The following is a 55,703-nucleotide window of genomic DNA, read 5'->3' on the forward strand; positions in this document are numbered from 1 at the left end:
CGCTGAGCTATCCGACCTATCCAGCCCAGGTGGGGAACGGGGGGGGGGGGGGGGGGTTCTGGGACCCGGCCTACCCCGGCGGGGTGAGTGGCGCCCCGGGCCCCGGCCCGCCCGGCGCCGGAATCGCCGGGCGTTCCCCACCGGCATAAGATGACATCGGCCGTCGCGCGGTAAACCCGTACCGGCCGCATCCCGTCTCTCCTGGGGAACCTCCCTCCACGAGGAGTGACCACCGTGGGCCTCACGTCCCAGACGTTCCTCACCGTCCTCGCGCTCATCGCCCTCGCGGTGAGCGTGCTCGTGCTCTGGCTGTGGCCGCGCGCGGCGGGGAAGGGGCTCCTGCCCCTGGCCGCCCGGATCGGGCTGCTGGCCGTCACCCAGGCCGGCATCCTGGCGGTGCTCCTCGTCGCCGCGAACAACACCTTCGGCTTCTACTCCACTTGGAACGAGCTCCTCGGCCGCGCCTCCAGCCGCCAGTCCCTCCAGCCGGGCCCGGAGGGCGGGGGGCGGGTGCGCGCCCTCACCGTCAAGGGCCAGGAGTCGGTGGGCCTGAAGGGCACCCGGGAGAAGGCGGGCCAGGTGGACCGCGTCGAGATCCGCGGCCCGGTCAGCGGGCTGAGCATGGACGGCTACGCCTATCTGCCGCCGCAGTATTTCCAGAAGGAGCACGCGAGCGAGAGGTTCCCCGTGGTCGTGGCGATCACGGGCCAGCCGGGGGTCTCCAAGAACCTCATCACCCAGCTCAAGATCCCACAGGTGGCGTCCTCCGCCATCATGGCGAAGGAGATCCGGCCCACCATCTATCTCCTCGTGCGGCCCTCGGTGGTCGCCGACCGCGACACCAACTGCACGGACGTGCCGGGCGGTCCGCAGGCGCTGACGTTCTTCGACCAGGACCTCCCGCTGGCGGTCTCCGAGCAGTACCGCGCCTCGGACGCCGTGGGCTCCTGGGGCGCCGTGGGCAACTCCACCGGCGGCTACTGCGCGCTGAAGCTCGCCATGACCAACCCCGCGCGGTACGGGGCGGCAGCGGGGCTGTCCGCGGACTACTTCGCCCGGCAGGACGGCAGGACCGGCGACCTCTACGCCGGCAGCAAGGCGTACAGGAACGAGAACGACCTGACCTGGCGCCTCGAACACATGCCCCCGCCGCCCGTGTCCCTGCTGGTGTCGACGAGCAAGACCGGCGAGGAGAACTACGAGCCGACCCTGAGGTTCGCGGCCGCCGCCAAGCCCCCGGTCCGCGTCACCAAACTCGTCCGCGACGAGGGCGGACACAACTTCCAGACGTGGCGCGAGGAGTACCCGCTCGTGCTGCGCTGGCTGGACAAAGAGCTCGCCGCCAGGAAGTAGCCCTCCCGCGAGATCCGGAAAAATCACCCGAACGCAGGAATGCGCGCAAAGTAATGGCAATCTTACGCTAAGTCCATGCCTGGTTGGGGACTCGCTCTGCCGCAGTCGGCGCTCCGCGCCGCGGCCGCCGTGCTGATCTCCCTGCTGCTGATCCTCGCGGGCGGCGGCGTCCAGGCCATGGCGTACGGCGACGACCGCGAAGAGGGCACCTCCTCCTCGGAGTTCGCCCCGTCCGACGAGTGCGTCACCTCCGCACTGCTGCTCCCCGGGAGTGCCGTGCGCGAGGGGCGGCGCGTTCCCCTGCCCACCGGCCCGGCCACCCCGGCCGCCCGGCCGCCTCTCCCCCTGCTCGTCTCCCGCGCCGACGCCGCTCCGGCGTGCGCCGCCCGCGCGGGTCACACCGTCCTGCGCTGCTGAGGGCGAGGCGCGCCCCGCCGCCCGGGGCCGCCCACCACGCCCGGCACATCCAGCAGGTACGAGAGCACAGAGACCGGAGAGAGACGTCATGCCCCTCGACCCCGCGCGTGCCATGGGCGCCTATCTGCGCGCCCATGCCTACCGCGACCACGCCTCCGGGCCACCACCCGCCGCCGTCATCGAAGAGGAACCGTCCGGTCTCCCGGAGGGCTCCCCCTCGGCCGCAGAGCCCGGGACTCCGCCCGCCGCGCCGCCGGAACGCGCCCTGCGGGCCACCGCCCGCCCGCCCGGGAGACTGACGCGGTTGCTGCTGTTCCTGCGTCAGGGACCCGCGGCCGCCCCGGACACCCGGCGGCCCTGACCCGGTCGGCGCGCCGCGCCTGATGTTGAATGCCCACATGATCGACATCCAGGTGCTCCACGTCTTCACCGGACCGGACGCCGAGGGCGGCAACGCCCTCGGCGTCGTCCACGACGGCGCGGCCGTGCGCGGTGACACGGCCAGGCAGGAACTCGCCGCCGAACTCGGCTACAGCGAGACCGTGTTCGTCGACGACGCCGGCCGAGGCGTCGTCGACATCTGGACGCCCAGCGTCCGGCTCCCCTTCGCCGGCCACCCATTGGTCGGCGTGGGGTGGCTGCTGGGTACGGAGGTGCTGCGGCCGCCCGCGGGCGAGGTCCGCGTCCACGGGGACGGCGAGTTCACCTGGGTGCGCGGCCGCGCCGCGTGGGCGGCCGGACGGCTCACCGAGCAGTACGCCTCACCGGCCGAGGTCGACGCGCTGCCCACGCCTCCCGAGGGCGAAGGCTGGCTGTACGCCTGGGCCTGGCAGGACGAGCGCGCGGGCCGGGTACGCGCCCGCGGCTTCCCCCGCCGCGGCGACGGCATCGCCGAGGACGAGGCGACGGGCGCGGCCGCGCTGACGCTCACCGACCGGCTGGGCCGTGCCCTCGACATCCGCCAGGGCGCGGCCTCGCAGATCCTCACCCGCCCACGCGCCGACGGCACGATCGACGTCGGCGGCCGGGTGGTACCAGGCGCGGCCGTACGTGCCGGCTGAGACCCCGGGCCGGGGCAGCCGCCGTCGCCCACAGGCCGTTTCCCATGCTGACAGGCCGTTTCCTATGCTGAAGGGGTGAACCCTTACCGGATCCGCCTCACCCTCGCCCCCGAACTGCGGCTCTTCGCGCCCGCCGGCCGCCGCGCGGAGCGCACCCCCGTGGCCACCGACGGCGCCTCCTCGCTCGGCCATGTCGTCGAGTCGTCCGGCGTCCCGCTCACCGAGGTGGGCGCGCTGCTGGTGGACGGGCGTCAGGTGCCGGTGTCGTACGTCCCGGGAGCGGACGAGGACGTCGAGGTGCGCGCCGTCACGCGCCCGCAGGAGGTGCCGGGGGCTCCGCTGCGCTTCCTCCTCGACGTGCACCTGGGGACGCTGGCCCGGCGGTTGCGGCTGCTGGGCGTGGACGCCGCCTACGAGAGCGAGGACATCGGCGACCCCGCCCTCGCGGCCCTCTCGGCGGCCGAGCGCCGGGTGCTGCTCTCCCGCGACCGGGGCCTGCTGCGGCGCCGGGAGATCTGGGCGGGCGCCTACGTCTACAGCGACCGGCCGGACGAGCAACTGCGCGACGTCCTCGGCCGCTTCGCCCCGGCCCTCGCGCCCTGGAGCCGGTGCACGGCGTGCAACGGCCCGCTCCGCGACGCCGACAAGCAGTCGGTGGGCGAGCGCCTGGAAGACGGCACGCGCTCCACGTACGACGTCTTCGCCCAGTGCGTGGACTGCGAGCGCGTCTACTGGCGCGGAGCGCACCACGAGCGCCTGGAGGCCATCGTGAACGAGGCCCTGCGCGACTTCGGCACGCCGGCCACGGCGGTCTGACCGGGGCACGCGGCCCCGGCACCGCGCGTCAGCTGGTGCTCATCGCGTACGTCAGCCGGTGCAGTTGCTCGCGGTGCGCGGTGTCGGGCAGCCGGTTCAGGTGCGTGCGCGCGGTCTCCACGTAGGCGTCGAGCATCCCCACCGCCGCTTCCACTGCCTTCACTTCGTGCACCAGCGCGGTCAGTCTGCCGCGCGCCCGCCGCCCCTCGCCCCGCAGGAACAGTCGCCGCAGGCGCCGGGCCTGCCGCGGGGTGGCCCGCTCCAGGGCGAGGAGCAGCGGCAGCGTGGGGCGGCGGTTGCGCAGGTCGCTGGCCATGGGCTTGCCGGTCCGCGACCGCACCTCCTGGGCGCGGTACGGCAGGAGGTCGTCGCGCATCTGGAAGGCGACGCCCAGGGTCTCGCCGTAGGCGGTGAGCGCCGCGGTCACCTCGGGGCCGGCGCCGGTGACGAGTGCCGCCATGCGGCAGGTGGAGCGCAGCAGGGCGGCGGTCTTGAGGGTGATCATGGCGAGATAGGCGTCGAGGCCGCAGCCCAGGTCGGTGCGCATCCGGTCCTCCAGCAGCTGGCCCCGGCAGATCTCGACGCCGGTGTCGCCCGCCAGGGCGATGACGTCCAGCAGCAGTTCGGGGGCGAGCCCCTGGCCGCGGCAGTGGGCGACGTCGGCGAAGGATCGGCACATCAGGGCGTCGCCCACGAGCAGGGCCCGGTCGGTGCCGAAGCGCGCGTGGACCGAGGGGCGGCCCCGGCGCTCGGCGTCCCCGTCGATGAGGTCGTCGTGCACCAGGCTCGCGGTGTGGTGGCTCTCCAGGGCGGCCGCGAGGGAGGCGGCCTGGGCGAGGTCGCCGCCCAGTGCCGCGACGCACAGCAGGAACAGCCTGGGGCGCAGCAGTTTGCCGTGGGGCAGCAGGGCGTAGCGGGCCAGGGAGTCGAGGGCGTCGTCGGGCCGGGGCCACAGTTCCTCCGTGCGCCGCGTGTAGTAGCGCGAGAAGAAGGCGGCCGGGGACCGCTCGGGGGCGACGGAGTGCAGGGGCGGGTCGAGGGTCACGGGTCCTCGCGGTGTGCGTTCGGGGAACGGAGGCGTCGGCGGGTCCGGGGCCTCGCGGCTCCAGCTTTCCAGGCGGGCGGCGGGTGCCGGGGGCGCGACGCGATGCGGGGCGGTCCTGCGGGGTGACAGTGACGGGTGGGGTGTTGACTTCGGGCGGGATGGTGGACGCGCGGCGGCGGACGGCCGCCGTGACCGGGCGCCGGCCGCCCGCGCTTCCCCGTACGAACGCGCCAGGTCGCCGGGCCCGGCCGGCCCGATCGGGTGCGTCCGGTCGTACGGGGCGCGTCTGTCGCGATTCCGTCGCGCCCCGTCGGCCCGGAACGCGCCCTGCTCAAGTCGCCCGCGGTGGGCGGATAATGGGGACGCCGGCGGTTCGCCCGCCGGTACCGCCTGCGCTGCCAGGGACACCCAGCACACCATGGGGGCATGGATGATCGCTGAGTTGGAAGCTGACGGGCCACCGCGCGAGGGGCGGTCGGCGGACGCCGTGCGGCGCCGGGACCGGCGCACCCGCCGTGCGGCCGTCGTCGCGGCCCTGGCCCTGGCGGCCGCCCTGCTCGTGCCGGCCGCTGCGGCCCAGAGCCCGGCCCGGACGGTGGCGTCCGCCGGCCGGACGGTGGCCGCGACGGGCACCGCCGACGCGGCCCAGGCACCCGCCGCCGTACGTCACGGGGCGCGGCAGACCGCCCGAACCGCTGTGGACCACCAGGTCACGGCCGCGAAGGCGAAGAAGAAAAAGAAGAAGGGCTTCTTCGCGAAGCTGGGCATCTTCCTGCTGGTGGTGCTGATCATCGTCGTGCTCTTCGTGGTGCTGCTGATCGCGCTGGCGATCCGGCTGGCACGGCGGGCCTTCGGGCGCCGCCGTACCTGACCGAGGGGACGGTCAGCCGCTCTTGCGACGGAAGGAGCGCTGGCCGCCCGCCTTGCCGTGGGTGCCGTGGATCTTGGAGCCGTCGCGGCTCTGGCCGTTGGCGCCGCCCTCGGCCGACTGGCCGCGCTTGCGCTCCAGTGCCTCGCGGAACTTCCGCTTCACATCGTCCTCGGCGCCGATTTCGGGCGTGTCCTGGGACGCGTTGCTGTCCGTCATCAAAAACCTCCTGGTCATGGCGTCCGTCGCCCCAGCTTGGCACGGCGGCGCGGTCAGTTGAAGTCCGGTTGACGTTCAGCCAATCCGATTCAAGCAGGTGACGACGGGAAAGCCGGTACCGGCGGGTGGCTCCGGGCTGCCGTTCCGCCCGCCGAGCGGATCAGTTGACGGTCAGATCGCCGTCGGGGAGGTCCTCGACGGTGACCTTCGCGCGCGGCACGCCGAGCCCCGAGGCCACCGCCTTCGCGATGCCTTCCGCGTCGGGCGCCGTGGGGTAGGGAACGGTCTCGCCCTCGCCATAGCTCTCGATGGCCTTGGTGAAGTAGCCGGGGTACCAGGCGCCGACCGCGCCCTTGACCTCGACGCCGCTCACCGGCCGCTTCCCGACCCGGTCCCTGAGCGCGGCGAGGATCCGGTCGGAGCGGTATTCGCCGGGCACCTGGAAGAGGCTGGCGTGCGCGCCCGCCTTGCCGCCGTCCTTCAGATGGACCGTCACCGTCAGGCAGCTCGTCACGCTCGGGTAGAGGATCGGGCGGCCGGGCGCGGCCTCGGCGACCTGGCCCTCGGTGATCCGGACGGCGGTGGTGTCCCTGTCCGCGGCGGCCGCGGCACGCGGCCGGGCCTCCGCTGCGGGCCCGGCCACCAACGGGACGGCGACGGCGGATATGAGGATGGCGGAGAGCAGCAGCGCCCGGCCGCCGGCCGCGGCGCGCGGCATGATCGTGGAAGTCATGCCGCTGATCATCCCGCCGAGGACGCCTCGGGGCCAAAGCGGCTGCGGACCGCCGTCTGGACCTCGGCCTCCTCGGCCGGGTCGGCGGCGAGTCTGCGGAGCTGCTCGACCACGCGCGCGTCCGCCGTGGTGGCGTGGTGGGCGGCCAGCTCGCGGGTGGTCTCCTCGCAGTCCCACAGGCACTCGACGGCGAAGCCGGTGGCGAACGACGGGTCCGTGGCCGCCAGGGCGCGCGCCGTGCGCCCGCGCAGCTGCGAGGAGGAGGTCTCGCGGTAGATGTGGCGCAGGACGGGCGCGGCGCAGCCGATCGAGAGCCGCCCGGCCCCGTGGACGAGGTCGCACAGCACCGCGGCGTCCGGGCCCTCGGCCCGCACCGTCCGGCGCAGGGCACCGAGCACGAGCGCGGAGTCGTACGCCGCGCCCCGGCGGGCCAGCATGCCCGCGGCGGCGGCGCCGAGGGCGTCGGCGCGGTGGATCCACACGCGGGCCCGCTCCAGGGCCGCGGTGTCGCGCATGCGCTCGAAGGCGGTGACGGCCGCCTCCGCGACCAGCTCGTCGGGGTCGGCCGCGGCCGTCTCGATCAGGTCGAGGGCCTGGGGGTCGTGGTGCTCGGCGAGATAGCGCAGGGCGGTGGCGCGCGCGGCCTCGGGGCCGGACGCGGCCGCCTGGATGATCTCCAGCCGGTCCTCGGGGCCGGCGACGGCGGTGAGGCAGCGGGTCGCGGGGACGTGCCGCAGCTGGGTGGGGTGCAGGGCCAGGCCCTCCTGGGCCCAGTCCAGGACCTCGCGCACGCTCCAGCCGGGCCGGGGGCCCGTCGGGCGCAGCTGGCGCTGCCAGCGGTCGAAGGAGCCCTGTTCCTGGGCGGCGCGGACGCGGGCGGCGGTCGTGGGCGACAGCCGGTCGTCGGCCCACAGCCGCCAGGGGCGGGGCTCGAAGGCGTCGCGCACGGCCGCGGCGAGCGCGGTCTCACCCGCGGGGGTGAGGGGGAAGCGGGCCAGAACGCTCTCCCCGAGGCCCAGCAGTCCGGCGTCGTCGTCCCGCAGGGCCAGCTCGTCGAGAGCCCAGGCCCAGTTCCCGCCGGAGATCGCGTAGCGGCGCAGCAGCAGCAGGGCGTCCGTGCGGCCGTACGACGCGAGGTGGCCGAGGACGGCGAGGGCCAGCCCGGTGCGCTCCTCGGCGGTGTCGAGCAGGTCGTCGGGGTGGAAGAGGTGCTGTTCGATCTCGTCGAACCCGCCGTCGAGGTCCATGTGGAGGCGCGCGTAATAGAGCGAGCGGTTCTCGACCTGCCAGTCACGCCGGGGGTCGTGCAGCACGCAGTGGTGCAGCGCCGCGAGCGCCTCCGCCCGGGGCGCCGCGAGGGCATGCAGGGTCCCGTCGCCGCGGCCTCGCTGAAGGAGGCCGAGCAGGGTGCCGCTGGGCGCTATGTCTGGATCGAACATGGGGTCAGCATCCGGTGCGGGGAGTCGGCTGGCAACGGGATTTCCGTCGTCCGGCATTCTTGCCGGTGTCCACCGGTGCCATGCCTGGTGAACAGCGGGAACTCGAGGTCTCCGAGCGCCCGCAGCCTACCCGGAGCCGAGCATTCCGCCGAGTCGCGCCCGAATTGCCCGCCTCCGCCCCTCCCCCGGGCCGCCGGCACCCGAGGCCGGGGGCTCCCCGGCCCGGAGCACCGGGCGGCGGCGCTCCGGGAGCGCCGCGAGGACACAGTGGATCTTTGACCGTATTTGACGGCGTTCGCCCCTCCGCGACCTGCGCGACACCACGTCTCCATGCCCACGACACACCCCTTGCCTACCGCCGAACACCTCCCGCCGCACCCGGAACGCCCCATACCTCATGCCCCTGACAAACCTCCCCGTTGCCTTCGACATATGCCACCGACACCACCGGATCGGGTGTTGCCAAACCACTTACAGGCCCTCGCTCCCTGTGCAACAGTCGTTACCGGCCTTTCCCCCGGACCCAACGCCGGCCGCGCCACGCCCGTATCGGAGTACGTCATGCCGTCCCCCCTCCACACGGATCGTTCCGCCGCTCAGCCGCCCGAGCAGACCGTCGACGCGCTGATCTCGCTCACGCGTCGGCTCCGTGGCGACCTCGACGCCGTGCGTCGCGAGACCGTGGGCGAGGAGCTGCCCGCCGACCCCAGAGCGCGCTGGCAGCGCGCCCTGTGCGAGCTCGCCGCGCATCAGCTCGACGACCTCGGCGAGCACCTGGACCAGCTCCGGGAAGGGCTGCCCGACGAAGGCGCGGCGGCCCGCGCCGGAAGCCCGGAGGCACTGCCGGGGGATCCGGCCGGGGCATACGGCCGGCAGCCCGGCGCGGTCCTCGGCAAGGCCGGCAGCGCCGAGTGGAATCTCCTCACCGACGACGTCACCTGGTCCCCCGAGCTCTTCGAGCTCTTCGGCCGCCGGCCCGAGGACGGCGCGCCCACGCTCGACGAGCTGCCCTCCTGGGTCCTGGAGGAGGACACCCGGCTGCTGACCGCGATGGTCACCGACTGCCTGGTCGACGGCAAGCCGATCGACGGGGAGTTCCGCATCGTGCGCGGTGACGGCTCGCAGCGCACCGTGCACATGATGGGTGAGCCGGTGCTCGACGCGGACGGCGCCGCAGCCTCCATGTGGGCGGTGTTACGGGACGTGAGCGAGCTGCGCCGCAGCCGCCAGGCCGTGCAGGAGACGCGCGACTCGCTGCGCCACCACCGGCACGCCGCGCGCACCGAGCACCGCCTCGCGGTCGAGCTCCAGGAGGCCGTGCTGCCGCCGTGGCGCGGCTCCTTGGTCTTCCCCCCGGGCAGCACGGTGCCGGAGGCCGACGTGACCCCCGGCACCCTCGATCTCGCGGCGCACTATCTTCCCTCCGCACGCAGCGCGCTGGTCGGCGGGGACTGGTTCGACGCCCTCCAACTGCCGGACGGCGGGACCGTGCTGAGCGTGGGCGGCCTCACCGGGCACGGTGTGGCCGCCACTTCCAGCATGGCCATGCTGCTGGGCGCGCTGCGGGGCATGGCGGTCACCGGCGCCGAGCCCGGCCCCCTGATGGGCTGGCTCAATCACCTCCTCGATGCCTCCGCGCAGCCCGCCCTGGGCAGCGCGGTCTGCTGTCGTTACGACCCCACGACCAGGACGCTGAGCTGGTCGCAGGCGGGCCACCCCGCCCCGCTGCTCTTCCGCGGCGGGGTCGGCAGCGCCCTCCGGCCCCCAGAGGGCATGCTGCTCGGAGCGGTGCCCGATGCCGCGTACGCCCAGGCCGAAGAGCTCCTGGAGCCCGGCGATGTGCTGGTCCTGCACACCGACGGTCTGTCACCCCGCAGCACCGAGCCGTCCGCCGCGATCACGGAGCGGCTGCTGGACCTCGCACCGCGGTTCGCCACGGCCAGGAGTGCCCAGGAGTGCGTCAGGGCCGTGCTGGAGGAGTTCGGGGGCAAGGAGCGCGAGGACGACGCCTGCGTGCTGATCGCCCGCATCCGCCGTTGAGACGGTTCGCGGAGGGATCCGTGCGCGGGCCCGGCCGAAGCACTTGAAGATCCACGGAACTTGAGGATCCGCTTCTTTGTGTGATCCCGGTCTTTGTGTGATCCCTGGGTGTGATCCCGGGAGAGGTCCTTCATGTGATCCCGGGAGAGGCCACAGACCGCCCTAGACGGCCGTGCCCTTGTCCGGGTCCTTGCGCATGCCCTTCCCCGGGCTCTTCGGAGCCTTGGGGAGAGCCTGCTTGATCTCCTGACGGAGGTCCTCGATCCGGCCGTAGCCCGCGTACCGGCCGGTGAGCCGGTACATCACGCGCAGCCGGTCCCAGGTGCGGTGCGAGGACGTCTCGCCGATGGACACCAGTGCCAACCGGGCGTAGGTGTCCGCCTGCTCCGGGTCGTTGCCGATGAAGCAGGCCGACGCCATGGAGATGTAGTCGAAGATCATGGACCGCTGGTAGCCGGTGCCGCGCAGCGCCAGGGCCTCCTTGGCGTGCTGCTGGGCGACCGCCGCGGCCGCGGGATCGTGCTCCGCGAGCGTGCGGTAGGCCAGCGCCTCCATGCCGTGGAGGTCCGCCTCGTCGAACGACTGCATCCAGCTGGGCGGTGGCACATCGCCCTTGTCCGAGATGAAGAGCTCCTCGGCCTCGCCCAGGGTGCGCCGCATGGCCTGGCCCCGGCCCATGGACGCCTGAGCCCATGCCTCGATGGTGCAGAGCATGGCGCGGGTGCGGGGCAGGGCCTCCTCGCCGGAGCCGGACTTGGCGAGCTTCATCAGATCCAGCGCGTCGTCCGGGCGACCGAGGTGGACCATCTGGCGCGCGGCGCGGGAGAGCGCCTCGCCCGCCCGCGGTCGGTCGCCGCCCTCGCGTGCCGCGTGGGCGGCGATGACGAAATACTTCTGCGCGGTGGGCTCCAGACCCACGTCGTGGGACATCCAGCCGGCGAGCACCGCGAGATTCGCGGCGACCCCCCACAGCCTCCGCTGGAGGTGTTCGGGGTGGTGGTAGGAGAGCATGCCGCCCACCTCGTTGAGCTGGCCCACGACCGCCTTGCGCTGGAGGCCGCCGCCGCGCTGGGCGTCCCAGGCGCGGAAGACGTTGACCGAGTGCTCCAGGGCGTCGATCTCGGTGGAGCCCACGGGCGCCGCCTCGTAGCGGTCGAGCCCGGCGTGGTCGGCGTGTGTGGAGTTCAGGTGCAGGGGGTCGGTGAAGCGGGGAGCGTCGGAGGCGAGAACCGGATCGGAGTGCAGCCAGTCGTGCATAGCGCTGCTGAGTGCTGAGCCTGCGGCGAGCGCGGCGCCCGCGCCCACCAAGCCGCGTCGGTTGAGCATGAGGTCCATTCCCGTGAATTCGGTGAGGACCGCGGCGGTCCGCTCGGGCGGCCAGGGCAGCCCGTCAGCGGACTTCCCCTTGCCTGCGCGCCCTCGCCGGCCGAACCCGAGGTCCTCGATGGTCACGACACGACCGAGCCGCTCGGTGAAGAGGGCTGCCAGCACACGGGGCACGGGATCGCGGGGGGACTCCCCCATGTCGATCCAACGCCTTACTCGTGAGGTGTCGGTGGCCAGCTGCGGGTGGCCCATGACGGCCGCCTGCCGGTTCACCAGTCTCGCGAGTTCGCCCTTGGACCATCCGGCCAGGCCGAACAAATCCGCTAGGCGGGTGTTGGGTTCCCTCGTCACGTCAAGCCCCCAGGTTCTCGGCTGACTTGAAGGTAGCGGGCCGTCATGGGCCAAGCGAGTATTCGCCAGGGTTCGCCAGGGTGCGCCAGATGGTGTGCCACCCGCGGCTGGGTGTGATGTAGGAACGCGCCACCCCGGCCACCCCACAGCCGGAAGGCATTCCCCAGGGTGCCCCACGGCCCGGGGACCGGGGAGCGCCGTAATTCGCCGGCACACGAAGGGATCTGTTCCGCACATGTATGCAGCCTCGTCCTCCGTGTCCGCGCCGCCCCGGCAGCTCCGTCCGCAGCACGTCGGCGGCGGACCGTACCTCGACCCGTCCCACGCTGCGGGAGCTGCCTTCGGTGCCGGACGGGCCCGGCGGCCCGCGGGGCTCGGCGGCCAACCGCTCAGCGGGAGAATCGACTTGTCCGGCCCCCAGGGCGCGCAGTTGCGCACGGCCATCGCCGCGGTGCACCGCATCTGCCCGGAGTTCAACCCGGTCCAGGTGCTGCGCCGCAGCGGGCGCTCGGTCCTGCTGGTCGGATCCACCGGCCGCAGCACAGCAGTGGCCAAGTGTTTACTGGACCACTCTCCGGCGTGGGCCGAGCGGTTCCGCCACGAAATAGCTACGTACCGGGCGTTCGTCCGTCACCGCCCGCCGGTGCGGGTGCCGCGGCTGATCGCCGCGGACCCCGACAACTGCACACTGGTGATCGAGCGGATGCCCGGCCGGCCGGCCGCCGCCCAGCGGCATCCGACCGACCCGCCGCCCCGCGCGGATGTCCGCGCGGCGCTGGGGGCGATCTGCCGGGTCAACCTCTGGCGGCCCCCGGCGGGCATGTTCGACATGCCGCTCGACTACGGCAAGCGCATCACCCGCTATCACGAGCTGGGCCTGCTCACCGACCGCGATCTGGGCGACCTCCAGAAGCTGCTGCACGGGCTGGCCCACGTCCAGGGGCAGTTCTGCCACGGCGACGCCCTGCTCTCCAACATCCTGCTCTCCCCCGCGGGCCCGGTGCTCGTCGACTGGGACCAGGCCGGCTGGTATCTCCCGGGATACGACCTGGCCACCCTCTGGACCGTCCTCGGGGACGCCCCGGGGGCCCGGCGTCAGATCAGCCAGTACGCACAGCAGGCCGGCACGGTCTCGCGTGACGCCTTTCTGGTGAATCTGATGCTCGTGCTGACGCGGGAGATCCGTACGTACGAAACGGCTGTCCAGCGCGCATTGCAGGAGCCGGCCCCGACCGCACCCGGTGCCACGCCGACCGCACCCGGTGCCGCCGAGTCCGGTGAGGAGCAGCGGCTGCTGCTGCGTCGTCTGCACGACGACTGCGCGCTCGCCAGGCGTGCCGTAAGGGCGGCGGTCGGCACCCGCTGACCGCTCCCACCCGGCTCGCCCCCCCGACACGCCGCGCGTCCTCCCCGCGCGGCGTGTCGTCGTTCACCGGCAAGGATGGCCACCGTTTTTCGCGCTGAAGCGTCACCCGCACAGGCGTATCAGCATGATTGACGGATCGTCATCCAGCGGCTACCTCTGGTACGTCCGGTCCGGCACGCCCGATCGCGCACCTACCATCCAGCTCGGTGGCACCGCCGTCCCGAGGAGGCCGCATTGCGAGGAACCGCCCCCGCCCCCCGGACCACCCTGCCGAGAGCCCTGCGGGGAAACCGCCGCAGACTCCGGGCGGTCGGCGTCCTGACGTCGGCCGCCCTCTTGACGCCCGCCCTCTCGGGCGGTCCCCTGGCCAGGGCCGGAGAGCAGCCGGGCTCGGGCGCGTTGCAGCGGGCTTTCATCGCGGCGTCCGCGAAGTATCACGTGCCCCCGAGCGTGCTGCTGGGCGTCTCGTATCTCCAGTCCCGCTGGAACGCCCATGCCGGTGCGCCCAGTGTCACCGGTGGCTACGGCCCCATGCACCTCACCGACGCCACCACCGCGCTCGCGGCGGGCACCCGCCGCGGTGACGAGCTCCAGGACCCCCGCGGCGACGGCGCCCGGCCGCTGGCCGGAGCGCGTTCCGTCCGCCCGGAGCTGCCCGTGCCCGTCGAGGTTCCCGCGCGGCTGCGCACGCTGGACCGGGCCGCCGAGCTGTCCGGCCTGTCCACCGAGGCGCTCCGCCTGGACCCGGCGGCCAACGTCCAGGGCGGTGCGGCTCTGCTGGCCGCCGCGCAGCACCGGCTGGGGCTGCCGCCGAGCCCCGACCCCGCGGACTGGTACGGCGCGGTGGCGAGCTATCCGGGCGCCGCGGACGCGGTGTCGGCCGGCACCTTCGCGCACGACGTCTTCGAGGTGATCCGCGCGGGTGTGCGGCGCACGACGGACGCCGGTCAGCTGGTCGATCTGGAGGCGGTCCCCCGTGCGGCCGACCGCACGGACCTGGTGCGGCGGCTGGGGCTGCCGGCGCCTTCGGCGAAGGGCGTGGAGTGCCCGTCCTCGGTGGCGTGCGAGTCGGTCCCGGCGCCGTATCAGAAGCTGGAGGGGATGGACTACGGCAACCACGACGTCGCGGACCGCCCCAAGGCGCCTTCGCAGAAGGTGGACTTCATCGTCATCCACGACACCGAGGGGTCGTGGGAGACGACGGTCAAGCTGATCAAGGATCCCGCGTACGTCTCCTGGAACTACACCGTGCGCTCCTCGGACGGGCACATCGCCCAGCACGTGCCGACGAAGGACGTGGCCTGGCACGCGGGCAACTGGTATGTGAACTCCACCTCCGTCGGCATCGAGCACGAGGGCTTCCTCGCCCAGCCCGACGCCTGGTACACGGAGGAGATGTACCGCACGTCGGCCCGGCTGGTGCGCTATCTGGCCGACAAGCTGCACGTCCCGCTGGACCGGCAGCACATCCTGGGTCACGACAACGTCCCGGGGACGACCCCGGCGACCATCAAGGGCATGCACACCGACCCGGGTCCCTTCTGGGACTGGGAGCACTACTTCGAGCTGCTGGGCAAGCCCTTCTACCCCACGGGCGGCACGTACGGCGGGATGGTCACCATCCGGCCCGACTACGACTCCAACACCCCGCGGTACACGGGCTGCGAGGGAGCGGGCAAGCCCTGCGCGCGGCACGGTTCGGGCGCGGTCCGGCTGTACACGGCGCCGAAGAAGGACGCTCCCCTCGTGAAGGACATCGGGCTGCGACCGGACGGCGGCGCCTCGACGACCGACGTCAACGACACGGGGGCCCGCGCCTCCACCGGCCAGCAGTTCGCGGTCGCCGACCGCCAGGGCGACTGGACGGCGATCTGGTATCTCGGTCAGAAGGCGTGGTTCGTCAACCCGTGGTGGGACCCCACCGTGGTCAACGCGCGGGGCAAGGTGGTCACCTCCAAGGCGGGGTCGGCCGGGGTCCCGGTCTACGGACGGGCCTATCCGGAGAAGGAGGCGTATCCCGCCGGTGTGCCGGTGCAGGAGGTGACACCGCTGCCGTACAAACTGCTCGCGGGGCAGGCGTATGTGCTGGGCGGTCAGGTGCCGAGCGAGTATCTGTGGTCGAAGTCCTTCGATCCGGCGGGTCATCAGGTGATCCGCGGCAAGGACGTCTACTACGAGATCCAGTTCGGTCACCGGGTGGCCTTCGTCAGGGCCGCCGATGTGAGCGTGCGCCAGTCCGGGGGCTGAGGGGGCGGACAGCGAGGGAGCCCGGTACGGCAGGCGTACCGGGCTCCGGTGTCGGTGGGGCGTTCCGCGGGCTCAGACCTGCTGGAACATCTCCGCGGGCAGCGGCTTGAGCAGCTGGTAGAGCTCGTCGGTGATGGGGCGGTCCCAGCTGGCGATGGTGACGAGGACGCCGTCGCTGCGGTCGAACTGGGTGCAGGAGATGCGGCCTTCGGAGCACTTCAGGCGGCGCACGATCAGCAGGTTGTCCTCGTGCATGACCGGGATGTCCTCGGTCTCCAGCACCTGCACGGGCTCGTCGTTGCCGAGGGCCACCAGCAGCTGCGCCACCTCGAAGGGGACCTGGCCCTCGCCCAGCTCGCGGGCCGGGGAGCCCTCGGGCAGATTGCCGATGATCATCGCGGGGCCGCGCCCGCCGAAGAGGTCGTAGCGGAGGAAGACGCCCTGGCAGCTGCCGTCGGGCGCGGGCAGCAGCCCGGCACCGAGGTCGCCGGGCCAGTCCCCCGGGTCCATGGCGAGGACGTCGAAGTCCGGCCCGGTGGGCGTGGCGGCGCTGCGGCGGCGGAGGAACGACATGCTCACATCGTACGTGCACCACGGCGCGCCGTGACGCCGGGGAGACCCTCGGTGCGGCCCGGCGCGCGGGGCCCCGGCGGCGTACGGGGCGGGTGGCGCGCGCGGGCCGCCGTGGGGCCGAACGGGTGCGGTCAGCGGTGCTGCCCGAGGGTGTCCAGGTGGTGGCTCAGCACCCGGCGCAGGAGCTCGGGGGGCAGCCGGTCCGGTTCGAGCACGGCCTGGAGGGTGAGGCCGTCGACCAGCGCGGCGAGCCGGAGGCTCTCCAGTTCGACGTCGAGGCCGTCGGGCAGGCCGCCGCTCTCCCGGCCGCCCTGGAGGACGCGGGCCAGCAGGGTGACGGTGCCCCGCTGCAACTCGACGGCGCGGGGCCGCAGTCCGGGCCGGGTGCGGGCCGCCGTGGTGAAGGCGATCCAGAGTTCGGCCTCCTCGCGGCGCTCGTCGTCGAGCGGCAGGAGCTCGGTGAGCAGTTCCTCGGCGCGCGTGCGGAGGTCGCCGCCGGGTGCGGTGGCGAGGACGAGGCCGGCGCGGGCGCGGAGGCGGCGTTCGATGCGGTCGATCAGCTCCCCCATCGCGAAGATCACCAGCTCGTCGTGATCGCTGAAGTAGTGGCGGACGGACCCGATGGCGAGCCCCGCCTCGTCGGCGACGTTGCGCAGCGAGGCGGCTTCCAGGCCGTCGCGGCCCACGACGCGGAGGAAGGCCGCGGCCACGGCGCGGCGGCGGGACCCGGGATCGACGATCTTCGGCATGTTGGCTTTATAGCACGGCCGAGCTAATATCTTTTTTGGCACAGTCGAGCTAAAAAGGAGGCCACGTGCACAGCTGGCTGCTCGGGGGGATCATCGCCGTGGCGGTGGTCGTCGTAGTGATCAAGCGACTGGCGGGAGAGCCACTCAACGCCCGCGATCTGCTGGCGGCCCCGGTGATCCTGACCGGCCTCGGCGTCGCATCCCTGGCCAAGGCCGAGGGGCTGACCGCGATGGACGGCGCCTGGTCGGCGACGGGCGCCGTGCTGGGCATGGCGGCCGGCGCGTGGCGCGGGTCGACCGTCGCGGTCTTCGAGAAGAACGGGGTGCTGTGGCAGCGCTACACCGGACGGTCCTTCCTCGTCCTGGTGATCACCTTCGCCGCCATGGCGGGCTTCGGGCTGCTCGCCACGCGCGCGGGCATGCACGAGAACGCGCGGCCCACACAGCTGAACATCGGCGTCAGCTTCCTCGGTGAGGCGCTGGTGGTGGGGCTGCGCGGCCTCCGGTCCGGGGTGCCGTTCGCGCCGGAGCGCGGCCGGCCCTGAGGGCCGCCCGCCACGCGCGGCGACCGGCCCGCGGGAGCGCGGAAGCCCGCCCGGACGCAGCTTGTGGGGGCGCTGTCCGGGCGGACTGACGGCCGAAGATCCGCCGCGCGCAGCACGCTACCAGCGATATCGGGTACGCCCCCGCCGCGATCACCCCCATGCGCCGCACCGGCGGGGGACATAACCCGAGGCAGTAGCGACACTTCCGGCCTTTCCGTACGGATCGCCCGATGGCGCAAATGAGTGAATGCCCGAAACCTCGGCAAATGGGGCCTAGTTACTCAGGACACTTCCCCCGAGAAGGCGCTAATCGATCGAAAGGCACAGACGTGCTCAAGAAGGTACTCGCCACGGCCGCACTGACGGCCTCGGCGGTCGGCACCATCGCCGGTCCCGCGATGGCGATCGGCAACGACCAGGACGTCGCGAACGGAAACGCTTCCCGCACCGGTTACGGCAACACCAAGACCGGCGGCGAGCAGAGCCCGCAGATGAGCCTGATCCAGGGCACGCTCAACAAGCCGTGCCTCGGCATCGGCAAGATCGGCGTCCAGTCCCTGATCGCCCTGCTCAACATCGGCATCCAGGACGTACCGATCCTCACCTCCCAGCAGCAGCAGCAGTGCACCGACAACTCGACGATCTCCGACGGCGACGACCCGCTGTCGCACATCCTCAGCGAGATCCCGCTCGTCTCGGGCAACGGCTCGGGCAACGGTCGCTGACCACGGCGGACGCCGCTGCGCGAATCCCCCCTTCCGCGGGTGCACGAGCACCGCGGGAGGGGGGATTCCCTTGTGCCCGGATCCGGAAGATCCATTGCTGCCAGGCCGTCCGACCAGGGCGGATCCATTTGTTTCGGCGTCGTATACGATGGGGCACGTGACCATGCTCGTGAAACGCCGCCACGTGGACCTCCTCCGCGTCACGAGCATGTCCTGTCGCCACTACGGCTGACCTTCACCCCGCCCAGCCCGCTTTCCCGGGCCGTGGCCTCTTTTCTCTTTCTCTCTTTCCTGCCGCTTTCCCGGTCCCGCCTGCCCTGTCCGCGCACCCCGCGACGGCAGCGCGGCCGTCCGGCATACCGCCGTACGGAAACCGGGCCTTCACGCTGTGGACACCCTCATGAGCAACAAGCTTCCTGTCCTCGACCTCTCGGCCGCGTCGGGTGACGCCGCCGGCCGCGCCGCCTTCCACGAGGCGCTGCACGCCGCCGCCCGCGACGTGGGCTTCTTCCATCTGACCGGGCACGGGATCACCGAGTCCGAGACCGCCGGACTGATGCGTACCCTCCGCGCGTTCTTCGCCCTCCCCGAGGCGGAGCGGCTGTCCATCAGCAACCTCAACTCGCCCCACTTCCGCGGCTACACCCGCATCGGTGACGAGCGGACCGGCGGCAGCCGCGACTGGCGGGACCAGATCGACATAGGCGCCGAGCGCGCGGCCCGCATACCCACCGGCGACGAGCCCGGCTACTGGTGGCTGGAGGGCCCGAACCAGTGGCCCGCCGCCCTTCCCGAGCTGAGGACCACCGCGCTGCGCTGGATCGACAGGCTGAGCGAGATCGCCGGGCGGCTGCTGCACGAGCTGCTGGCCTCGATCGGCGCTCCGCCCACCTTCTACGACGACGCCTTCGCCGACCGCCCCCACCTGCACCTCAAGCTGGTCCGCTACCCCGGCAGCGCCCCCGACGGCGCGGGGCAGGGCGTGGGCGCGCACAAGGACTACGGCTTCCTGACGCTGCTGCTCCAGGACGAGGTCGGCGGCCTCCAGGTGGAGGGCGCGGACGGGGTGTTCCGCGATGTTCCGCCGCTGCCCGGGGCGTTCGTGATCAACCTCGGCGAGCTGCTGGAGGTGGCGACCAACGGCTATCTCAAGGCCACCAACCACCGCGTGGTCAGCCCGCCCGGCACCCGGGAGCGCTACTCCGTGCCGTTCTTCTACAACCCCCGGCTGGACGCGCGCATCGAGCCCGTGCCCTTCCCGCACGCGCACCGGGCGCCCGGGGTCACCCAGGACTCCGCCAACCCGCTGTTCGCGGAGTACGGCCGCAATGAGGTCAAGGGCTGGCTGCGCGCCCACCCGGAGGTCGCCCGCCGCTACCACGCCGATCTGCTGACGGAGGGCTCCCGGGTCGGCTGACGCCGTGTGGTCCCGGGGTGCGCACGGCGGGCGGCCCCGGGGCGTCAGATCACATCGAATTCGCCGCCCCGCGCGCCGACGACGAACGCCCGCCACTCCGCCGGCGTGAACACCAAGGCGGGCGCGTCCGGCCTGCGTTCGTGACGCATGGCGATGAATCCCTCGACGAAGGCGATCTGGACGTCACCGACGCCCTGACTGCCCGGCTGCCATGCGGCGTTCGCGAGGTCGAGCTCCGGCCTTGTGCCACCCGCCAGTTGGTGCGTCGTGCTCTTCGCCACGTCCGTTGCTCCTCCCGGTCGTCCCTCCCGGCCACCCTAGCGAGCGCGCGATGCGCCGGACAGGCCGCGCGCCTCAGCTGCCGGGCGGCTCGGCGCCCACCAGCCACATCGAGAAGAACTGCGCTCCCCCGCCGTAGGCGTGACCGAGCGCCTTGCGGGCGCCGTCGACCTGGTGTGCGCCGGCCCGGCCGCACACCTGGAGCGCGGCCTCGGCGAAGCGCAGCATGCCCGAGGCGCCGATGGGGTTGGTGGACAGCACCCCGCCCGAGGGATTCACGGGCAGGTCGCCGTCCTGCTCGGTGGCGCCGGAGACGGTGAGTTTCCAGCCCTCGCCCTCGGCCGCGAAGCCGAGGTTCTCCAGCCACATCGGCTCGTACCAGCTGAAGGGGACGTAGAGTTCGGCCACGTCGATCTCGCGGCGCGGGTCGGTGATCCCCGCCTGGCGGTAGACCTCGGCGGCGCAGTCGCGGCCCGCCCGGGGCGAGACGAAGTCCTTGCCCGCGAAGAGGGTCGGCTCGCTGCGCATGGCGCCGCCGTGCAGCCAGGCCGGCGGGCGCGGTGCGCGCGCGGCGCCCGCACGGCCGGTGAGGACCATCGCGCAGGCCCCGTCGGAGGAGGGGCAGGTCTCGGAGTAGCGGATCGGGTCCCACAGCATGGGCGACGACCGCACCTTCTCCAGCGTGATGTCGTGTTCGTGGAGGTGGGCGCTGGGATTCCGCAGGGCGTTGCGGCGGTCCTTGTAGGCGACGAGGGTGCCGACGTGATCGGGCGCTCCGGTGCGGCGCATGTACGCGCGTACGTGCGGGGCGAAGAAGCCGCCGGCGCCGGCCAGCAGGGGCTGCTGGAAGGGAACGGGCAGGGACAGCCCCCACATGGCGTTCGACTCGGACTGCTTCTCGAAGGCGACGGCCAGGACGGTGCCGCGCACCCGGGAGGCCACGAGGTTCGCGGCGACGAGGGCCGTGGAGCCGCCGACGGAACCCGCGGTGTGCACGCGCATCAGGGGTTTGCCGACGGCTCCGAGCGCGTCGGCGAGGTAGAGCTCGGGCATCATGACGCCCTCGAAGAAGTCGGGCGCCTTGCCGATGACGACGGCGTCGACGCCGGCCCAGGTCAGCTCCGCGTCGGCGAGGGCGCGCAGGGCGGCCTCGCGGACGAGCCCAGCGATCGAGACGTCCCGGCGGGCGGCGGCGTGCCGGGTCTGGCCGATGCCGACGACGGCCACGGGTTCGTTGTCCGCGCGCTTCACCGGCTCTCCCCTTCCAGGACGCCGACGAGGTTCTGCTGGAGGCACGGTCCGGAGGTGGCGTGGGCCAGCGCCCGGTCCGACGCGCCGCGGTGGATGCGGGCGGCCGCCTCGCCGAAGCGGATCAGCCCGGTCGCCATGACCGGGTCGGCGGCGAGGGCGCCGCCGGAGGGGTTGACCGTGACGTCGTCCCCGAGCCGGAGGGCCTTGCGCAGGATCACCTCCTGCGCGGTGAAGGGCGCGTGGATCTCCGCGGTGTCGACGGGGGCGTCGAACGCCCCGGCGTGTTCGGCGGCGAGCCGGGCGGATGGCGCGTCGGTGAGGTCGCGCAGTCCGAGGCCCTGCGGGTCGACGCGGTGGTCCAGGCCGCGGATCCAGGCGGGCCGTTCGCACATGCGGCGGGCGGTGTCCCCGGCGGCGAGGACGACCGCGGCGGCACCGTCGCAGACGGGCGGGCAGTCGCCTGTGCGCAGCGGTGCCACGAGATGGTCGCCCATCGGCACCCGGCCGCGCAGCCGCGCGTGGGGGTTGGTGCGGGCGGCGGCGCGGCTGCGGTCCGCAATGGCGGCGAGGGCCTCCTCGTCGGTCTCGCCCGCGTCGATGAGCGCCCGCGCCTGGAGCGCGGCGAGGTCGACGGGGCCGGGCCACAGCGGGGCGGTGCAGTAGGGGTCGAGCTGGCGGGTGAGGACGGCGCCGAGGTCACCGGCGGAGGACTTGCCGTAGGCGTAGACGAGGGCGGTGTCGGCGGCGCCGGTGAGGAGTTCGACCCAGGCTTCGTAGAGCGCCCAGGCGCCGTCCGTCTCCACGTGGGACTCCGCGACGGGTGGCCAGGCGCCGACGCAGTCGAGGGCCATGGTGAAGGAGAAGGGGCGCCCGGCGAGGTAGTCGCTCGACCCCGAACAGGTGAAGCCGGCCTCGCCGGGTGCCAGTTGTGCCCGCTCCAGCACCTCGCGCAGGACGGGCAGCAGCATCTCGGTCTCGGACACGTCCTCCGACGAGCGCCGGTGGGCGGTCTGCGCGAAGGCGACGATCGCCACGTCGCGGGCGTACCGCGTCACAGCAGCTCCTTGTACGTGTCGTAGTCGGCGTCGGGTTCACCCGTGGGGCGGTAGTGGTCGGGGTGGCGGGCGCCCTCGGTCCAGACCGGCTCGACGCGCAGGCCCATGCGCACCTGGTCGCAGGGGATGCCCGCGATGCGCCCGTGCAGGGCGAGGTCGGCGCCGTCGAGGGCGATGTGGGCGTAGACGTACGGGACGTCGATCGCGGCGTTCCTGGCCTTGATGTTGACGACGCAGTAGGTGGTGACGGTGCCGCGCGGGCCCACCTCGACCTGTTCGCCGGTGGCGACGCCGCAGGTCGGGCAGGCGCCGCGGGGCGGTACGTACACGCGGCGGCAGGCGGGGCAGCGTTCGCCGGTGAGGGTGTGCCGGGCGAGGGCGGTGAGGTGCCGGCTCTGGGCGCGGCCGGGGGCGTAGGTGTAGTCGAGGCGGGCGGGGGTGGTGATGCCGGTGACCGGGTCGGCGAAGGCGCCGGTGTGCGGGGTCGCGGGGCCCGCCGTGCCGCTCTCGTGCGGTTCGAAGCACGCGATGTCGGTGATCGCGCCGGTGCGCTCGGCGGCCCAGCGGACGCGTACGCGCATGCCGGTGCGTATGGCGTCGGGGCCGGGGGCGTCGAGGGCGTGCAGGAGGGCGGTGTCGGCCCCGTCGAGGCGTACGAGGGCCCACGCGAAGGGAGTCGGCAGGGGCTGCCGCGGGCGGGGGGCCGCGTTCCAGGCCCAGGTGGTGACGGTGCCGGTGGGGGCCACCTCGACGAGCTCGCGGATCTCCTCGGCGGTGAAGGGGTCGTACTCGACGGGCGGCACGAGGACGCGGCCGTCGGTGGCGCGCACGCCGAGGACGACGCGTTCGCGCAGGCCGGTGAGGAAGGCGCTCTGGACGGGGCCCAGGGAGCGGGTGAAGGGGAATTCGACGACCAGGGGCGCGGTGAGGATCTCGGACACGGCCGCGGCTCTCCTTCTGTCGGACGGTCTCGGGCGTCTCCGGTGGTCTCAGGCGCGCCGGAAGACGGGCGGGCGCTTCTCGGCGAAGGCGCGGGCGCCTTCCTTGGCGTCGGCGGTGTCGAAGATCCGCATGCCGCGTTCGAGCTCGACGGCGAGGGCGTCGGGCTCGTCGAGGCCGGCGGTCTCGTAGGCGCACGCCTTGACCGCCTCCACGGCCAGCGGGCCGTTGGCGTTGACGAGTTCGGCGGTGGCGAGGGCCGACTCCAGGGCGGTGCCGTCGGGCACGACCCGGCCGATCAGCCCGATGCGCTCGGCCTCGCGGGCGGTGTAGGGGCGGCCGGTGAGCAGCATTTCGAGGGCGTGGGTGCGCGGGATCTGGCGGGCGAGGCGGACGGTGGAGCCGCCGACGGGGAAGAGGCCGCGCCGGACCTCGAAGAGGCCGAAGGTGGCGCTCTCGCCCGCGACGCGGATGTCGGTGCCCTGGAGGATCTCGGTGCCGCCCGCGACGCAGGGGCCCTCGACGGCGGCGATGACGGGCTTGCGGGGGCGGTGGTGGCGGAGCATGGCCTTCCAGTGGAGGTCGGGGTCCGCCTTCAGCCGCTCCCGGCAGGTGTCGTCGGCCGCCGCCCTCTGCCCGGCGAGCGCCTTGAGATCCATGCCGGAGCAGAAGGCTCCGCCCGCGCCGGTGAGGACGACGGAGCGGATGGTGTCGTCCTCGTCCGCCTCGGCCCAGCCGTCGTGGAGCCCGACCAGCATCGGCAGGGAGAGGGCGTTCCTGGCCTCCGGCCGGTTGAGGGTGAGCAGCAGGGTGGCGCCGACGCGTTCGACCACGAGGTGTGCGGTCCCGCTCATGGGTGTCCTCCTGTCCGGCGACGGAGAACAGGGTGGCGGAGGCGGGTCCGCACTTCAAGAGTTTTCTGACAACCTGTCAGATTTCTTGGGCGGTGCCCCTTCCCACCCACCGCGCCCGGCGCTCTAATGACCGCCTGGCCGCCCGGCCGCCGCACCACCGCCGTTCCCGTCCGCGACCGCGCGACCGGGCCCCACCGCGCCACCGCCGCTGTTCCCCGCCGTACCGCCCGGCAGGAGGAGACAGGAGGAGACATGGACGTGAACCTCGCCGACCTCTTCGAGTCAATCGTCGACACGGTGCCCGGCCGGGAGGCCCTGGTGCACATCGAGCACCCGGGCAGCGGCGCCGAGCGGCGGCTGACGTACGCGCAGCTCGACGCGGCGGCCGACCGGCTGGCCCACCATCTGCGCGACAGCGGCATCCGGCCGGGCGAGCACGTGGGCCTGCACCTCTACAACGGCGTCGAGTACCTCCAGAGCCTCTGGGCGTGCCTGAAGCTCCGGGCCGTGCCGGTCAATGTCAACTACCGCTATGTGGAGGAGGAGCTGGCCTATCTCTACCGGGACGCCGACCTGGCGGGGCTGGTCTTCGACGCCGAGTTCACCGGGCGGGTGGCGGCGGCGCTGCCCGGGGCGGAGCGGATCCGCCACCTCGTCCGCGTCGGCCCGCCGCCCGAGGACGCCCCCAGGCCCCGGATCGAGCCCGTGCCCTTCACTGAGGCCGAGGCATCGGGCGCCTTGGGGCGCGACTTCGGGCCGCGCTCCGGCGACGACCAGATCATCATCTACACCGGCGGCACCACCGGCATGCCCAAGGGCGTCATGTGGCGGCAGGAGGACCTCTTCTTCTCGGGGCTCGGCGGCGGCGCGCCGACCGGCGACCCGGTGCGGCGGCCCGAGGAGCTCGCCGAGCGGGTCGCGGCGGGCGGCGAGGGTCTCGTCTTCTTCCCCGCCGCGCCCCTGATGCACGGCACGTCCACGCTGACGGCCTTCATCGCCTTCGACTTCGGCCAGAAGGTGGTCCTGCACCGCAAGTACGTGCCGGAGCAGGTGCTGCGGACCGTCGCGAAGGAGCGCGTCACCTGCGTCTCGCTGGTGGGTGACGCGATGCTGCGGCCTCTGGTGGAGGCGCTGGCGGGGCCGCTGCGGGGCACGGACTGCTCGTCGCTGTTCAGCGTCAGCAGCTCGGGGGCCGTCCTGTCGGACACCGTACGGGAGGAGTTCGCGGCGCTCCTGCCGCACGTGGCCCTGGTGAACAACTTCGGCTCCTCGGAGTCCGGCTTCAACGGCACCGCGACCGACGACGGCGGCCGGGGCCTGCGGGTACGCGTCAACGACCGTACGGCGGTGGTCGATCCGGTGACGTACGAACCGGTGGGCCCCGGCGAGGTCGGGCGGGTCGCGCAGCGCGGCCATGTGCCGCTCGGCTACTACAACGACCCGGCGAAGACGGCGGAGACGTTCTTCCACGCGCGGGGCGAGCGGTGGGTCCTGCTCGGGGACATGGCCACGGTCGGCCCGGACGGCGTGGTCACCGTCCTGGGGCGCGGCTCGCAGTGCATCAACACCGGTGGCGAGAAGGTCTATCCGGAAGAGGTCGAGGAGGCGCTCAAGGCCCATCCGGATGTGTACGACGCGCTGGTCACCGGCGTGCCCGACGCCCGGTGGGGACACCGCGTCGCGGCCGTCGTCCAGCCCCGGGCCGGTGCGCGCCCGCCGACGCTCGGCGCGCTCCAGGAGCACTGCCGCGCCCGGCTGGCGGGGTACAAGGTGCCGCGCAGCCTCGTCCTCACCGACCGCGTCGAGCGCTCGCCCAGCGGCAAGGCGGACTACCGGTGGGCGCGGGCCGTGGCCTGCGGGGAGCGCGCCCCGTAGCGCTTTTGCCAGGTCTTGACACGCGGGACACCTCCTGTGCGCGCGGTGGACACGGCGCACTCCGCGGGCGTTGGGGCGGCGGTGGCCACGCGGGCCTTCAATCGGCGCGTCACCTTCCACCCGCTGCCTCCAGGAGTCACCGTGACCCCCTTGTCCCGCCGTGGTTTCCTCGGCGCGGCCGCCGGCGCCGCCGCGCTCGGCGCCCTGCCGTCCTCACTCCAGCAGGCCATGGCCGCGAGCTCGCCGTCCGGCAGGCTGGACGATGTCGAGCACGTGGTGATCTTCATGCAGGAGAACCGCTCCTTCGACCACTACTTCGGCACGCTGAAGGGCGTACGGGGCTTCGGGGACCGTTCCCTGCTGCGCTTCCCCGGCGGCTCCGACGTCCTGCGCCAGACGACGCTCGGGCCCCTCGGCGGCAGTGTGCTGACGCCCTGGCACCTGGACACGGCCACCACCGACGCCCAGCGCGTCCGCGACCTCGACCACGGCTGGGCGGGCACCCACAGCGCCTGGAACGGCGGCAGATACAACAACTGGATCCCCGCCAAGAGCGCCTGGACCATGGGGTATTACCAGCGAGCGGACATCCCCTTCCAGTTCGCGCTGGCCGAGGCGTTCACCATCTGCGACCAGTACTTCTGCTCCGTGCAGGGGCCGACCAACCCCAACCGGCTCTACCAGTGGACGGGCATGATCGACCCGGGCGGCCACAACGGCGGCCCGGTCACCGACAACTCCGAGAAGGGCTACACCTGGACCACCTACCCCGAGCGGCTCGACGCCGCCGGGATCTCCTGGCGCGTCTACCAGCAGCAGGACAACTACGACGACAACCCGCTGGCCTGGTTCAGCCGCTTCAAGAGCGCCGGGAGCGACTCCTCGCTGTACGTCAACGGCATGCGGCGCCGTACAGCCGACGCCTTCAACCAGGACGTCGCCGACGGCAAGCTGCCGGCCGTCAGCTGGGTCGTCGCCCCCGAGCGGCAGTCCGAGCACCCCGCCTACCCGCCCGCGTACGGCGCCGACTACACCGCGAAGTACGTCCTGGAGGCGCTGGCCGCGCACCCCGAGGTCTGGGCGAAGACGGTGGTCTTCCTCAACTTCGACGAGAACGACGGCTTCTTCGACCACGTCGCCCCGCCCGTGCCGCCGTCCGGCACCCCGGACGAGTTCATCGGCGGCGCGCCCATCGGGCTCGGGCCGCGGGTCCCGATGACCGTGATCTCACCGTGGAGCCGGGGCGGTTACGTCCACTCCGAGGTGCTCGACCACACCTCGCCGCTGCGCTTCCTGGAGAACTGGACCGGCGTCAAGGAGCCCAACATCTCCGCCTGGCGGCGCACGGTGTGCGGCGACCTGATGAGCGCCTTCGACTTCACCTCGAAGAACGCCTCCTTCCCCGCGCTGCCGGACACGACGGCCCTCGTCGCCGCCTGCGACAGACAGGATTCCCTGCCCGACGCCAAGCCCCCGGCCGGCGCCGCCCGCCCCGCCCAGGAGGAGGGCACCCGCCCGGCCCGGCCGACCGGCTACGGCTTCGACACCACCTCCTGGACCGACACCTCCACCAACCGCCTGTGGTTCAAGGTGGTCAACACCGGCCGGCTGGGCGCGGGCTTCACGGCCTACACGGTGAACCACCGGGCGTACGAGGCATGGCACTACACCGTCCCGGTGGGCGGCAGCGCGAGCGACTACTTCAGCGCGCTCACCTACGGCGGCGGCAAATACGACATCGACCTGCACGGCCCCGACGGCTATCTGCGCGGCTTCAAGGGAGACGTCCGCACGTGGACGAACGCGGCGAAGGGCCATCCGGAGGCCGCGGTCACGGCCTCGCCCGACGGACTGCGGCTGGCCCTGACGAACGGCGGAAACGCTCCCGTGCTCTTCACCGTCTCGGACGGCACGACCGCCACGGTCACGGCCGGCGGCCACACGGAGCTGACGGTGGCGGTGGCTTCGGACGGGGCGTACGACGTGACGGTGACGGCGGACGTGGGCGACGGCTTCGAGCGGCGGTTCGCGGGGCGGGTCCTCGGGTAGCCGGTGGCGTCGGGGGCACTCCCCCGGTTTCGGCCACCGCCGCACCCGGGGAAACTCCCCGGCATGGTCGACGCAGCCGAGCAGATGTCCCGTGAGCAGCTCACCGAGCTGCAGCTCGTACGGCTGCGCCGCACCCTGCGGCGCGTCTACGAGCGCGTGCCCTTCTACCGGCACGCGTTCGACGCCGCCGGCGTGCGGCCCGAGGAGTGCCGGGGGCTCGGGGATCTCGCGCGGTTCCCGTTCACCACCAAGGGGGATCTGCGCGAGCACTACCCGTTCGGGATGTTCGCCGTGCCGGAGGGCGAGGTGCGCCGGATCCATGCCTCCAGTGGTACGACGGGCACCCCGACCGTCGTCGGCTACACGCAAGGGGATCTCGACACGTGGGCCGAGGTCGTCGCGCGCTCGCTGCGGGCGGCCGGTGTCCGGCCGGGCGACAAGGTGCATGTGGCCTACGGCTACGGCCTGTTCACCGGCGGGCTGGGCGCGCACTACGGCGCGGAGCGGCTCGGCTGCACGGTGGTCCCCGCGTCCGGCGGGATGACCGAACGCCAGGTCAGGCTGCTCACGGACCTCCGGCCGGAGGTCATCATGGTGACGCCGTCCTACATGCTCACCCTGCTCGACGAGTTCGAGCGCCAAGGGCTCGACCCCCGGGCGTCCTCGCTGCGGATCGGCGTCTTCGGGGCCGAGCCCTGGACGGAGGGGATGCGGCGGGAGATCGAGGAGAGGTTCGCCCTCGACGCGGTGGACATCTACGGCCTGTCCGAGGTCATGGGTCCGGGCGTCGCGCAGGAGTGCGTGGAGACCAAGGACGGGCCGCACATCTGGGAGGACCACTTCTTTCCCGAGATCGTGGACCCGGTCACGGGCGAGGTGCTGCCCGAGGGCGAGCACGGCGAGCTGGTCCTCACCTCGCTCACCAAGGAGGCGATGCCCGTCGTCCGCTACCGCACCCGCGACCTCACACGGCTGCTGCCCGGCACCGCCCGCGTCTTCCGGCGCATGGAGCGGATCACCGGGCGCAGCGACGATCTGGTCATCGTGCGCGGGGTCAACCTCTTTCCCGGGCAGGTCGAGGAGATCGTGCTGCGCACGCCGGGCGTCGCCCCGCACTTCCAGCTGCGGCTGACGCGCGAGGGCCGGATGGACCACCTCACCGTGCGCGCGGAGGCCCGGCCCGGGGCCACGCCGGGGCGACGCGCGGAGGCGGCCGGGGAGATCGCCCGCCGGGTGAAGGAGGGTATCGGGGTGTCGGCCGCCGTGGAGATCGTGGACCCCGGCACGCTGAGGCGCTCGACGGGCAAGCTGAGGCGCGTCGTGGACGCGCGTGAGCCGAGGCCGTGAGCGGGGTCGAAGGGCACGGCCCCGGGACCGCCGGTGCGGGCCGGCCGGCGTCTGCGGCGGGCTTCTTCCCCTGCCCCGCCCCTTCCCGGCCGCGTCTCCGCCGCGTGGGGGCAAGCCCCCAGACCCCCCGGCAACACGGCTTCGCCGCGTGGTCCTCACACTCCCCCGGCTACTTCCCCCAGACTCCGTCCGGGCACCCCCGGACGGAATCCCGGGGAGTTAGGGGACGCGGCCGCGGGCACGGGCCGGCCCGCGGGCTAAGCCGGGCGCCGCCAGTGCGGGTCGCGCAGCCGGCGTTTGTAGAGCTTGCCGTTGGGGTCGCGGGGCATGTCGGCGATGAAGTCGACGGCCCGGGGCCGCTTGTAGCCCGCCAGGTGGCGCGCGCAGTGGGCGAGGAGCTCGGCGGCCAGCGGGGCGCCGGGCGCGTGGCCGTCGGCCGGCTCCACCACGGCTCTCACCTCCTCGCCCCAGTCGTCGTGCGGAACGCCGAAGACGGCGGCGTCGGCCACGGCGGGATGGGTGAGGAGCACGGATTCGACCTCGGCGGGGTAGATGTTGACCCCGCCGGAGATGATCAGGTCGATCTTGCGGTCGCGGAGGAAGAGATAGCCGTCCTCGTCCAGGAAGCCGAGGTCGCCGACGGTGAAGAAGTCGCCGAGGCGGTTCTCGCGGGTCTTGCTCTCGTCCTTGTGATAGGCGAAGCCGCCGGTGGTCATCTTCATGTAGACGGTGCCGAGTTCACCGGCGGGCAGCCGCCGGCCGGTGTCGTCGAAGACGGCGAGTTCGCTGATGGGCCAGGCCCTGCCGACGGTGCCGGGTTTCTTCAGCCACTCCTCGGCGGTGGCGAAGGCCCCGCCGCCCTCGCTGGCCGCGTAGTACTCCTCGACGCAGTTGCCCCACCAGCGGATCATCGCGCGCTTGACGTGGTCGGGGCAGGGGGCGGCGCCGTGAATGGCGTGCCGCATGGAGGAGACGTCGTACGCGTCCCGTACGTGCGCGGGCAGTGCCAGCAGCCGCTGGAACTGGGTGGGGACCATGTGGGTGTGGGTGCAGCGGTGGGTGTCGATGAGGCGCAGCATCTCCTCGGGGGACCATTTGTCCATGACCACCAGCCGGTGGCCGAGGTGCAGGGAAGCGGCCGCGAACTGGAGGACCGCCGTGTGATAGAGCGGTGAGCAGACGAGGTGGGTGTTGTCGTCGAACGGCTTGATGCCGAAGATGCCGAGGAAGCCGCCGAGATGGCTCTCCTCGGGCGGCTTCCCGGGCAGCGGGCGGCGGATGCCCCGTGGCCTGCCGGTGGTGCCGGAGGTGTAGTTCATGACCCAGCCGAGCGTGCGGTCCGCCGGCGGGGTGCCGGGGCGGCCGGCGAGGAGCCCTTCGTACGGGCGGAAGCCGGGGATGTCACCGACGGCGTAACGGCGCGCGGCGGGCAGCCCCGCGCCGTCGGCGGCGGCGGTCGCGGCGGCGGCGAACCGCTCGTGGGCGATGAGCGCCCCCGCCTCCGCGTCCGCAACGATCCAGGCGATCTCCTCGCCGAGGAGGTGGTGGTTGACGGGTACGAGGTAGAAGCCGGCCTGGGTGGCCGCGAGGTAGGCGGTGAGGAGTTCCTCGCCGTTGGGGAGGACGACGGCGAAGGAGTCGCCCCGGCGGAGTCCGGCGGCGCGCAGGCCGCGGACCAGCCGGTTGGCGGCGGCGTGGAGCCGGCCCGCGGTACGGGTGCGGCCGTCGGGGGTGACGAGCACGGTGCGTTCGGGGTCGGCGGTGGCCTGTGCCCAGAACCCTTCGGGGTGCGGCATGGGGTGCTCCCTCCTCGGTCTCAGGGCCGGGCGGGCCCGGTGCGGCCCGCGATGCGGTTCATCCGGTCGACGGCCCGCTCGAAGCCGGCCGTCAGGTCGTCGAAGACGGCCTGGACACTGCGCCGGGAGTTCATCCGCCCCACGATCTGCCCGACCGGTGAGCCGAGCAGCGGCTCCACCTCGTACTTCTGGATGCGGGACAGCGCCTCGGCGACGAGCAGCCCTTGCAGCGGCATCGGCAGCGGGCCGGGTCCGCCCGGGTCGTCCCAGGCGTCGGTCCAGGCCGTGCGCAGTTGGCGGGCCGGTTTGCCGGTGAGCGCACGGGAGCGCACGGTGTCGCCGGAGCCCGCGGCCAGGAGCTTCGCGGTGAGGGCGGGCGAGTGCAGCTCGGCCTCCTCCGTGGTGAGCCAGAGGGAGCCCAGCCAGACGCCCTGCGCGCCGAGCGCGAGCCCGGCGGCGATCTGTTCGCCGCTGCCGATGCCACCGGCGGCGAGTACGGGCAGCGGGTCGACGGCCCGTACGACCTCGGGGGTGAGCACCATGGTGGCGATCTCGCCGGTGTGGCCGCCCGCCTCGTAACCCTGGGCGACGACGATGTCGATGTCCGCCTCGGCGTGCCGGACGGCGTGCCGGGCGCTCCCGGCGAGCGCGGCGACGAGGACGCCGTGGTCGTGGGCGCGGCGCACGACGTCGGCGGGCGGCGGCCCGAGGGCGTTGGCGAGCAGCGTGACCGGGTGCTCGAAGGCGACGTCGAGCTGGGCGCGGGCGACCTCCTCCATCCAGCCGGTGATGCGCCATCCGGAGCGGTCCCCGGCGGCGAGCGCGGGTACGCCGTGCCGGGCGAGGGTCTCCTGGACGAAGCGCCGGTGCGCGTCCGGGATCATGGCCTCGACGTCGGCCTCGGTGACGCCCTCGACCTTCTTGGCGGGCATGACGACATCGAGCCCGTAGGGCTTGCCGTCGGTGTGCGCGGCCATCCAGTCGAGGTCCCGGGCGAGGGCGCCGGGGTCGGTGTAGCGCACGGCGCCGAGCACGCCGAGTCCCCCGGCGCGGGTGACGGCCGCGGCCACCGCGGGGAAGGGGGTGAAGCCGAAGAGCGCGTGCTCGATTCCCAGTCGCCGGCTCAGCTCGGTCTCCATGGGCGGCAGGATGCCGCAGGGGGCCGGGCGAGGGAAGAGTTTTTCTGACGCAACGTCAGATTATTGCGTTCATCTCCGGTACGGCGCCCCGCGGGTGGCCCGCGTCCGGCGCAGCGCGGCGACCTGGCGGTGGAGCTCGACGGCCTCGGTGGAGCGGCCGAGCTGCTCCAGGCAGTGGGCCTCGTCGCCGCGGCTGGCCAGGGCGTCGGGGTGCTCGGCGCCCAGCACCCGCTGGCGGGCCTGGGCCACCTCGCGGTAGCGGGCGAGCGCCTCGGTCCAGCGGCCGAGCCAGCCGAGGGCGACCGCGACCTCCCGGCAGCTGACGAGGGTTTCGGGGTGGTCGGCGCCCAGCACCCGCTCGCGGATCGCGCGCACGCCGCGCGCCTCGGCGAGCGCCTCCTCCCAGCGGCCGAGCCGGCCGAGATTGACGCCGAGGCAGTGCCGGGCCCGCAGGGTGTCGGGGTGCTCCCGGCCCTGGGCCTGGGTGCGCTCGTCCACGAGGTCGCGGAAGAGCCGGAGCGCCTCCGCGCTGCGGCCGAGCCGGCCGAGGCAGATGCCGGCCTCGTAGCGGGCGGCGAGCGTGTCGGGGTGGTCGGCGCCGAGCGCGCGCTGCCGGGCGGCGGCCACCTCGCGGTAGGTCCGCAGCGCGTCGGTCCAGCGGCCCAGCTGGCCGAGGGCGTAGCCGACCTCGTAGCGGGTGACGAGGGTGTCCGGGTGGCTCGCGCCCAGGACGCGGGCGCGGGCGTCGGCGACCTCGCGCGCCATGCCGTACGACTCCTCCAGCCGCCCCAGCCGGCCCAGGTTGAAGGCGAGGTTGTGGCGGCAGCGGAGGGTGTCGGGGTGCTCGGGGCCCATGGTGCGGTCGCGGGCGGCGAGCACGGCGGCGTAGACCTCGTGGGCCTCGGCGTACCGGCCGAGCTGCCCGAGCACGTACGCGGTCTCCTGGCGGGCGGCGAGCGTGTCCGGGTGGTCGGCGCCCAGGACGCGTTCGCGGCCGGCCGCGGCGCGGGCGTACTCGCGCAGCGCGTCGGCGGGGCGGCCCTGCCGGCTGAGGGTGAAGGCGGCCTCGTAGCGGCTGGCGAGGGTGTCGGGGTGGTCGGCGCCGAGGGCGCGTTCGCGCTCGGCGGCCACCTCGCGGTGCGCCTCGCCGGACTCCGTCCAGCGGCCCAGCCTGCCGAGCCGCAGCGCCTCCTGATGGCGCCTCGCGAGGCCGGCCACGGCCTCCGGGGACGGCGGCGCGGTCTCCGCGGGGCGCGCCGCGGCGGGCCCGGTCCAGGCGCCGGTGAGCGAGGCGGCCGGGTCGGGCGGCGGCAAGGGCAGGACGCCGGGGCCGGTCGCCTTGGAACCGGTGGTCATGTTCCGGGCCCAGTGCGGGAGCCGGGGCGGTTCGGGCAGGCGTACGGAGGCGCGCAGGGGGCGTGGGCGGGCTTCGGGGAGCGTGCGGGGCACGGTGGTGGCGTGCCCGGACAGGGCGAGCTCCAGCAGCCGTTCGTGGAGGACACCGGCGTCGGGCGGCCGGGCGTCGGGGTCCTTGGCGAGCAGGTCGAGGACGACCTCCTCGAACATCTCCGGCAGTTCGGGGCGAATCTCCCGCAGCGGGGTGGGCGGGGTGTCGCGGTGGCCGACGAGGACGGCCCAGGCGTCGTCCATGTCGAAGGGCGGGGCGCCGGTGGCGATCTCGTACAGCACACAGCCCAGGGAGTAGAGGTCGCTGCGGTGGTCGACCTGGCCGCCGCCGATCTGCTCGGGCGACATGTAGTGCGGGGTGCCCATGGCGATGCCGGTGCCGGTGAGGCGCGAGGACTGCGCGGAGAAGCCGATGTCGTGCCCGAGGCGGGCGATCCCGAAATCGCATATCTTCACGGCGCCGTCGGTGAGCCGCATGATGTTGGCGGGCTTGAGGTCGCGGTGCACCACGCCCTGCCGGTGGGTGTACGCGAGGGCCGCGGCCACCTGCTCGGAGATCCCGACGACCTCGGACACGGGCAGCGGCCGCTGGTCGTTGTCCTCCATGAGCTCGCTGAGGTTGCGGCCGTCGAGCAGCTCCATGACGAGGAAGAGCACGCCGTCGGACTCGCCGAAGTCGTGGATGACGGTGATGCCGCGGTGCTGGAGCCCGGCGGCGAGGCGCGCCTCGCGCCGGAACCGCTCGCGCAGCACGCGGAGATAGGACTGCTCGTGCTGGGGCCCCATCGGTTTGAGGCACTTGACGGCCACCTGGCGGCCGAGTGATTCGTCGCGCGCCCGCCACACCTCGCCCATGCCGCCCCGCCCGATCCGTTCGAGCAGCAGGTACCGGCCCTGGATCAGCCTGGATTCCGCCATCCCTCGCCGCCGCCCCCGTCGCGTCGCTGTGCCTCCCCCGGCCCCTCCAGTATGGCGGCCCGTCTTTGCAGGTTGTAGGAGGAAGGGCGGCTACCGGCGCCCATCCTGCCGACGGCCCGGAGGATGTGTTTGGGCGGGAGTTGCCATCGTACGGTGGCGGGGACGGAGCGCAGGACGGTGCCCGCGCGGCGCAAGCGGCGGGTGACGACGGCAGGAGGCGGGGCCGCGCGCCCGTAGAGCTCGTGCGCGTAAGGAGGGAGCGCCCCGTAGGCGAGGGAGGCCACCGTCCCCCACACGAGGGCGCGCGCGGGTCTGAGCAGGGGGCGTACCGGCGGACGGCGCAGGAAGGCGTCGACCTGACGCGCCTCGGGGGTGAGGGCCAGATGGGGCCGCGCCTTCGCGAAGTACGCCGCCATCGCCTCCGTCGAGGCCGGGACACCGGCGGGGTCGAGGCCCACGAGCCGGGCGGAGGCCCGGTGCTCGTCCAGGAAGGCGTCGGCCTGGGCCGCGGTGAGCGGGATGCCGGAGCGGCGGACGACCTGGAGATAGGAGTCGACCTCGGCGCAGTGCACCCACAGCAGCAGTTCGGGGTCGTCGACGCCGTAGCGCTCGCCGGTGTCCGGGTCGGTGGCCGACAGCCGCCGGTGGATGCCGCGGACGGCCGCGCCCGCGCGCTCGGCGGCCTCCGTGGTGCCGTAGAGGGTGGTGCCCACGAAGTTCGCGGTCCGCCGCAGCCGCCCGAAGGCGTCGGCCTCGGTGAACGCGGCGGAATTCTGGGTGACACCGCGGACCGCGCGCGGGTGCAGCGCCTGGAGCCACAGCGCGCGGATGCCCGCGATCCACATCATCGGGTCACCGTGCAGCTGCCAGGCGACCGAGGCGGGCCCGAAGAGCCCGGGGTCGGCTTGCGGCATGGGCACACCTCCGGTGGTCGGCAGCTCCTCCTATCGACTCCCGCGACTCCTACGATAAGTGCTGCCGCGGCGCCTCAATCCCCCCTGGAACCCGGGCGGTTGTCCGTTCGAGAAGCGGTCGCGAGTGCGTCCGTGACCGCCTTCTCGCGACGGTGACGGAGCGTGTCTCCGACCGCGCCACGGTCACCGTACTGACATGCGGTCATTCCCCACCCCGGAGCGGCCGATTCACTAGTGTCTGAGCGGTGGCGACAAGTGAGACAGACAACGGACACACCCACCGCGACCTCACCGGTCGCCGACCGGCCCTCGACGAGGATCTCGACTGGCTCGGGGAGCAGCTGACCGAATTCGCCCGCACGCAAGAGCGCATGCGCGGATTACTGGGGGCGATACTCGCGGTCAGCGGGGAGCTGGACCTCCCCGTCGTGCTGCGCCGCATCGTGACCACCGCCATGGAGCTGGTCGGGGCCCGCTACGGAGCCCTCGGCGTCCTGGACGAGGAGGGCACCGAGCTCGCCGAGTTCATCCCCGTGGGCCTGACCGAGGAGGAGAGACAGCGGCTGGCGGGGGTGGCTCTCCCGCACGGCCAGGGGCTGCTGGGCCTGCTCATCAGCGACCCGCGGCCCCTGCGGGTCGAGGCGATCCCCGAGCATCGGCAGGCGACGGGGTTCCCGCCCGGCCACCCTCCGATGCGCACGCTCCTCGGGGTCGCCATCACCGTGCGCGGCAAGGTCTACGGCAATCTCTACCTCACCGACCGTGAGGACAGCGGCGCCTTCGACGCCGCCGACGAGGCCGTGGTGATCGCGCTGGCCGGCGCGGCCGGTGTGGCCATCGAGAACGCCCGCCTGTACGGGCAGGTGCGCGCGGGTGCCGAGCAGTTCCAGCGGCTGCTGCTGCCGAGCCTGCCCGACCTCTCCCCCTTCGACTCCTGGGCCCTCTACCAGCCCGCGGCGGACCCGGCGCTGCTCGGCGGCGACTGGTACGACGCGATGGTGCTGCCCGACGGCAGCCGCGTGGTGATCGTCGGTGATGTCGTCGGCCACGACGTGCGGGCCGCCGCCACGATGGCGCAGATCCGCAACATGCTCCGCGCCCTGGCCTTCGACTCCGACGCGCTGCCCAGCGAGTTGCTCAGCCGCCTCGACCGCACCCTGGAGGCCGTCACGGATCCCACGATGGCCACCGTCTGCGTGGCCCGCATCGCACCGTGCGAGGGCGGCTGGTCGCTCCTGTGGAGCAGCGCGGGCCATCCGCCGCCGCTCGTGGTGACCGAGGACGGCGGCGCGCGCTTCCTCGACGCCGACGCCGACGTGCCGATCGGCGTCGACGCCGGTCTCGTCCGCCGCGACCACCGGCACGTGCTGCCGCCGGGAGCGACCGTCCTGCTGTTCACCGACGGCCTGGTCGAGCACCCGGGCCGCGACTTCGACGAGGGCCTGCGCATGATCGCGACCACCGCGGCCGCGCACGCCGACAAGCCCCTGGCCGCCCTGTCCCAGGCCGTGGCGGACGCCCGCCCCGGCGACGGCCACGACGACATGGCGATCCTGGCCCTGCGGACACCGGCGGGGGGTTGAGCGGCCTGGACTCTGCCGATGGCCGCTGCCTCGGTCGCCTGTCATCAGCGGCGGCCGAATGGGCCGCTCAGCGGGGATCCGATCCCGTGTTGAGCGGGATGCGCCAGTATCTTCGAGCACCCGCCTGCCTTCGGGCGAGCGACGACCGGACCATTGAGAGGCTCGTCCGGTTGGGGATGGCCGCCCTGGAGCAGGCCGAGCCGGGGCGTGTGCTCGACACTGTCACCGGACAACAGACGCCTCAGCGCCGCACCCGCGGCATCCCCAGCCCGATCCAGGAGATGATCTCGCGCTGGATCTCGTTGTTGCCGCCGCCGAAGGTGAAGATGACCGCGCTGCGGTAGCCGCGTTCGAGTTCGCCGTGGAGGACCTCGCCCGCCGAGCCCTCCTTGAGGGGACCCGCGGCGGCGAGGATCTCCATCAGCCAGGCGTAGGCGTCGCGGCGTGCCTCGGAGCCGTAGACCTTGGCGGCGGAGGCGTCCTGGGGGGTGAGGGTGCCGCGCTGGAGTGCGTCCACCATCTGCCAGTTGAGGAGCTTCATCGCGTCGAGGCGCAGGTGCGTGCGGGCGAGGCGGCCGCGGACCCAGCCGAGGTCGGCGACGCGGCGGCCGTCGGGCAGCCGGGTGGCCGCGGCCCAGCGCCGGACGTCGCGCAGGGCGCGGATCGCGGTGGCGCCGTGGGCGGCGAGGGTGACGCGCTCGTGGTTGAGCTGGGTGGTGATCAGCCGCCAGCCCTTGTTCTCCTCCCCGACACGGTTGCGGACCGGGACGCGGACGTTCTCGTAGTACCCGGCGGTGGTGCCGTGGGAGGCGAGGGTGTCGATGGGGGTGTACGAGTAGCCGGGGGCGCCGGTCGGCACGAGCAGGATGCTGATGCCGCGGTGAAGCGGTACGCCCTCCTCCACGGGGGCGGTGCGCACGGCGAGCCAGATCCAGTCGGCGGTGTCGCCGTTGGTGGTCCAGATCTTCTGTCCGTTGACGACGTAGTCGTCGCCGTCGCGCACGGCACGGGTCTTCAGCGAGGCGAGGTCGGTGCCCGCGTCGGGCTCGCTGTAGCCGATGGCGAAGTCGATCTCCCCGGAGAGGATCCTCGGCAGGAAGTACGCCTTCTGCTCGGGGGTCCCGTACTGCATGATCGTCGGTCCGACGGTGTTGAGCGCCATGAGCGGCAGGGGCACCCCGGCCTGCGCGGCCTCGTCGAAGAAGATGAACTGTTCCATGGGGGTCATCCCGCCGCCCCCGTACTCCTCCGGCCAGCCCACGCCCAGGCGGCCGTCGGCGCCGAGCCGGCGGATGGTGTCGCGGTAGAAGCGCTTCTGCCGGGCGGGGTCGGTGTGCCGGGCGTAGGCGTTGTCGGGGACGAGGCCGGCGAAGTAGTCCCGCAGTTCGGCGCGGAGGCGCCGCTGCTCCGGTGTGTGGTCGAGGTCCATGGGCCCTCCGTAGGGTCGCGCCGTCGCCGCGGGTGACGGCGCACACACTAGAACCCGTTGCAGAAATCCGGAAGGCGCGGGAACGACGGCGGGCCGGTCGCCACTGGCGACCGGCCCGCTCGTTCCGCTGAAGGCGGAGGCATCGGCTGAGGGTGAGGGCGTCAGCGCCCCGCGTGCTTGCGGTGGCGTCCGCCGGTGGGCGCGGAGCCGCTGCCCGCGGCCCGCCTGCGCCCGCTCGGCACACTCCCGTGGACGTGCGACGCCGCGTCCCGCTCGTCCAGTTCACGAGAGAGTCCGAAGCGCTCCATCAGCGGCAGCCGGTGCAGCTGGGGCAGCACCCAGGCGTGCCAGACGCCGGTCACGAAGAAGATCGCGGAACCGGCGATCAGCACCGAGCCGAGGGTGTCCGTGGGGTAGTGGGCGCCGACGTACATCCGGGAGAAGGCGACGAGCAGCACCGCGAGGACGCCGCAGACCAGGACGGTCCGGCGGTGACGGGTCTCACGGAGGAGGAAGTACGCGGCGACCACCACGGCGACGGTGAAGGCGGTGTGGCCGCTGGGGAAGCTGTTGGAGCCGATCTCGGGGTCGAGCATGAACTCCCGGGGCGGCCGGGGGCGGGCCACGATCGCCTTGGCCAGCTGCGTGCTGTTCCAGCCGACCGCGACGACGAGGAAGGTGGCCACCGCGCGCATCGGCCGCCGCCGCACGAACAGCAGCCAGCCGCTCCAGACCGCGAGGATCACGACTCCGGCCACCGGAGAGGCCAGATAGCTGACCCCCTCCATCGTGTGATTCAGCCAGCCGGTGCGGAGCGTCTGGATCGTGCGGTCCAGCTTGAGATCGTGCGGCTGGATCAGGTGGGTGTGCGCGGCGACCAGTCCCAGCGTGATCGCGAGCGCGAACAGCAGGATGGAGTTGCGCAACCAGTGGCGCACGTACGGCATGGGTGGGGCGTCCTTTGTATCGGTAGGGCGGTACCGGCACGGCAGTACACGCGCAGGTGACGAGCGCAATGCCGCGCAGGTCCTCGGCACGGCTGTACGCAAAGCTACACGCGCGGCCCGCGCGGCCCGCTCCGCTTCCCCCGCCGGACCCCCACGGCGCGACGGCGCGTTACCGTACGCATACGGAAACAGTATCCTCGGACGCCTGCGAAGATCCGGAACGCTCACGCGGCACCCTCGCGCCCGCGGTGGCGGCGGACCCGGCGGCACGCGTACGAAAGAGGGCAGAACACTGACCGGCAGCACACCCGAACGCCCGAAGCGGGGACGGCCGTCCCGGCTGTCGCGCGAGCACATCGTCAGCGCCGCCTACGAGATCATCCTCAAGGAGGGCGCGGAGAACCTGACGATGCGCCGGCTGGCCGGTGCGCTGGGGAGCACGGCGATGGCGGTCTATCACCATGTGCGGGACAAGGACGAGTTGCTCACACTGACCCTGGAGCACGCGGCCCGCACGCTGCCGCGGCCGGAGCTTCCGGAGGAACCGCGGGAGCGGCTGGCCGCGGTCTGCGGGCTGATGCACCAGGCGTTCGTGAGCAACCCGTGGGTGGTGCCCATCGTGGCGCGCGGGGAGCCCGCGGGCCTGCCCGCGGCGTGGATGACGGAGGAGATCGTCGCCGCGCTCGTCGGCTGCGGGCTCAGCCGGGAGCGGGCGGTCGAGGCGCACCGGACGATCTGGTACTACACGACCGGGCAGATCCTCGCGACCGTGCCACGGCCGGGCGGGCCGCCGCAGGAAAGCCGGGGCACGGCCGACGGCGAGCGCCCGGCCGAGGCCGAGGGGCGGCACGGCTATCTGCGAGGGGTGCGGCACATCCTCGACGGGGTGCTCCCGGCGCCCGGCGCCCACTGAACGCGCCTGCGCAGCTCTTCCGCCCCCGCCCCCGACAGCCGGTCGAGGGCGGCCGGGCGGCCGGTGAGGAGCAGCAGGATCGCGCCGATCGGGCCCTCCACCTCGTGGCCCTCCCCCGCGGCCCATTCGGTGTCGGTCGCGGCGAAGCGCAGGCCCCAGAAATTCTTCCGGGCGTGGAAGGGAAAGCCGGTCGTCCAGACGCGGGTGGCGGCGACGGCCGCCGCCTGTGGCGGCATCTCGCGCGGCCTGCCCAGCGGCAGCGCGATGTCCTGGCCGTGCACGAGGACGTCAAGGAGTGGCTCCAGGTGGCTCGTCCCGACGGCGTGGCGGCGGGATCCGGCCGACTCCCGGATCTCGGCGGCCAGCGCCGCGGTGGGCCGCCGCGCGGCGTAGCGCCGGGCGGTGTCGCGCACCATGCGGTGGAAGCTGCCCCGCGCCCGCACGAGAGCGAGCAGAGTGGCGCCGGGGCCGGTGCGCGACAGGGCGAGGTGGGCGGCGACGTCACGTACGCGCCAGCCCTCACAGAGGGACGGCCGCTCCCACTCCTCGTCGGAGAGCCGGTCCAGCAGGTCGGCGAGGCTCCGGCGCTCGGCGCCGGTCGTCCGCCAGACCTCTTCGACGTCCATTGCGCTGATCACCCCCGTTCACGCGACGGTATGTCCATTTTAGTCGCCTTCGGGTGCTCCGGAAACTCCTTCACCGACCCACTGGCCGCGCATGGCCGGATTCCGGCCCCGCGGTCAACGCGGCTCAACCGGCCGGGTGTTGGGCGAGTCCTGTCCGGTGCACTTGTCCGTGGGAAAGGGAGGGGACGTAGAGCATGAAGGTACGCACGATCCACAGAGTGCTGGTGGGGGCGCTGGCCACCGCCGCGGTGACCGCGACCGCCCTCACCGCGCCCGCCTCGGCCGCGGGCCGGGGCACCGGCCCGCACGCCGCCACGCGCACCGCGATGGAGGCCCAGGTGCGGGCCGGGGTGCCGGGGGTGCTGGGGCGGAGCGTGGGAGAGGACGGCGTCTGGCAGGGGTCCGCGGGGGTCGCGGACCTCACCACGCGCCGGCCGCGCGCGGCGGAGGACCGCTTCCGGGTCGGCAGCATCACCAAGGCGTTCACCTCCGTCACCCTCCTCCAGCAGGAGGCCGAGGGCAGGATCCGGCTCGACGACACGGTCGACCGCTGGCTGCCCGGCGTGGTCCGGGGGCACGGCCACGACGGGCGGGACATCACGGTCCGTCAGCTCCTCAACCACACCAGCGGGATCTTCAACTACACCGAGGACGCGGGCGTCCGGAAGGACCTCACCTCGGGCTTCTACGAGCACCGGTTCGACACCCACACCCCGCGTCAGCTCGTGGACATCGCCATGGCCCACGCGCCCGACTTCCGGCCCGGTGCGGGCTGGCACTACTCCAACACCAACTACGTCCTCGCCGGCATGATCGTGGAGAAGGTGTCCGGCCGCTCGTACGCCTCCGAGGTCACCCGGCGCGTCCTCAAGCCCGCCGGCCTGCGGGCCACCACCCTGCCGGGCACCTCGCCGTGGATGCCTGACCCGCACGGAAGGGCGTACGGGAAGCTGGACAGCGCCCCGGACGCGAAGATCCACGACGTCACGGTCTTCAACCCGTCGTGGGCGTACGCGGCGGGCGAGATCGTCTCCACGACGGGTGACCTCAACCGCTTCTACCACGCGCTGCTCGGCGGCGAGCTCCTCCCGGAGCGCCAGCAGCGGGAGTTGCTGACCACGGTGCCGACCGGCGGGAAGGACCCGCGGATGGCGTACGGCCTCGGTGTCCTCACCGCGACGCTGTCGTGCGGGGTGAAGGTGTGGGGACACGACGGCGGCATCCCCGGATCGGTCTCGGTCGTGTCCTCGACGCCGGACGGACGGCACACCGCGGCGTTCAACTTCAACGCGGACTGGACGGGCGACACCACGGCCCTGATCGAGGCGGAGTACTGCGGCAAGGTGCCCGGCACGGTGTCCTCACCGGGACTGGACGTGAGCCGCTCGCGCTGACCGGAACCACGAAGGCTCCCGCCGGAGGTCGGTCCTCCGGCGGGAGCCTTCGCGCGTACGGGCCCGATCAGCCCTGGCAGACGCCGCGCTCGTAGTCGAACGTGGCGGTCGCCTTCGAGAACTGCCACTGCGGGGCGAGCAGCTTGGTGTCGAGCTGCTTGGCCGCCTCCGGGCTCTCCACGATGTACCCGAAGTCCTGGAGCCAGGACGGGTAGAGGTTCTTGGAACCGATGTAGAAGGCGGAGTCGTCCACGGAGACCAGCTTGTGGTGCTGCGCGTACGGATGCCCGTCGGCCCACTTGGCGCTGTCGGAGCTGCGGGCGGTGGCGAGCTGGAGGTTGCCGCACATCGCCGCCTTGGCGCCCTGCTGGCCGCCGGTGATCAGCGCCAGGCGGTTGCGCAGCAGATCGCTGATCTCGGACAGCGACTTGATCTGCGAGTAGCCACCGCTGCCGACGGCACCGCGGTTGGCCGGGTCGCTGACCACGATGCGGACCTTCACGCCGGCCGCCATCTTCGCCGCGATGGCGTCGTAGAGGCGGACGTCGTAGCGCGGCAGCGGCGGGCAGGTGGCGTTGAGGTCCTGCTGGGAGATCTCGACGTGCCTCTTCGCGCTGCCGACCAGCGCCCGCAGGGCGCTCTCCTCGGGGTTGACCGTGTCGTAGTCGCGGTCGGCGTTGGTGTTGTCGTGCAGACCCACGACGCACTTGGTGTCCGAGGCGCTCGGCAGGTCCGGGCGGAACGACGAGGAGGAGTCCTTGTCCTTGATGCCGACCCCGAGACCGCCGACGGCGATCACCGGCACCTTGCCCGTGGCGGCGGCCGCCTTGGGGTTGGCGTCCTTCTCCAGCGTCGGCATGCAGCCGGCGCCGTTGGACGAGGCGAACCACACGCTCGCGATGTTGCTCTTGTTCTCGCACGTCCAGGACCAGAGCGTGTCCAGATAGCGGCCCGCCGAGCCGGCGGCGGGGCCGGTCAGCGCGAGGTCGACGTCCGACACCGGGTGGGCCGTGTCGACGTAGTCGCCCTTCCAGCCGTTGATGCCACCGGTGACCGCCGACTCGCCGTCCACGACGAGAAGCTTGGAGTGGTTCCACGAGAACGCGGTCTTCGACGTGGTCATCGACGCGACATTCAGCGTGACATCACCGGCGGCCTTGCCCAGCTTGGAATTGAGCTCGTCACGGTATTTCGACGGCACCACATTCAAGTGGTAGACGGGAGCGGCGCCGACGAGTATCCGGACCTTCAGCTTGTTGCCGGATTCCGCGGAGGCTTTCAGACCGGCGACGATCGCGTCCTGGAACGCGCCGTCGGGGAAGGGCGCGAGCGTGGATATGTCGACCGTGCGCTTCGCCTTGGAGATGTTCTCGGTCATCTTGGCGAGCAGCCGCTTCGTACCGGGGCGCTCGGCGCACTTGTCGTCGCCCCAGCAGCCGGGGGTCTGCAGCAGCCAGTCCGTCGGGTCGGCGGCGGAGGCGTCCAGCTTGTTACCGCTGGTGCGCTCCCATACGTCGCCTTCGAGCCCCGGCGAGACCTGACGCAGCGTCTGCTCCACGGCGTCGAGGTGCGGGGTGCCCGAGCCGTCGGCGGAATCCGCCAGGGCCGGCGCTGCGGGCAGCACGGCGAGCGCTATGGCCGAGGCCGCCGCACTTCCTGCGAGACGGTTTAAACGGCGGAGCCGGTGGCGAGCCAATTTCGCATCCTTATCGAGGTGTCAAGTGGGTAACGCCCTGAATTTATCAGGGCCGAGGGAGTGCGCCGTCACTCGGCCGAAGGGTTCACCACCCCCGTCCGGCTGTCCGGAAAATCGTGCTTACGGGCCTTGACAATCACGGGAATCCCACACCGGGCGGCTCCGGGTAACCCCGAGAGCCCTCAGGGGCATTCGTACATCTCGCGTATGACCCGGCGCCCGGCCACCGGTCTTCGGATGTACGGCACACGGGCTCCTGGTCGGATGCCGGGCCGCCCTCCCCCGCCATAGCTTCTTGATCAGCGGCTGACCCGCCGTCGATCGACCCGAAGTGAGGCACACCATGTACGGCAAGGCATTCGCACCCGAATACCGGGGCTCGCTGGGTGATCTCTCGGTGAACGCCTCGCTGGAGGAGGTCCTGGAGACGGCCCTGACCAGACGCCGGGAGGCCGAACTCGGCGACGAGGCACTGGAGTCGGCGCACGCCGGGCTCGCCGTCGCCGAGGCGTACCGGCGGCTGGGCCGCGTCGCGGAGGCGGAGGCCGCGTGGAAGGCCAGCTACCGCGCGGCGCGGCGGGCCGGGGACCGCGGGGCGATGGCCTGGGCGGTGTGGAGCGGCGGAACCCTCGCCCGGCAGCGCGGCGCGCTCGCCCTGGCCTGGCGGTGGCTCTCCCTGGCCGCCGAACTCGCCGAGCAGGGCGGGGACATCGTGGCCCGCGGCTACTCCCTCGCCGGCCTCGCCGAGACGGGGCGGATACAGGGCGACTACCAGGCCGTCGGCGAACTGCACGAGAAGCTGCTCGCCGAGGCCAGACGGCGCGGCGAGGCCCGGCACACGGTGTGGGCGCTGGAGGGCATCGCGCAGATGCACCGCAACACCGGTTCGTACGACACCGCCCTGGCGATGTTCGAGGAAGCGGCCGCGATAGCCGGCGGAGCCGACGACGCCCGCGGCCGCGCCTGGGCCCTGCGGGGCATCGCGGACGTGCTGTCCGTGCGGGGCGAGACCGCGCGGGCCCTGGCGCTGCTGTCCGAGGCGGAGGCCACCTGCCGGCAGATGCGGCTGGTCAGCGCGCTGGCGTACAACCACAAGATGCGCGGCAACGTCCTCTTCCGCGCGGGGCGGTACGCGGAGGCCGAGGTCTGCTACAGCGGTGCCCTGGAGGAGTTCCGGGCCATGGACGAGCCGCGCGGCGCGGCACTCGCCCGGCTGGGGTGGGTCAAGGCCCGGGCCCGGCTGGGCCGCGACGCCGCGGAGACCTCCGCCGACCTCGACGAACTCCACCGCACGCTCGGTGCGATCGGCCTGCTGCACGCGCGGGACATGGTCGAGAAGGCGCGGGCCGAACTGGGCGTCCTGCCCACCAGCTGACGCCGCGGTCCGCACGCGCCCACCCGCACGCGCCAACAGGTCCACCACAGGAGAGAGAAGCCGCCATGACCACGCACGCCGGACCACGGACCACCGCGCCCCAGGCCCTCGCGCGCTGCCGGGCATCCGTCGAACCCGCCCTCAGGGCGGCCGTCGAGAGCCTGCACCCCCAGCCGCGCCGGATGGCGTCGTTCTCGCTCGGCTGGTGCGACGCCGACGGAACGCCGAGCGCGGGCCCCGGCGGCAAGGGGGTGCGGCAGGCACTCGCCGTCCTCGCCACCGAAGCGGCCGGGGCGCCCGCGGAGCAGGGCGTGGCCGCCGCCGTCGCCGTGGAGTTGATCCACACCTTCTCGCTGGTGCACGACGACATCATGGACGGCGACGAGCGGCGGCGGCACCGGGACACGGTGTGGAAGGCGTTCGGCACAGGCGCGGCGGTGCTGACCGGCGACGCGCTCTTCGCCCTCGGGGTGCAGACGCTGGCCAGGGCCGGTGGCTCACACGGAGCCGCGGCCGTGGGCCGGCTCGCCGAGGCCCTGGGCGATCTCGTCCACGGCCAGGCCGACGACCTGCTCTTCGAGTCCCGGCCGTGGACGGGGCCGGGGGCGGTCGGCATAGCCGAGTACCGGGCGATGGCGGACCGCAAGACCGGGGCCCTGCTCGGGTGCGCGATGGCGCTGGGCCCGGTGCTCGCGGGTGCCGCGCCGCCGGTGGTGGGGGCGTTGTCGGAGGCGGGACGGCGGCTGGGGCTGGCGTTCCAGGCGGTCGACGACCTGCTCGGGATCTGGGGCGACCCGCGGACCACGGGCAAGCCCGTCCACAGCGATCTGCGCCGCCGGAAGAAGACGCTGCCCGTGCTGGCCGCGGCGGCTCTGGACAGCACGGCGGCCGAGCGGCTCGCCGGGCTTCTCGGCTCGCCGGAGCCGCTGTCCACGGCGGACGCGGCCGCGGCTTCCGCGATCGTGGAAGCGGCGGGCGGGCGGGAGTTCACGATGGAGGAGGCCCGGCGGCAGGTGGCCGGGGCGTACGACTGCCTTGAGTCGGTGCGGCTGGTGGAGGGGGCGCGGGAGGAGCTCGTGGAATTGTGCGGGTATGTGCTGGAGCGGCGGGTGTGAGAGGGCGGGTTTGTTCCCCTTCCCCGCCCCTTCCCGGCTGCGTCTGATGTGTGGCTCCGCCGCGTGGGGGGCACGCGCGCCCAGGCCCCCGGCCGCGGGTTTCGTTGCCGCCTGCGGCGGAAGCGGTCTGCGGTCGCGTCCTCAAACTCCCCCAGCTACCTCCCCCAGACTCCGTCCGGGGGTGCCCCCAGAGGTGCCCCCAACGGGCGGGATATTCAGCCCGTCCGGCGATTGAGGACAACATGGCGAAGCCGTGTTGCGGACGACACCACCCGCACTCGACCGCCAACTCCAGCCACGAACCCGGCCTACCCCCGCCCCGCCGGCACCGGCAACGCCGCACCCTCGCACGTGATGTCGCGCGCCGGGAGGTTCCCCTTGAGGAGGTAGTCGTCCACGACGGAGTCGACGCACGCGCTCCCGTCCTGGTACTGCCCGTGGTCACCGCCGTCGACCGTGACCAGGCGTGAACCCCGGTACGCGCGGTGCGCTCGCTGCGCGCCCTCGTAGTGGGTCGCCGGGTCGTGGCGGCCGTTGAGCATCAGGATGGGCGGCAGGCCCTTGCCAGTGATCTTGGTCTGCGGCGCCTTGGACTCGGGCCAGTTCGCGCAGACAGCGGTGTAGGTGAGTGCCCGGGCCCCGGCGAGCGGGTACTTCGCGGCGTCCTTGGCCGCGCTCTTCACCCAGTGGCTCGTGTCGCGGTTCCAGGGGGTGTCGCTGCACGTCACCGAGAAGAACTCGGCGAAGAAGTCCGCGCTCGCGGACTGTCCGAACCCCTTGTCGATCATCGCCCGCTCATCGGCGGTCGCCTGGTCCCAGTGGTCGAGGACGGCGAGCGACTGCGCCAGGGCGGGGAAGTTGCTCCCCTTGTAGATCGCCGAGATGACGACGCTGTCGAGCCGGTTGGGGTCGATGACGGCCTTCCCGCCGGCGATCGGCAGCGGGTGGTCGCGCAGCGCGCCGCGCAGCTTCTCGTACTTCGCCCCGGCCTCGGCGGCGGTGCGCCCGAAGTGATAGGTGTCGTCGTACTTCGCGAGCCACGGCAGGAAGTCCTGCTCGAAGCGGCGCTGGAAGCTCAGCGGCTGCCCCTCCTCGTGCTCGGCCCAGGTGGCGGCGGCGTCGATGTTGCTGTCCAGCACGACGCGGTCGAGGCGCTGCGGGAACGCGGTCGCGTAGTAGGCGCCGATCACCGTGGCGTAGGACGGTCCGTAGTAGGAGACCTTCTTCTCGCCGAGCAGCGTGCGGTAGAGGTCCATGTCGTGGACGGTCTGGTCGGTGGTGATGTAGTTCATCAGGTCGCCGCTGCGTGCGCGGCAGCTGTCCACGAACTTGCGGGCGTTGTCCAGTTCGCGCTGCGCGGCGGCGGGCGAGCGGTCCCGGGAGTCGCCGTCGAAGTAGCTCTGGAACTCGGCGTCGGTCTCGCACCGCACCCGCGAGCTCTGCCCGACACCGCGCTGGTCGAAGCTCACCACGTCGTAGGCCGCGCCGAGGGAAGGCGAGTTCTTCACCAGGCTCGCCGGGCGCAGCAGCCCCTGCCCGCCCGGGCCGCCCGCGGCCATCATCAGCACGCCGCGTCGCTTCGCCGCGTCGCTCGCCCGCTGCCGGGACACCGCGATGGTGAGGTCCTCACCCGTGCCGGGGTGGTACCAGTCGCGGGGCACCTTCATCTGCGCGCACTCCAGCGAGCCGCCCGAACCGCAGGGCTGCCACGCGAGCTGCTGCGCGGTGTAGCGCTCCGGTACGGGCGGCGGCCCGGGGGTCCTCGCTGCCGCGGTGGCCGCCGGAAGCACCGCGGCGGCTATCGCCGTCGCCATCGCACCCGTCACGACGGAGCGGGTCAACCGCGACTTCCTGAACTCGAACATCGATCCTCCTGAGGCGTTTTTCCTACGCCTCGAATGCTCGCGCGCGGGAGGGCCGCGATCGATCCCACTGGTATCCGTTGTGGGGGTGGCACCAGCTACACCCCCTGACGGTCGGAGCGGGGGCGCTACTTGAGAAGGTTGACCTCCGGATACGCCGCCGACGGCCGGTCGAGCAGCGGGCTCGGCCTGCCGCGCAGCCGGCGGTCGAGGAAGGCGGCCACATAGTCCCTGGTGAGCGCGGTCGCGCGGGCGGCGTGGAGGGTGCCGAACGAGCCGGGTACGTCCTTCGGCGGGATCTGTGCGGGCATGCCGAAGCGCTCCACGATCCAGGGGACGTCGGTGAAGGTCATGTGGCCGCCGTCGGGCACGTCGAGCCAGCGCTTCCAGCCCGTCAGGTGGCTCCAGTTGCGCTCCCAGTCCCCCCTGGTGGCCTGGGCCCGGTGCGCGCCCATGAGGAGGACGGGCCGGTTCAGGCCCTTGGCGGGCGGCTCGGTGAAGAAGTCACCGTCGAGGTTGACCGCGGCGTCCACGCGCGGGTCGTCGCGCATGACCTGGACCGCACTCGCGCCGCCGATGGAGTGCCCCGCGACGGCGATCCGGTGCCGGTCGACGCGCAGCTCGCTGCGGGGGCCGGTGAGCCGGTCGAGCAGGAACCGGATGTCCTGGGCGCGGTTGCGGACGACGGCGGCCGGGTCCATCTTCTGGCAGATCAGGCAGGGTTCGACGCGACCGCCGGGGAACTCGACCGGCGCCTCGTAGGTGTGGTCGAGCGCGGCGACCGCGTAACCGCGGGAGGCCAGATCCTCGCCGAGCCCGGTGAGGGTCAGGCGGCTCATCCCGAAGCCGGGCGAGAGGACGACCAGCGGCCGGGCCACCGGCGCGGGGCGCGCGCCGGCGACCGCGTGGGTCCGGACACCGGCCAGCGCCTCGCTGCCCAGCATCGCCTTCGACAGGGCGGGCGACATGTACGGCGCCGGGGTCTCCCGGGACGGCAGGGCCGGATACCAGAGCGAGACCATGAGTTCACGGTGGCCCGCGGCGGGCTTCCAGGGATCGGTACGCGAGGTGTCGACCAGGTGCAGGGTCTTCGTGCCCAGCGGCTGCCGCGTCGTCGGCGCGGGCGTCTCGACGGCGGACCTGCCCGGCGCGTCCGCCGCGGCGGCCGGCACGGAGGGCGCGGCGAAGGCCAGCAGGAGCGCGGCCGCCACGAAGGACCGCCGTGATGTCTTCCGGTTCGGAAGAGAGGCTCTTCTCAACATGATCAACACCGTACGGACCCCGGAGCGCCCCGGCCGGACCGGGTCCCGCTGCCCGGAGCGGACCGGGCTCCGGGGCGCGCGGCGCGTGACGAACAGCGAGCCGCGGTCGCGCGAGCGGCGAGCGGCGAGCGGCGAGCGGCGAGCGAGGGTTTCAGTGCGCGATGTTGTCGATCAGCTCACGCGCGCCCTGGCGCAGCAGGGCGACCGCCACCGAGGTGCCGAGTGTGGCGGGGTCGAGGGGCCCGGCCCACTCGTGGGCGTTGAGGACCGTCTTGCCGTCGGGGGTGAACACCCTTGCCCGCAGCGAAAGATCACCGCTGCGTTCGGCCCGCGCGTACCCGGCGATGGGGCTGTTGCAGTGGCCCTGGAGGACGTGGAGGAACATCCGCTCCGCGGTGGCCTCGCGGTAGGTGGCGGGGTCACCGAGACCGCTGACGGTGTCGATGACCGAGGTATCACCCTCGCGGCACTGGAGCGCCAGGACACCCGCGCCGACCGGCGGGCACATCGTGTCGACCGACAGGATCTCGCTGATCACATCGGCGCGGCCGATGCGCTCCAGTCCGGAGACGGCGAGCAGCAGGGCGTCGGCGTCGCCCGCGGCGAGCTTCTCCAGGCGCCTGTTGGCGTTGCCGCGCATCGGTTCGCACTCGAGGTGCGGGTGGGAGGCGGCGAGTTGGGCGGTACGGCGCACGGAGGAGGTGCCGACGCGGGTGCCCGCGGGCAGCTCGTCCAGGGTGAGGCCGCCGGGGTGGACGAGCGCGTCGCGGATGTCGTCGCGCTTGAGGAAGGCAGCGAACATCGTGCCCGCGGGGAGCGGCCGGTCGGCGGGGATGTCCTTGACGCAGTGCACCGCGAGGTCGGCCTCACCGGCGAGGAGGGCGGCGTCGACCTCCTTGGTGAACGCCCCCTTCCCCTCCACCTGCGAGAGGTCACCCATCCATTTGTCGCCGGTCGTTCTGACGGGGACGACGTCGGTACGGATGCCGGGATGGAGCGCGGCCAGCTCGGCCCGGACGCGCTCCACCTGTGCCAGGGCCATGGGTGAGTCGCGGGAGACGATACGGATCAGTTCAGGGGCGGACATGTCGCCCACCATAGACCGTAGGAGGCGCGCGCCGCCGACCGGTCTTGACGGCCATCTGACTGGTGTGGCAAGGGATTTGACGGAGTCGCGCGGACGTACGATGCGATCACCTGTGCGCGAGCCACCGGTCGCATCAGTCACATCGGTCGCGTCGTATCGGTGGCATCAGTCGGCTCGGTGGCATCAGCCGGCCGGAGCTCCGCGCGCCACCACCTGCCTCTCCTCTATCTCTTCTCGGACTGTCTATCTCTTCTCGGAGTCCTCGAAATCCTGGAAGTCGAAGCCCGGGGCCACCACGCACGAGACCAGCACCGGTTCGTCTCCTGCCGGTTCCGCGGACTGCCAGTGGCCTCCGGGGACCAGGAACTGCGGCCGCTCGCCCCGGTCGACCGCGACTCCCAGCACGGCCTCGACGGTCCCGTCCTCGCCCGGGGTCTTCCCCTCCCCTCCCAGCCTGATCCGCAGCGGGCCCCCCGTGTGCCACAGCCAGAGCTCGTCCGACCGCACCCGGTGCCAGCGCGATGTCTCGCCGGGGTGCAGCAGATAGTAGATGCCCGTCGCGTACGCCCTCGGGCCGCCGTATCCGTCGGGGAAGGCTTCGGCCGTGGTCCGCCACGTCTCGCGATACCAGCCGCCCTCGACATGCGCCCGGAGGCCGAGGGCCTCGACGAGCCCGGAGATGTCCGCCATCGTCATCCTTTCTCTGCCACGTCACTTCTCTGCCACGTCACTGTCACGCCCGCCCGGGGGCTCCTTGCCCCCCGCCCCGCCCGGCCTCACTTGTCGGGCTCGCCCTTCACCGAGTCCGAGGCGATCAACACGGCCACGCCCAGCACAGCGAGCACGATGCCCGCGTATATCTCGTACCCCTTGAGGAATCCGATGTAGCGCACGACGCCCCAGAGCCGGAGCCAGCCGGTCCATTCATGGACGATGGTGCTGATGCCCGCGATGAGGAGAGTGGCTCCGACGCCCTCCAGCAATTTCTTCATGACCACGATCCTCCCGCCGTCCGACGGCCCGGACATCGCCCGGAGGTCGACGGCCCAGGGCCGGAGGTAGCGGGTTCGCCGGGACCGTTCCGACCAAAGTATGCGGTCGTGCGACTTAGGTCGCGGGCCGCTGTCCGGCACCCCCGCGAGGACCTGCCGCTCAGTAGATTTGTGCGCATGAACGGCGAGCGAGCACAAGACATGATCCAGCCGGACGCGGCCTATCCGTGGCTGCTGCCGTCCGCGGTCATGGAGCCGCGGGCGGGCGGCGGGCGGGCGCGGCGGACCGCGCGCGACTGGGCCGTCGACATCGTGTGCCTCGCCTTCGCCGCTCTCTTCGGGCTGCTGGTGGCGGACGACGCGCGGGCGGCCGCCCAGGTGTCGGACGGGGCACTCCTCGCCGATCAGATAGTGGGGGCCGCGGCCTGCACGGCGCTGTGGCTGCGGCGGCGGTGGCCCACCGAGCTGGCCGTTGCGCTGTCGGTGGTGAGCGCCATGACACCGTGCGCGGCGGGGGCGCTGCTGGTGGCCGTGTTCAGCGTGGCGGTGCACCGGCCGTTCCGCCCGGTGGCGGTGGCGGGCGGGCTGGCGCTGATCAGCCAGCCGGTCCAGGCCGTCGTCCGCCCGGATCCCGGGCTGGGGTTCATGGGAGCCTCCGCGATCGGGGGGCTGCTGGTCCTCACCATGATCGGCTGGGGCATGTTCGTGCGGTCCCGCCGGCAGCTGGTGCTGTCGCTGCGCGAGCGCGCCGTGCGCGCGGAGGCCGAGGCCGAGCTGCGGGCCGAGCGGGCCCAGCGCCTCGCGCGGGAGAGCATCGCGCGGGAGATGCACGATGTGCTCGCGCACCGGCTGTCCCTGTTGTGCGTGCACGCGGGCGCCCTGGAATACCGGCCGGACGCGCCCCCCGCCGAGCTGGCGCGCGCCACCGGGGTGATCCGCAGCAGCGCGCACCAGGCGTTGCAGGATCTGCGGGAGGTGATCGGTGTGCTGCGGGCTCCCGAGGGCGCCGCCGCCTCCGCGGGCGCGCCCGGCGCCGAGTCCGGGCCGGAGGGCGACCGGCCGCAGCCGACCCTCGCGGCGCTGGAGGAGTTGCTGGAGGAGTCCCGGCAGGCGGGCATGGCCGTCCGTCTCGATCAGCAGGTGGCCGATCCGCAGCGGGTGCCCGCGGCCACGGGCCGTACGGTCTACCGGATAGTTCAGGAGGCCCTGACCAACGCCCGGAAGCACGCCCCGGGCGCGGAGGTGGGCGTGGCCGTCGGAGGCTCGCCGGACGAGGGGCTCACCGTGGTGGTCACCAATCCGCCCGGGTCGGCCGAGGGTTCGACGGTGCCCGGTTCCGGGCAGGGGCTCATAGGTCTCACCGAGCGCGCCACCCTCGCCGGCGGCCGGCTCGAGCACGGGCCCGCACCCGACGGCGGCTTCCGGGTCCACGGCTGGCTACCGTGGCCGGTATGACCACCGCACCGCCGCCCCGGCCGATCCGTGTCCTGCTCGTCGACGACGACCCGCTCGTCCGGGCCGGGCTGTCGTTCATGCTGGGCGGGCCGGCGGACATAGAGATCGTCGGCGAGGCGGCCGACGGCACCGAGGTGGCCGGCCTCGTCGACCGGCTCTCGCCCGATGTGGTGCTGATGGACATCCGCATGCCGTCGATGGACGGCCTGGCCGCCACCGAGCTGCTGCGGGGCCGGGAGCACGCGCCGGAGGTCATCGTGCTCACCACGTTCAACGCGGACGAGCAGGTGTTGCGCGCCCTGCGGGCGGGCGCCGCCGGGTTCGTCCTCAAGGACACCCCGCCCGCGGAGATCGTCGAGGCGGTGCGCCGCGTCGCGTCGGGGGTGCCGGTGCTCTCCCCCACCGTGACCCGCCAACTGATCGCCAAAGTAACGGGTGGTGAGCAGGCGGACACTCACAGCAGTGAGGCGCGGGGCAAGTTGGCTTTGCTGAACGAGCGGGAGCGGGAGGTGGCGGCCGCCGTGGGGCGCGGGCAGTCCAACGCGGAGATCGCTGGCGCGCTGTATATGAGCGTGGCCACGGTCAAGACCCATGTCTCCCGCATCCTGACGAAGCTCGGTCTCAACAACCGGGTCCAGATCGCCCTGCTCGCCCACGACGCCGACCGGTCCGGCACGGTCTGAGGCCGTCAGGGCCCGCCCCGGGCCGGGGGCTCCGGGCCCTTGCATCCGGAGGGCCGTGTTGCCCAACCGCCTGGGAACCTACATCGGGCCGTGCGGCGGCTGTTACAAAACAGCAGGGAAACGGCAGGTGGCGGGTCATAGGATCGAACTCTCGATCAGGGGGTGGTCAGTTCCCCTCCCCATCGCGTTCGACTGTTTGATCACCACGCGCTCTTGGCGCAGGAGAGTAGGGGGATACCTGTGCCAGGGCACATACCGCGTCGCCGAGTGCTTCAGGTCGCCGGCGGGGGCCTTGTCGTCGGAGCGGGTGCCGTGGGCGCCTGGCAGTGGCTGGCTCCCGAGGTCAAGAAGACCGGCACGGACGGCGGCGCCCCGGTGCGTGCCGCGAAGACGTCGACGTCCGCGTCGTTCGTCCATGTGATCGCCCACCCCGACGACTCGCTCTACTTCATGAACCCGGAGCTGGAGCAGTCCATACTCAGCGGCGCGCCCGCCGTGACCGTGTGCCTGACCGGCGGTGAGTCCGACGGCCGCAACGCGCTCTCCAAGACCCGTGGCTATGAGCACATGCCGATGAAGCGGCCGGAGTTCGTCCGCGCGCGGATCAACGGCTTCCGTGAGGCCACGGCCCAGATGGCCACCGGCAACTCCCTCAGCCCCTGGGATGTGGAGACCCTGCGTCTCGTGCCCGGCTTCGAGGTCGAGCTGCAGACGCTGCGCGCGGCCCCCCATGTCCAGATGATTTTCGTGGAGCTGATCGAGGCGCGGTCGCTGCGCTACCCGCACAAGGACAGCCTGCGCGGTCTGTGGCTCGGGGCGACGCCCAAGCTGACCACGCTCACGCCGACGGCGAGCCCGGTCACCCGCACCTACCAGTACGGGCGCCGGCAGCTGATCGACACGCTCGCCGCCGTCTTCGAGCGCTATCAGCCGACCGTGGTCCGCACCCTCGACCCGAACCCCGCGCACCTGGCGAAGCAGCCGGATTACCGCAACACCCCGCCGGTGCTTCAGGGCATCTACAGCCACGACCACCAGGACCACACCACCTCCGCCTTCTTCGCCCAGGCCGCCCTCGCGGAGTACTGGGGCCGCAAGCACTCCCGGCCCACCGCCGTCGAGAGCTACGTCGGCTACGAGGTCGACGTGCTCCGCAGCAATCTCGACAAGGCCACCACCGACCGCAAGATCACCTTCCTCGACATCTACGGCTGGGCCGACCACGGCAAGAACTGCGGGGACCCCGCGGGCTGCGGCGACCGTAAGGTCGGCAATCTGTCCGCCACCAAATACCACGGCTGGTCGAGCAATTGCCGCCACCGCGCTCCCGGCACCATGCGCTGGGTGCAGCCGCTGCCCGACGGCCGGCTCGCCGCCTTCGGGATCCTCGACGGCGCCGCGCAGTGCTGGACCGAGCGCAAGGCGGGCAGCGGCATCTGGTCCGCGCCCGTCGCGGTCGGCGGCAGCATGCTGGAGGGCCAGATAGAGGTCGTGCGGCACCAGGACGGCTCGCTCCAGCTGTTCTCCGTGCGCACCGTGCTCCCCGTGAACGACAAGCCCCACCGCCGCGAGGTCGTCACCGCCCTCCAGACCGGCAAGGGCCCCGGCGGCGCCCCGGCGTTCGGCCCCTGGCAGTCGCTCGACTCCCCCGAGGACGACCCCCGTCGCTCGATGGAGGTGGGCTACCCGGTCGCGGTCGTGGGCAAGGACGGCACCGTCTTCGTCTTCGTCCGCGACTACGACGGCGGCATCAGCTTCCGCAGCGGCACCGGCGGCAACGGCTGGACGGGCTGGACCGCGCTGCCGCCGGCCGGGCCGCGGACGAGGCTGGAGGACGGCCTGGACGCCGTCCTCGACGGCGCCGGGCGGATCCACGTCGTCGCCGCCGACACCAAGACCGTCCACCACTGGATGTCCCAGAGCCCGGACGGGCCGCCGCAGCCGGCCGCCCCGACGCGGCTGCCCGCCACGACCGGCCCGCTGACCCTGGCCCCCCTGACCGGCGGTGGCATCCGCGTGGCCATGCGCCAGCCGGACACCTCCCGCATAGTCGTCGCCGACCGGCTGACGGACAGCTGGAAGGTCTCCGCGGAGTGCGCCTCGATCAGCGGCTACGGCCGCGTCGCGCTCGCCCAGGCGGGCACCGCGACGGTGCTCGCCGCGCGGGACGG

General features: G+C 72.9%; 49 protein-coding genes (1 of these 49 only partly in view). 24 read left to right on the forward strand and 25 right to left on the reverse strand.

All coding sequences use genetic code 11. The features are described from left to right. Positions 1–234 precede the first annotated feature (234 nt). The 5 genes from ACZ4A5_RS07280 to ACZ4A5_RS07300 all read left to right on the forward strand — a co-directional run bounded on the left by ACZ4A5_RS07280 (position 235) and on the right by ACZ4A5_RS07300 (position 3,647). Positions 235–1,353: an alpha/beta hydrolase gene (locus ACZ4A5_RS07280; RefSeq protein WP_467579303.1), complete on the forward strand. Its 1,119-nt coding sequence runs from the start codon at positions 235–237 to the stop codon at positions 1,351–1,353. Positions 1,354–1,428: 75 nt separating this feature from the next. Then, entirely contained in the window at positions 1,429–1,770 is a 342-nt protein-coding gene (locus ACZ4A5_RS07285) for a hypothetical protein (protein ID WP_467579306.1), read from the forward strand. 88 nt (positions 1,771–1,858) lie between these two features. Beyond that, the gene (locus tag ACZ4A5_RS07290) at positions 1,859–2,131 is read left to right on the forward strand and encodes a hypothetical protein (RefSeq protein ID WP_467579309.1); all 273 of its coding nucleotides are present in this window, start codon (positions 1,859–1,861) and stop codon (positions 2,129–2,131) included. A 37-nt stretch (positions 2,132–2,168) separates the two neighbouring features. Continuing rightward, the gene (locus ACZ4A5_RS07295; protein WP_467579312.1) at positions 2,169–2,831 is read left to right on the forward strand and encodes a PhzF family phenazine biosynthesis protein; all 663 of its coding nucleotides are present in this window, start codon (positions 2,169–2,171) and stop codon (positions 2,829–2,831) included. A gap of 75 nt (positions 2,832–2,906) precedes the next feature. Further along, entirely contained in the window at positions 2,907–3,647 is a 741-nt protein-coding gene (locus ACZ4A5_RS07300) for a Mut7-C RNAse domain-containing protein (RefSeq protein ID WP_467579315.1), read from the forward strand. A 28-nt stretch (positions 3,648–3,675) separates the two neighbouring features. Here the strand turns inward: ACZ4A5_RS07300 and ACZ4A5_RS07305 are convergent, their stop codons facing one another. After that, complete coding sequence (locus ACZ4A5_RS07305) at positions 3,676–4,692, reverse strand: polyprenyl synthetase family protein (protein WP_467579318.1); 1,017 nt, start codon at positions 4,690–4,692, stop codon at positions 3,676–3,678. 430 nt (positions 4,693–5,122) lie between these two features. Between ACZ4A5_RS07305 and ACZ4A5_RS07310 the strand changes: the two genes are divergently transcribed. Beyond that, the gene (locus ACZ4A5_RS07310; RefSeq protein WP_467579321.1) at positions 5,123–5,563 is read left to right on the forward strand and encodes a hypothetical protein; all 441 of its coding nucleotides are present in this window, start codon (positions 5,123–5,125) and stop codon (positions 5,561–5,563) included. 12 nt (positions 5,564–5,575) lie between these two features. On the opposite strand, the gene ACZ4A5_RS07315 is transcribed toward ACZ4A5_RS07310, so the two are convergent. The 3 genes from ACZ4A5_RS07315 to ACZ4A5_RS07325 form a co-directional block, all read right to left on the reverse strand. Further along, the gene (locus ACZ4A5_RS07315) at positions 5,576–5,779 is read right to left on the reverse strand and encodes a DUF5302 domain-containing protein (RefSeq protein WP_467579324.1); all 204 of its coding nucleotides are present in this window, start codon (positions 5,777–5,779) and stop codon (positions 5,576–5,578) included. Between the two features lie 160 nt (positions 5,780–5,939). After that, on the reverse strand, positions 5,940–6,512 hold the full coding sequence (locus tag ACZ4A5_RS07320) for a hypothetical protein (protein ID WP_467579327.1): 573 nt from the start codon (positions 6,510–6,512) through the stop codon (positions 5,940–5,942). 8 nt (positions 6,513–6,520) lie between these two features. After that, on the reverse strand, positions 6,521–7,951 hold the full coding sequence (locus tag ACZ4A5_RS07325; RefSeq protein ID WP_467579329.1) for a HEAT repeat domain-containing protein: 1,431 nt from the start codon (positions 7,949–7,951) through the stop codon (positions 6,521–6,523). Positions 7,952–8,512: 561 nt separating this feature from the next. Between ACZ4A5_RS07325 and ACZ4A5_RS07330 the strand changes: the two genes are divergently transcribed. Continuing rightward, complete coding sequence (locus ACZ4A5_RS07330) at positions 8,513–9,991, forward strand: PP2C family protein-serine/threonine phosphatase (protein ID WP_467579331.1); 1,479 nt, start codon at positions 8,513–8,515, stop codon at positions 9,989–9,991. Positions 9,992–10,153: 162 nt separating this feature from the next. On the opposite strand, the gene ACZ4A5_RS07335 is transcribed toward ACZ4A5_RS07330, so the two are convergent. Then, positions 10,154–11,668: a DNA-binding protein NsdB gene (locus tag ACZ4A5_RS07335; protein WP_467579334.1), complete on the reverse strand. Its 1,515-nt coding sequence runs from the start codon at positions 11,666–11,668 to the stop codon at positions 10,154–10,156. 235 nt (positions 11,669–11,903) lie between these two features. Here ACZ4A5_RS07335 and ACZ4A5_RS07340 point away from each other — a divergent pair, with 235 nt between their 5' ends. Together ACZ4A5_RS07340 and ACZ4A5_RS07345 are read left to right on the forward strand one after the other, a co-directional pair. Next, the gene (locus ACZ4A5_RS07340; protein WP_467579337.1) at positions 11,904–13,034 is read left to right on the forward strand and encodes an aminoglycoside phosphotransferase family protein; all 1,131 of its coding nucleotides are present in this window, start codon (positions 11,904–11,906) and stop codon (positions 13,032–13,034) included. A 234-nt stretch (positions 13,035–13,268) separates the two neighbouring features. Continuing rightward, on the forward strand, positions 13,269–15,281 hold the full coding sequence (locus tag ACZ4A5_RS07345) for an N-acetylmuramoyl-L-alanine amidase (protein ID WP_467579340.1): 2,013 nt from the start codon (positions 13,269–13,271) through the stop codon (positions 15,279–15,281). A gap of 72 nt (positions 15,282–15,353) precedes the next feature. Here ACZ4A5_RS07345 and ACZ4A5_RS07350 read toward each other — a convergent pair whose 3' ends face one another. After that, positions 15,354–15,854 (reverse strand): hypothetical protein, encoded by a 501-nt coding sequence (locus ACZ4A5_RS07350; protein ID WP_301889609.1) that lies wholly within the window; start codon positions 15,852–15,854, stop codon positions 15,354–15,356. A 131-nt stretch (positions 15,855–15,985) separates the two neighbouring features. Further along, entirely contained in the window at positions 15,986–16,603 is a 618-nt protein-coding gene (locus ACZ4A5_RS07355) for a TetR/AcrR family transcriptional regulator (protein WP_467579345.1), read from the reverse strand. 65 nt (positions 16,604–16,668) lie between these two features. On the opposite strand from ACZ4A5_RS07355, the gene ACZ4A5_RS07360 reads away from it, so the two are divergent. The 4 genes from ACZ4A5_RS07360 (at position 16,669) to ACZ4A5_RS07375 (ending at position 19,290) form a co-directional block, all read left to right on the forward strand. After that, on the forward strand, positions 16,669–17,148 hold the full coding sequence (locus ACZ4A5_RS07360) for a DUF1453 domain-containing protein (RefSeq protein ID WP_467579348.1): 480 nt from the start codon (positions 16,669–16,671) through the stop codon (positions 17,146–17,148). A 329-nt stretch (positions 17,149–17,477) separates the two neighbouring features. After that, positions 17,478–17,873, forward strand: coding sequence for a rodlin (locus tag ACZ4A5_RS07365; RefSeq protein ID WP_467579351.1), 396 nt, complete (start codon positions 17,478–17,480; stop codon positions 17,871–17,873). Between the two features lie 148 nt (positions 17,874–18,021). Next, on the forward strand, positions 18,022–18,105 hold the full coding sequence (locus ACZ4A5_RS07370) for a putative leader peptide (protein ID WP_398872300.1): 84 nt from the start codon (positions 18,022–18,024) through the stop codon (positions 18,103–18,105). A gap of 168 nt (positions 18,106–18,273) precedes the next feature. After that, entirely contained in the window at positions 18,274–19,290 is a 1,017-nt protein-coding gene (locus ACZ4A5_RS07375; RefSeq protein ID WP_467579354.1) for an isopenicillin N synthase family dioxygenase, read from the forward strand. A 44-nt stretch (positions 19,291–19,334) separates the two neighbouring features. Here ACZ4A5_RS07375 and ACZ4A5_RS07380 read toward each other — a convergent pair whose 3' ends face one another. From ACZ4A5_RS07380 to ACZ4A5_RS07400, 5 genes are all read right to left on the reverse strand, one after another. Next, a complete protein-coding gene (locus tag ACZ4A5_RS07380) occupies positions 19,335–19,571 on the reverse strand; it encodes a DUF397 domain-containing protein (RefSeq protein WP_467579357.1) in 237 nt (78 codons plus the stop codon). A 73-nt stretch (positions 19,572–19,644) separates the two neighbouring features. Then, positions 19,645–20,820, reverse strand: a complete 1,176-nt coding sequence (locus tag ACZ4A5_RS07385; protein WP_467579359.1) for a thiolase domain-containing protein — start codon at positions 20,818–20,820, stop codon at positions 19,645–19,647. Further along, positions 20,817–21,875, reverse strand: coding sequence for a thiolase domain-containing protein (locus ACZ4A5_RS07390; RefSeq protein ID WP_467579362.1), 1,059 nt, complete (start codon positions 21,873–21,875; stop codon positions 20,817–20,819). The genes ACZ4A5_RS07385 and ACZ4A5_RS07390 overlap by 4 nt, the downstream gene beginning before the upstream one ends. Beyond that, entirely contained in the window at positions 21,872–22,816 is a 945-nt protein-coding gene (locus tag ACZ4A5_RS07395) for a Zn-ribbon domain-containing OB-fold protein (RefSeq protein ID WP_467579365.1), read from the reverse strand. The genes ACZ4A5_RS07390 and ACZ4A5_RS07395 overlap by 4 nt, the downstream gene beginning before the upstream one ends. A 48-nt stretch (positions 22,817–22,864) precedes the next feature. Beyond that, positions 22,865–23,668, reverse strand: a complete 804-nt coding sequence (locus tag ACZ4A5_RS07400) for a crotonase/enoyl-CoA hydratase family protein (protein WP_467579367.1) — start codon at positions 23,666–23,668, stop codon at positions 22,865–22,867. 252 nt (positions 23,669–23,920) lie between these two features. Between ACZ4A5_RS07400 and ACZ4A5_RS07405 the strand changes: the two genes are divergently transcribed. From ACZ4A5_RS07405 to paaK, 3 genes are all read left to right on the forward strand, one after another. Further along, complete coding sequence (locus tag ACZ4A5_RS07405; RefSeq protein ID WP_467579369.1) at positions 23,921–25,543, forward strand: acyl-CoA synthetase; 1,623 nt, start codon at positions 23,921–23,923, stop codon at positions 25,541–25,543. A gap of 141 nt (positions 25,544–25,684) precedes the next feature. After that, the gene (locus ACZ4A5_RS07410; RefSeq protein ID WP_467579371.1) at positions 25,685–27,592 is read left to right on the forward strand and encodes a phosphocholine-specific phospholipase C; all 1,908 of its coding nucleotides are present in this window, start codon (positions 25,685–25,687) and stop codon (positions 27,590–27,592) included. 63 nt (positions 27,593–27,655) lie between these two features. Then, on the forward strand, positions 27,656–28,939 hold the full coding sequence (gene paaK, locus ACZ4A5_RS07415; RefSeq protein WP_467579374.1) for a phenylacetate--CoA ligase PaaK: 1,284 nt from the start codon (positions 27,656–27,658) through the stop codon (positions 28,937–28,939). 257 nt (positions 28,940–29,196) lie between these two features. On the opposite strand, the gene ACZ4A5_RS07420 is transcribed toward paaK, so the two are convergent. The 4 genes from ACZ4A5_RS07420 to ACZ4A5_RS07435 all read right to left on the reverse strand — a co-directional run bounded on the left by ACZ4A5_RS07420 (position 29,197) and on the right by ACZ4A5_RS07435 (position 35,113). Then, positions 29,197–30,735 carry an acyl-CoA synthetase gene (locus tag ACZ4A5_RS07420; RefSeq protein WP_467579377.1) on the reverse strand — a complete coding sequence of 513 codons (1,539 nt, stop codon included), beginning with the start codon at positions 30,733–30,735 and terminating at the stop codon, positions 29,197–29,199. A gap of 20 nt (positions 30,736–30,755) precedes the next feature. Further along, the gene (locus ACZ4A5_RS07425; protein WP_467579380.1) at positions 30,756–31,874 is read right to left on the reverse strand and encodes a nitronate monooxygenase; all 1,119 of its coding nucleotides are present in this window, start codon (positions 31,872–31,874) and stop codon (positions 30,756–30,758) included. A gap of 69 nt (positions 31,875–31,943) precedes the next feature. Continuing rightward, positions 31,944–34,199: a serine/threonine-protein kinase gene (locus ACZ4A5_RS07430; RefSeq protein ID WP_467579383.1), complete on the reverse strand. Its 2,256-nt coding sequence runs from the start codon at positions 34,197–34,199 to the stop codon at positions 31,944–31,946. Continuing rightward, positions 34,181–35,113: an oxygenase MpaB family protein gene (locus ACZ4A5_RS07435; protein WP_467579386.1), complete on the reverse strand. Its 933-nt coding sequence runs from the start codon at positions 35,111–35,113 to the stop codon at positions 34,181–34,183. The genes ACZ4A5_RS07430 and ACZ4A5_RS07435 overlap by 19 nt, the downstream gene beginning before the upstream one ends. Positions 35,114–35,358: 245 nt before the next feature. Here ACZ4A5_RS07435 and ACZ4A5_RS07440 point away from each other — a divergent pair, with 245 nt between their 5' ends. Then, positions 35,359–36,696 (forward strand): PP2C family protein-serine/threonine phosphatase, encoded by a 1,338-nt coding sequence (locus ACZ4A5_RS07440; RefSeq protein ID WP_467579389.1) that lies wholly within the window; start codon positions 35,359–35,361, stop codon positions 36,694–36,696. A 241-nt stretch (positions 36,697–36,937) separates the two neighbouring features. Here ACZ4A5_RS07440 and ACZ4A5_RS07445 read toward each other — a convergent pair whose 3' ends face one another. Together ACZ4A5_RS07445 and ACZ4A5_RS07450 are read right to left on the reverse strand one after the other, a co-directional pair. Continuing rightward, positions 36,938–38,125, reverse strand: a complete 1,188-nt coding sequence (locus tag ACZ4A5_RS07445; RefSeq protein ID WP_467579392.1) for an acyl-CoA dehydrogenase family protein — start codon at positions 38,123–38,125, stop codon at positions 36,938–36,940. 161 nt (positions 38,126–38,286) lie between these two features. Continuing rightward, on the reverse strand, positions 38,287–39,072 hold the full coding sequence (locus ACZ4A5_RS07450; protein WP_467579395.1) for a phosphatase PAP2 family protein: 786 nt from the start codon (positions 39,070–39,072) through the stop codon (positions 38,287–38,289). On the opposite strand from ACZ4A5_RS07450, the gene ACZ4A5_RS07455 reads away from it, so the two are divergent. Continuing rightward, the gene (locus tag ACZ4A5_RS07455; RefSeq protein ID WP_467579732.1) at positions 39,071–39,985 is read left to right on the forward strand and encodes a TetR/AcrR family transcriptional regulator; all 915 of its coding nucleotides are present in this window, start codon (positions 39,071–39,073) and stop codon (positions 39,983–39,985) included. The genes ACZ4A5_RS07450 and ACZ4A5_RS07455 overlap by 2 nt on opposite strands. Here ACZ4A5_RS07455 and ACZ4A5_RS07460 read toward each other — a convergent pair. Then, complete coding sequence (locus ACZ4A5_RS07460) at positions 39,925–40,611, reverse strand: maleylpyruvate isomerase family mycothiol-dependent enzyme (RefSeq protein ID WP_467579398.1); 687 nt, start codon at positions 40,609–40,611, stop codon at positions 39,925–39,927. The two genes, ACZ4A5_RS07455 and ACZ4A5_RS07460, sit on opposite strands and share 61 nt — an antisense overlap. Positions 40,612–40,805: 194 nt before the next feature. Between ACZ4A5_RS07460 and ACZ4A5_RS07465 the strand changes: the two genes are divergently transcribed. Then, positions 40,806–42,005: a serine hydrolase domain-containing protein gene (locus ACZ4A5_RS07465; protein ID WP_467579401.1), complete on the forward strand. Its 1,200-nt coding sequence runs from the start codon at positions 40,806–40,808 to the stop codon at positions 42,003–42,005. A gap of 67 nt (positions 42,006–42,072) precedes the next feature. Here ACZ4A5_RS07465 and ACZ4A5_RS07470 read toward each other — a convergent pair whose 3' ends face one another. Further along, positions 42,073–43,629: a phospholipase D-like domain-containing protein gene (locus ACZ4A5_RS07470; protein WP_467579404.1), complete on the reverse strand. Its 1,557-nt coding sequence runs from the start codon at positions 43,627–43,629 to the stop codon at positions 42,073–42,075. Between the two features lie 415 nt (positions 43,630–44,044). Between ACZ4A5_RS07470 and ACZ4A5_RS07475 the strand changes: the two genes are divergently transcribed. Both ACZ4A5_RS07475 and ACZ4A5_RS07480 read left to right on the forward strand, forming a co-directional pair. Beyond that, a complete protein-coding gene (locus tag ACZ4A5_RS07475) occupies positions 44,045–45,076 on the forward strand; it encodes a tetratricopeptide repeat protein (RefSeq protein WP_467579734.1) in 1,032 nt (343 codons plus the stop codon). A 65-nt stretch (positions 45,077–45,141) separates the two neighbouring features. Further along, positions 45,142–46,191: a polyprenyl synthetase family protein gene (locus tag ACZ4A5_RS07480; RefSeq protein ID WP_467579406.1), complete on the forward strand. Its 1,050-nt coding sequence runs from the start codon at positions 45,142–45,144 to the stop codon at positions 46,189–46,191. Positions 46,192–46,499: 308 nt separating this feature from the next. Here the strand turns inward: ACZ4A5_RS07480 and ACZ4A5_RS07485 are convergent, their stop codons facing one another. The 5 genes from ACZ4A5_RS07485 to ACZ4A5_RS07505 form a co-directional block, all read right to left on the reverse strand. Continuing rightward, positions 46,500–48,056, reverse strand: a complete 1,557-nt coding sequence (locus tag ACZ4A5_RS07485) for an alpha/beta hydrolase (RefSeq protein WP_467579408.1) — start codon at positions 48,054–48,056, stop codon at positions 46,500–46,502. A gap of 125 nt (positions 48,057–48,181) precedes the next feature. Beyond that, positions 48,182–49,315 (reverse strand): alpha/beta hydrolase family protein, encoded by a 1,134-nt coding sequence (locus ACZ4A5_RS07490; protein ID WP_467579411.1) that lies wholly within the window; start codon positions 49,313–49,315, stop codon positions 48,182–48,184. A 151-nt stretch (positions 49,316–49,466) separates the two neighbouring features. Continuing rightward, positions 49,467–50,402 (reverse strand): hydroxymethylbilane synthase, encoded by a 936-nt coding sequence (gene hemC, locus ACZ4A5_RS07495; protein ID WP_467579414.1) that lies wholly within the window; start codon positions 50,400–50,402, stop codon positions 49,467–49,469. 243 nt (positions 50,403–50,645) lie between these two features. Further along, positions 50,646–51,092 (reverse strand): cupin domain-containing protein, encoded by a 447-nt coding sequence (locus ACZ4A5_RS07500; protein ID WP_467579417.1) that lies wholly within the window; start codon positions 51,090–51,092, stop codon positions 50,646–50,648. 86 nt (positions 51,093–51,178) lie between these two features. Next, on the reverse strand, positions 51,179–51,394 hold the full coding sequence (locus ACZ4A5_RS07505) for a hypothetical protein (protein WP_467579420.1): 216 nt from the start codon (positions 51,392–51,394) through the stop codon (positions 51,179–51,181). A 177-nt stretch (positions 51,395–51,571) separates the two neighbouring features. On the opposite strand from ACZ4A5_RS07505, the gene ACZ4A5_RS07510 reads away from it, so the two are divergent. The 3 genes from ACZ4A5_RS07510 to ACZ4A5_RS07520 all read left to right on the forward strand — a co-directional run. Further along, a complete protein-coding gene (locus tag ACZ4A5_RS07510) occupies positions 51,572–52,849 on the forward strand; it encodes a sensor histidine kinase (RefSeq protein WP_467579423.1) in 1,278 nt (425 codons plus the stop codon). Continuing rightward, positions 52,846–53,532: a response regulator gene (locus ACZ4A5_RS07515; RefSeq protein ID WP_467579426.1), complete on the forward strand. Its 687-nt coding sequence runs from the start codon at positions 52,846–52,848 to the stop codon at positions 53,530–53,532. Before ACZ4A5_RS07510 ends, ACZ4A5_RS07515 begins: the two co-directional genes overlap by 4 nt. Positions 53,533–53,844: 312 nt before the next feature. Beyond that, positions 53,845–55,703, forward strand: partial view of a PIG-L family deacetylase gene (locus ACZ4A5_RS07520; RefSeq protein ID WP_467579429.1) — the 5' portion only. 235 nt of this gene lie beyond the right edge of the window; 1,859 of the gene's 2,094 nt are visible here — the first part of the coding sequence; it begins with the start codon at positions 53,845–53,847; the stop codon falls past the right edge of the window.

This window comes from Streptomyces sp. NPDC025618, assembly GCF_055558795.1.

What these genes read in the sequence shown, in the direction of transcription:
- ACZ4A5_RS07330 (WP_467579331.1), top strand. Translation starts at nt 8,513, where the DNA reads ATGCCGTCCCCCCTCCACACGGATCGTTCCGCCGCTCAGCCGCCCGAG.
- ACZ4A5_RS07480 (WP_467579406.1), top strand. Translation starts at nt 45,142, where the DNA reads ATGACCACGCACGCCGGACCACGGACCACCGCGCCCCAGGCCCTCGCG.
- ACZ4A5_RS07355 (WP_467579345.1), bottom strand. Translation starts at nt 16,603, where the DNA reads ATGCCGAAGATCGTCGATCCCGGGTCCCGCCGCCGCGCCGTGGCCGCG.
- ACZ4A5_RS07405 (WP_467579369.1), top strand. Translation starts at nt 23,921, where the DNA reads ATGGACGTGAACCTCGCCGACCTCTTCGAGTCAATCGTCGACACGGTG.
- ACZ4A5_RS07350 (WP_301889609.1), bottom strand. Translation starts at nt 15,854, where the DNA reads ATGTCGTTCCTCCGCCGCCGCAGCGCCGCCACGCCCACCGGGCCGGAC.
- ACZ4A5_RS07490 (WP_467579411.1), bottom strand. Translation starts at nt 49,315, where the DNA reads ATGTTGAGAAGAGCCTCTCTTCCGAACCGGAAGACATCACGGCGGTCC.
- ACZ4A5_RS07375 (WP_467579354.1), top strand. Translation starts at nt 18,274, where the DNA reads ATGAGCAACAAGCTTCCTGTCCTCGACCTCTCGGCCGCGTCGGGTGAC.
- ACZ4A5_RS07295 (WP_467579312.1), top strand. Translation starts at nt 2,169, where the DNA reads ATGATCGACATCCAGGTGCTCCACGTCTTCACCGGACCGGACGCCGAG.
- ACZ4A5_RS07465 (WP_467579401.1), top strand. Translation starts at nt 40,806, where the DNA reads ATGAAGGTACGCACGATCCACAGAGTGCTGGTGGGGGCGCTGGCCACC.
- ACZ4A5_RS07285 (WP_467579306.1), top strand. Translation starts at nt 1,429, where the DNA reads ATGCCTGGTTGGGGACTCGCTCTGCCGCAGTCGGCGCTCCGCGCCGCG.
- ACZ4A5_RS07340 (WP_467579337.1), top strand. Translation starts at nt 11,904, where the DNA reads ATGTATGCAGCCTCGTCCTCCGTGTCCGCGCCGCCCCGGCAGCTCCGT.
- ACZ4A5_RS07325 (WP_467579329.1), bottom strand. Translation starts at nt 7,951, where the DNA reads ATGTTCGATCCAGACATAGCGCCCAGCGGCACCCTGCTCGGCCTCCTT.
- ACZ4A5_RS07435 (WP_467579386.1), bottom strand. Translation starts at nt 35,113, where the DNA reads ATGCCGCAAGCCGACCCCGGGCTCTTCGGGCCCGCCTCGGTCGCCTGG.
- ACZ4A5_RS07420 (WP_467579377.1), bottom strand. Translation starts at nt 30,735, where the DNA reads ATGCCGCACCCCGAAGGGTTCTGGGCACAGGCCACCGCCGACCCCGAA.
- ACZ4A5_RS07290 (WP_467579309.1), top strand. Translation starts at nt 1,859, where the DNA reads ATGCCCCTCGACCCCGCGCGTGCCATGGGCGCCTATCTGCGCGCCCAT.
- ACZ4A5_RS07315 (WP_467579324.1), bottom strand. Translation starts at nt 5,779, where the DNA reads ATGACGGACAGCAACGCGTCCCAGGACACGCCCGAAATCGGCGCCGAG.
- ACZ4A5_RS07460 (WP_467579398.1), bottom strand. Translation starts at nt 40,611, where the DNA reads ATGGACGTCGAAGAGGTCTGGCGGACGACCGGCGCCGAGCGCCGGAGC.
- ACZ4A5_RS07430 (WP_467579383.1), bottom strand. Translation starts at nt 34,199, where the DNA reads ATGGCGGAATCCAGGCTGATCCAGGGCCGGTACCTGCTGCTCGAACGG.
- ACZ4A5_RS07505 (WP_467579420.1), bottom strand. Translation starts at nt 51,394, where the DNA reads ATGAAGAAATTGCTGGAGGGCGTCGGAGCCACTCTCCTCATCGCGGGC.
- paaK (WP_467579374.1), top strand. Translation starts at nt 27,656, where the DNA reads ATGGTCGACGCAGCCGAGCAGATGTCCCGTGAGCAGCTCACCGAGCTG.
- ACZ4A5_RS07500 (WP_467579417.1), bottom strand. Translation starts at nt 51,092, where the DNA reads ATGGCGGACATCTCCGGGCTCGTCGAGGCCCTCGGCCTCCGGGCGCAT.
- ACZ4A5_RS07425 (WP_467579380.1), bottom strand. Translation starts at nt 31,874, where the DNA reads ATGGAGACCGAGCTGAGCCGGCGACTGGGAATCGAGCACGCGCTCTTC.
- ACZ4A5_RS07455 (WP_467579732.1), top strand. Translation starts at nt 39,071, where the DNA reads ATGGGTGGGGCGTCCTTTGTATCGGTAGGGCGGTACCGGCACGGCAGT.
- ACZ4A5_RS07370 (WP_398872300.1), top strand. Translation starts at nt 18,022, where the DNA reads ATGGGGCACGTGACCATGCTCGTGAAACGCCGCCACGTGGACCTCCTC.
- ACZ4A5_RS07510 (WP_467579423.1), top strand. Translation starts at nt 51,572, where the DNA reads ATGAACGGCGAGCGAGCACAAGACATGATCCAGCCGGACGCGGCCTAT.
- ACZ4A5_RS07475 (WP_467579734.1), top strand. Translation starts at nt 44,045, where the DNA reads ATGTACGGCAAGGCATTCGCACCCGAATACCGGGGCTCGCTGGGTGAT.
- ACZ4A5_RS07515 (WP_467579426.1), top strand. Translation starts at nt 52,846, where the DNA reads ATGACCACCGCACCGCCGCCCCGGCCGATCCGTGTCCTGCTCGTCGAC.
- ACZ4A5_RS07450 (WP_467579395.1), bottom strand. Translation starts at nt 39,072, where the DNA reads ATGCCGTACGTGCGCCACTGGTTGCGCAACTCCATCCTGCTGTTCGCG.
- ACZ4A5_RS07485 (WP_467579408.1), bottom strand. Translation starts at nt 48,056, where the DNA reads ATGTTCGAGTTCAGGAAGTCGCGGTTGACCCGCTCCGTCGTGACGGGT.
- ACZ4A5_RS07400 (WP_467579367.1), bottom strand. Translation starts at nt 23,668, where the DNA reads ATGAGCGGGACCGCACACCTCGTGGTCGAACGCGTCGGCGCCACCCTG.
- hemC (WP_467579414.1), bottom strand. Translation starts at nt 50,402, where the DNA reads ATGTCCGCCCCTGAACTGATCCGTATCGTCTCCCGCGACTCACCCATG.
- ACZ4A5_RS07310 (WP_467579321.1), top strand. Translation starts at nt 5,123, where the DNA reads ATGATCGCTGAGTTGGAAGCTGACGGGCCACCGCGCGAGGGGCGGTCG.
- ACZ4A5_RS07320 (WP_467579327.1), bottom strand. Translation starts at nt 6,512, where the DNA reads ATGACTTCCACGATCATGCCGCGCGCCGCGGCCGGCGGCCGGGCGCTG.
- ACZ4A5_RS07445 (WP_467579392.1), bottom strand. Translation starts at nt 38,125, where the DNA reads ATGGACCTCGACCACACACCGGAGCAGCGGCGCCTCCGCGCCGAACTG.